Annotated in this window: 51 protein-coding genes and 1 riboswitch (1 of these 52 running past the window's edge); of the genes, 33 read left to right on the top strand and 18 right to left on the bottom strand. The window is 43.9% G+C overall.

Annotation, left to right across the window (positions count from 1 at the left end; translation table 11 throughout):
• The 8 genes from hisC to ruvC all read left to right on the top strand — a co-directional run.
• Window positions 1-738, top strand: partial view of a histidinol-phosphate transaminase gene (gene hisC / locus M9194_RS13020; RefSeq protein ID WP_250613101.1) — the 3' portion only. It extends 303 nt beyond the left edge of the window; only the last 738 of its 1,041 coding nucleotides appear in the window; the start codon falls outside the window, past its left edge; the stop codon is at window positions 736-738.
• A gap of 49 nt (window positions 739-787) precedes the next feature.
• Window positions 788-1,861, top strand: a complete 1,074-nt coding sequence (hisB, locus tag M9194_RS13025) for a bifunctional histidinol-phosphatase/imidazoleglycerol-phosphate dehydratase HisB (RefSeq protein WP_250613102.1) — start codon at window positions 788-790, stop codon at window positions 1,859-1,861.
• Window positions 1,862-2,479 (top strand): imidazole glycerol phosphate synthase subunit HisH, encoded by a 618-nt coding sequence (gene hisH, locus M9194_RS13030; protein WP_250613103.1) that lies wholly within the window; start codon window positions 1,862-1,864, stop codon window positions 2,477-2,479.
• 12 nt (window positions 2,480-2,491) lie between these two features.
• Window positions 2,492-3,229, top strand: a complete 738-nt coding sequence (gene hisA, locus M9194_RS13035) for a 1-(5-phosphoribosyl)-5-[(5-phosphoribosylamino)methylideneamino]imidazole-4-carboxamide isomerase (RefSeq protein ID WP_250613104.1) — start codon at window positions 2,492-2,494, stop codon at window positions 3,227-3,229.
• Complete coding sequence (gene hisF, locus M9194_RS13040; RefSeq protein WP_250613105.1) at window positions 3,211-3,984, top strand: imidazole glycerol phosphate synthase subunit HisF; 774 nt, start codon at window positions 3,211-3,213, stop codon at window positions 3,982-3,984. Before hisA ends, hisF begins: the two co-directional genes overlap by 19 nt.
• On the top strand, window positions 3,981-4,616 hold the full coding sequence (gene hisIE, locus M9194_RS13045) for a bifunctional phosphoribosyl-AMP cyclohydrolase/phosphoribosyl-ATP diphosphatase HisIE (protein ID WP_250613106.1): 636 nt from the start codon (window positions 3,981-3,983) through the stop codon (window positions 4,614-4,616). Before hisF ends, hisIE begins: the two co-directional genes overlap by 4 nt.
• 93 nt (window positions 4,617-4,709) lie before the next feature.
• Window positions 4,710-5,453: a YebC/PmpR family DNA-binding transcriptional regulator gene (locus M9194_RS13050; protein ID WP_250613107.1), complete on the top strand. Its 744-nt coding sequence runs from the start codon at window positions 4,710-4,712 to the stop codon at window positions 5,451-5,453.
• Between the two features lie 36 nt (window positions 5,454-5,489).
• On the top strand, window positions 5,490-6,011 hold the full coding sequence (ruvC, locus tag M9194_RS13055) for a crossover junction endodeoxyribonuclease RuvC (RefSeq protein WP_250613108.1): 522 nt from the start codon (window positions 5,490-5,492) through the stop codon (window positions 6,009-6,011).
• Window positions 6,012-6,109: 98 nt separating this feature from the next.
• On the opposite strand, the gene M9194_RS13060 is transcribed toward ruvC, so the two are convergent.
• Window positions 6,110-6,358 (bottom strand): DUF2498 family protein, encoded by a 249-nt coding sequence (locus tag M9194_RS13060; protein WP_250613109.1) that lies wholly within the window; start codon window positions 6,356-6,358, stop codon window positions 6,110-6,112.
• A gap of 340 nt (window positions 6,359-6,698) precedes the next feature.
• On the opposite strand from M9194_RS13060, the gene topA reads away from it, so the two are divergent.
• The 16 genes from topA to M9194_RS13140 all read left to right on the top strand — a co-directional run bounded on the left by topA (window position 6,699) and on the right by M9194_RS13140 (window position 22,529).
• Window positions 6,699-9,326 (top strand): type I DNA topoisomerase, encoded by a 2,628-nt coding sequence (topA, locus tag M9194_RS13065; RefSeq protein ID WP_250613110.1) that lies wholly within the window; start codon window positions 6,699-6,701, stop codon window positions 9,324-9,326.
• A gap of 512 nt (window positions 9,327-9,838) precedes the next feature.
• A complete protein-coding gene (glgC, locus tag M9194_RS13070) occupies window positions 9,839-11,056 on the top strand; it encodes a glucose-1-phosphate adenylyltransferase (RefSeq protein ID WP_250613111.1) in 1,218 nt (405 codons plus the stop codon).
• Window positions 11,046-12,497, top strand: a complete 1,452-nt coding sequence (gene glgA / locus M9194_RS13075; protein ID WP_250613112.1) for a glycogen synthase GlgA — start codon at window positions 11,046-11,048, stop codon at window positions 12,495-12,497. The genes glgC and glgA overlap by 11 nt, the downstream gene beginning before the upstream one ends.
• Window positions 12,498-12,976: 479 nt before the next feature.
• Window positions 12,977-13,570 (top strand): LON peptidase substrate-binding domain-containing protein, encoded by a 594-nt coding sequence (locus M9194_RS13080; RefSeq protein WP_250613113.1) that lies wholly within the window; start codon window positions 12,977-12,979, stop codon window positions 13,568-13,570.
• 57 nt (window positions 13,571-13,627) lie between these two features.
• Window positions 13,628-14,257 carry a sigma-70 family RNA polymerase sigma factor gene (locus M9194_RS13085; protein ID WP_431769409.1) on the top strand — a complete coding sequence of 210 codons (630 nt, stop codon included), beginning with the start codon at window positions 13,628-13,630 and terminating at the stop codon, window positions 14,255-14,257.
• Window positions 14,250-14,948, top strand: coding sequence for a ChrR family anti-sigma-E factor (locus M9194_RS13090; RefSeq protein ID WP_250613114.1), 699 nt, complete (start codon window positions 14,250-14,252; stop codon window positions 14,946-14,948). The genes M9194_RS13085 and M9194_RS13090 overlap by 8 nt, the downstream gene beginning before the upstream one ends.
• Before the next feature lie 34 nt (window positions 14,949-14,982).
• Entirely contained in the window at window positions 14,983-15,930 is a 948-nt protein-coding gene (locus tag M9194_RS13095; RefSeq protein ID WP_250613115.1) for a YbgA family protein, read from the top strand.
• Window positions 15,927-16,505, top strand: a complete 579-nt coding sequence (locus M9194_RS13100) for a deoxyribodipyrimidine photo-lyase (RefSeq protein WP_250613116.1) — start codon at window positions 15,927-15,929, stop codon at window positions 16,503-16,505. Before M9194_RS13095 ends, M9194_RS13100 begins: the two co-directional genes overlap by 4 nt.
• 13 nt (window positions 16,506-16,518) lie before the next feature.
• A complete protein-coding gene (locus M9194_RS13105) occupies window positions 16,519-16,953 on the top strand; it encodes a nuclear transport factor 2 family protein (protein ID WP_250613117.1) in 435 nt (144 codons plus the stop codon).
• A complete protein-coding gene (locus tag M9194_RS13110; RefSeq protein ID WP_250613118.1) occupies window positions 16,950-17,660 on the top strand; it encodes an SDR family NAD(P)-dependent oxidoreductase in 711 nt (236 codons plus the stop codon). Before M9194_RS13105 ends, M9194_RS13110 begins: the two co-directional genes overlap by 4 nt.
• Window positions 17,660-18,913 carry an NAD(P)/FAD-dependent oxidoreductase gene (locus M9194_RS13115; RefSeq protein ID WP_250613119.1) on the top strand — a complete coding sequence of 418 codons (1,254 nt, stop codon included), beginning with the start codon at window positions 17,660-17,662 and terminating at the stop codon, window positions 18,911-18,913. Before M9194_RS13110 ends, M9194_RS13115 begins: the two co-directional genes overlap by 1 nt.
• Entirely contained in the window at window positions 18,910-19,665 is a 756-nt protein-coding gene (locus M9194_RS13120) for a DUF1365 domain-containing protein (RefSeq protein WP_250613120.1), read from the top strand. Before M9194_RS13115 ends, M9194_RS13120 begins: the two co-directional genes overlap by 4 nt.
• A 68-nt stretch (window positions 19,666-19,733) precedes the next feature.
• Window positions 19,734-21,014, top strand: a complete 1,281-nt coding sequence (locus tag M9194_RS13125; RefSeq protein WP_250613121.1) for an SAM-dependent methyltransferase — start codon at window positions 19,734-19,736, stop codon at window positions 21,012-21,014.
• Window positions 20,989-21,519 (top strand): DUF2878 domain-containing protein, encoded by a 531-nt coding sequence (locus M9194_RS13130; protein WP_250613122.1) that lies wholly within the window; start codon window positions 20,989-20,991, stop codon window positions 21,517-21,519. Before M9194_RS13125 ends, M9194_RS13130 begins: the two co-directional genes overlap by 26 nt.
• 24 nt (window positions 21,520-21,543) lie before the next feature.
• The gene (locus M9194_RS13135) at window positions 21,544-22,008 is read left to right on the top strand and encodes a chalcone isomerase family protein (RefSeq protein WP_250613123.1); all 465 of its coding nucleotides are present in this window, start codon (window positions 21,544-21,546) and stop codon (window positions 22,006-22,008) included.
• Window positions 22,005-22,529, top strand: a complete 525-nt coding sequence (locus M9194_RS13140) for a DUF3833 domain-containing protein (RefSeq protein WP_250613124.1) — start codon at window positions 22,005-22,007, stop codon at window positions 22,527-22,529. Before M9194_RS13135 ends, M9194_RS13140 begins: the two co-directional genes overlap by 4 nt.
• Before the next feature lie 166 nt (window positions 22,530-22,695).
• Here M9194_RS13140 and M9194_RS13145 read toward each other — a convergent pair whose 3' ends face one another.
• The 5 genes from M9194_RS13145 to torD all read right to left on the bottom strand — a co-directional run bounded on the left by M9194_RS13145 (window position 22,696) and on the right by torD (window position 26,707).
• A complete protein-coding gene (locus M9194_RS13145) occupies window positions 22,696-23,022 on the bottom strand; it encodes a putative signal transducing protein (protein ID WP_250613125.1) in 327 nt (108 codons plus the stop codon).
• Entirely contained in the window at window positions 23,019-23,714 is a 696-nt protein-coding gene (locus M9194_RS13150) for a TVP38/TMEM64 family protein (RefSeq protein WP_250613126.1), read from the bottom strand. Before M9194_RS13150 ends, M9194_RS13145 begins: the two co-directional genes overlap by 4 nt.
• Before the next feature lie 158 nt (window positions 23,715-23,872).
• Entirely contained in the window at window positions 23,873-24,463 is a 591-nt protein-coding gene (locus tag M9194_RS13155; RefSeq protein ID WP_250613127.1) for a TfoX/Sxy family DNA transformation protein, read from the bottom strand.
• Window positions 24,464-24,580: 117 nt separating this feature from the next.
• Window positions 24,581-24,663, bottom strand: a riboswitch (cyclic di-GMP riboswitch).
• A 220-nt stretch (window positions 24,664-24,883) separates the two neighbouring features.
• Complete coding sequence (gene purR / locus M9194_RS13160; protein WP_250613128.1) at window positions 24,884-25,891, bottom strand: HTH-type transcriptional repressor PurR; 1,008 nt, start codon at window positions 25,889-25,891, stop codon at window positions 24,884-24,886.
• 147 nt (window positions 25,892-26,038) lie between these two features.
• Window positions 26,039-26,707, bottom strand: coding sequence for a molecular chaperone TorD (torD, locus tag M9194_RS13165; protein WP_250613129.1), 669 nt, complete (start codon window positions 26,705-26,707; stop codon window positions 26,039-26,041).
• Between the two features lie 387 nt (window positions 26,708-27,094).
• Between torD and M9194_RS13170 the strand changes: the two genes are divergently transcribed.
• Entirely contained in the window at window positions 27,095-27,949 is an 855-nt protein-coding gene (locus M9194_RS13170) for an HDOD domain-containing protein (protein ID WP_250613130.1), read from the top strand.
• 106 nt (window positions 27,950-28,055) lie between these two features.
• On the opposite strand, the gene elyC is transcribed toward M9194_RS13170, so the two are convergent.
• Window positions 28,056-28,880: an envelope biogenesis factor ElyC gene (gene elyC, locus M9194_RS13175; protein WP_250613131.1), complete on the bottom strand. Its 825-nt coding sequence runs from the start codon at window positions 28,878-28,880 to the stop codon at window positions 28,056-28,058.
• A gap of 112 nt (window positions 28,881-28,992) precedes the next feature.
• Between elyC and cmoM the strand changes: the two genes are divergently transcribed.
• The 4 genes from cmoM to mukB are packed head-to-tail and all read left to right on the top strand — an operon-like array spanning window position 28,993 to window position 36,281.
• Window positions 28,993-29,778 carry a tRNA uridine 5-oxyacetic acid(34) methyltransferase CmoM gene (cmoM, locus tag M9194_RS13180; protein WP_250613132.1) on the top strand — a complete coding sequence of 262 codons (786 nt, stop codon included), beginning with the start codon at window positions 28,993-28,995 and terminating at the stop codon, window positions 29,776-29,778.
• Between the two features lie 8 nt (window positions 29,779-29,786).
• Entirely contained in the window at window positions 29,787-31,124 is a 1,338-nt protein-coding gene (mukF, locus tag M9194_RS13185) for a chromosome partition protein MukF (RefSeq protein WP_250613133.1), read from the top strand.
• Window positions 31,105-31,833, top strand: a complete 729-nt coding sequence (gene mukE / locus M9194_RS13190) for a chromosome partition protein MukE (protein ID WP_250613134.1) — start codon at window positions 31,105-31,107, stop codon at window positions 31,831-31,833. The genes mukF and mukE overlap by 20 nt, the downstream gene beginning before the upstream one ends.
• Window positions 31,830-36,281, top strand: coding sequence for a chromosome partition protein MukB (gene mukB / locus M9194_RS13195; protein ID WP_250613135.1), 4,452 nt, complete (start codon window positions 31,830-31,832; stop codon window positions 36,279-36,281). Before mukE ends, mukB begins: the two co-directional genes overlap by 4 nt.
• Window positions 36,282-36,502: 221 nt before the next feature.
• Here the strand turns inward: mukB and M9194_RS13200 are convergent, their stop codons facing one another.
• Window positions 36,503-37,597: a hypothetical protein gene (locus M9194_RS13200; protein ID WP_250613136.1), complete on the bottom strand. Its 1,095-nt coding sequence runs from the start codon at window positions 37,595-37,597 to the stop codon at window positions 36,503-36,505.
• A gap of 447 nt (window positions 37,598-38,044) precedes the next feature.
• Window positions 38,045-38,734 (bottom strand): hypothetical protein, encoded by a 690-nt coding sequence (locus M9194_RS13205; protein ID WP_250613137.1) that lies wholly within the window; start codon window positions 38,732-38,734, stop codon window positions 38,045-38,047.
• Between the two features lie 486 nt (window positions 38,735-39,220).
• Here M9194_RS13205 and M9194_RS13210 point away from each other — a divergent pair, with 486 nt between their 5' ends.
• Window positions 39,221-39,841 (top strand): hypothetical protein, encoded by a 621-nt coding sequence (locus M9194_RS13210; RefSeq protein WP_250613138.1) that lies wholly within the window; start codon window positions 39,221-39,223, stop codon window positions 39,839-39,841.
• A 34-nt stretch (window positions 39,842-39,875) separates the two neighbouring features.
• On the opposite strand, the gene M9194_RS13215 is transcribed toward M9194_RS13210, so the two are convergent.
• Window positions 39,876-41,183 carry an ABC1 kinase family protein gene (locus M9194_RS13215; protein ID WP_250613139.1) on the bottom strand — a complete coding sequence of 436 codons (1,308 nt, stop codon included), beginning with the start codon at window positions 41,181-41,183 and terminating at the stop codon, window positions 39,876-39,878.
• 101 nt (window positions 41,184-41,284) lie between these two features.
• Entirely contained in the window at window positions 41,285-42,160 is an 876-nt protein-coding gene (locus M9194_RS13220; protein ID WP_250613140.1) for a LysR family transcriptional regulator, read from the bottom strand.
• A 144-nt stretch (window positions 42,161-42,304) separates the two neighbouring features.
• Here M9194_RS13220 and M9194_RS13225 point away from each other — a divergent pair, with 144 nt between their 5' ends.
• Entirely contained in the window at window positions 42,305-43,561 is a 1,257-nt protein-coding gene (locus M9194_RS13225; protein ID WP_250613141.1) for an adenylosuccinate synthetase, read from the top strand.
• Between the two features lie 193 nt (window positions 43,562-43,754).
• On the opposite strand, the gene M9194_RS13230 is transcribed toward M9194_RS13225, so the two are convergent.
• From M9194_RS13230 to M9194_RS13255, 6 genes are all read right to left on the bottom strand, one after another.
• Window positions 43,755-44,729, bottom strand: coding sequence for an alpha-L-glutamate ligase-like protein (locus M9194_RS13230; RefSeq protein WP_250613142.1), 975 nt, complete (start codon window positions 44,727-44,729; stop codon window positions 43,755-43,757).
• 2 nt (window positions 44,730-44,731) lie between these two features.
• On the bottom strand, window positions 44,732-46,240 hold the full coding sequence (locus tag M9194_RS13235) for an inactive transglutaminase family protein (RefSeq protein WP_250613143.1): 1,509 nt from the start codon (window positions 46,238-46,240) through the stop codon (window positions 44,732-44,734).
• A 24-nt stretch (window positions 46,241-46,264) separates the two neighbouring features.
• A complete protein-coding gene (locus M9194_RS13240; RefSeq protein ID WP_250613144.1) occupies window positions 46,265-47,017 on the bottom strand; it encodes an ATP-dependent zinc protease family protein in 753 nt (250 codons plus the stop codon).
• Between the two features lie 130 nt (window positions 47,018-47,147).
• Complete coding sequence (gene cmoB, locus M9194_RS13245) at window positions 47,148-48,128, bottom strand: tRNA 5-methoxyuridine(34)/uridine 5-oxyacetic acid(34) synthase CmoB (RefSeq protein WP_250613145.1); 981 nt, start codon at window positions 48,126-48,128, stop codon at window positions 47,148-47,150.
• 35 nt (window positions 48,129-48,163) lie between these two features.
• Window positions 48,164-48,901, bottom strand: coding sequence for a carboxy-S-adenosyl-L-methionine synthase CmoA (cmoA, locus tag M9194_RS13250; protein WP_250613157.1), 738 nt, complete (start codon window positions 48,899-48,901; stop codon window positions 48,164-48,166).
• A gap of 127 nt (window positions 48,902-49,028) precedes the next feature.
• Window positions 49,029-49,895 carry a DUF72 domain-containing protein gene (locus M9194_RS13255; RefSeq protein ID WP_250613146.1) on the bottom strand — a complete coding sequence of 289 codons (867 nt, stop codon included), beginning with the start codon at window positions 49,893-49,895 and terminating at the stop codon, window positions 49,029-49,031.
• A 246-nt stretch (window positions 49,896-50,141) separates the two neighbouring features.
• On the opposite strand from M9194_RS13255, the gene aspS reads away from it, so the two are divergent.
• Window positions 50,142-51,920, top strand: coding sequence for an aspartate--tRNA ligase (gene aspS / locus M9194_RS13260; protein ID WP_250613147.1), 1,779 nt, complete (start codon window positions 50,142-50,144; stop codon window positions 51,918-51,920).
• A gap of 81 nt (window positions 51,921-52,001) precedes the next feature.
• Here aspS and M9194_RS13265 read toward each other — a convergent pair whose 3' ends face one another.
• The gene (locus tag M9194_RS13265; RefSeq protein WP_250613148.1) at window positions 52,002-52,694 is read right to left on the bottom strand and encodes a pseudouridine synthase; all 693 of its coding nucleotides are present in this window, start codon (window positions 52,692-52,694) and stop codon (window positions 52,002-52,004) included.
• 311 nt (window positions 52,695-53,005) lie between these two features.
• Between M9194_RS13265 and M9194_RS13270 the strand changes: the two genes are divergently transcribed.
• Window positions 53,006-55,234 carry an NADP-dependent isocitrate dehydrogenase gene (locus tag M9194_RS13270; protein WP_250613149.1) on the top strand — a complete coding sequence of 743 codons (2,229 nt, stop codon included), beginning with the start codon at window positions 53,006-53,008 and terminating at the stop codon, window positions 55,232-55,234.
• Window positions 55,235-55,284: the final 50 nt, after the last annotated feature.

Raw genomic sequence — 55,284 nt, forward strand, 5'->3', positions numbered from 1 at the left:
CCGCCAACCTATGGCATGTATGAAATCAGCGCAGAAACAATAGGTGTTAGGCAAAAACAAGTGCCTTTGACCCAAGATTGGCAGTTGGATTTAGACGCTATTGAAGACAATTTAAACCAAGTGAAATTGGTGTTTGTCTGTAATCCGAATAACCCAACGGGTAACTTAATTCGTAAAGAAGACATCGTGGCCTTGCTAGAAATGACCAAAGACAGAGCCATTGTGGTGGTGGATGAGGCATACATCGACTTTTGCTTGGAGATGTCATCGGCCGACTTAATTGAGCAATACCCCAACCTTGCGATATTGAGAACCATGTCGAAAGCGTTTGCATTAGCCGGGCTGCGTTGTGGGTTTGTTCTTGCGGACGAAAACATTATCAATGTGTTATTGAAAGTCATTGCGCCTTATCCGGTGCCTTTACCGGTGAGCGACATCGCAATAGCAGCGTTGTCGGAAAGCGGTTTGGCTAAAATGCAAAGCCAAGTGTTAGAGCTCAATGCCAATCGAGCCTATCTAAAAGCGGGGCTTGATTTGATGAGTGGGCTAACCGTGTTTGACGGTTGGGGCAACTTCTTGCTGGTTCAATTTCCAGATGGAGACGAGTTGTTTAAGGCAACTTGGGATGCAGGGATGATTCTACGTAACTCCCCATTGGAAAATGGTGTGCGCATTAGTATTGGTAGCCGAGATGAGTGTGAAAAAGTGCTTGGTTTTATAAGAAATTATTATTCATAACCAGCCTTTAAATCTGGTGAGAACTCAAGAAGTATGTAAGGTAGACACTGTGAGCAAACAACAAAAAATTCTCTTTATTGATCGTGATGGTACGTTGATCGTAGAGCCTCCGGTTGATTTTCAAGTGGACCGATTGGATAAGTTAAAATTTGAACCATTTGTCATTCCAAGCTTATTGGCTTTACAAGAGGCAGGATACAAGTTGGTGATGGTGACGAATCAAGATGGCCTTGGCACTGACAGTTATCCGCAAGAAGATTTTGATGCACCACATCAAATGATGATGGACCTGTTTTATTCTCAGGGGGTCAAATTTGACGATGTACTGATCTGCCCACACTTTGATGCCGACAACTGCACGTGTCGCAAACCCAAACTTGGCCTCGTCAAAGAATACCTACAAAAAGGGTTAGTTGATTTTCAGCGATCGGTTGTGATTGGTGATAGAGAAACTGACATGCAACTTGCTGAAAACATGGCGATTCGTGGTATTCAGTATCACCCAGAGACTATGGGCTGGCAAGATATTGTCAAACAACTCACTGTCACACAGCGCATCGCTGAAGTTTCTCGTAAAACCAAAGAGACCGACATCCAAATTCAAGTCAACTTGGATCAAACTGGCGAAAATCAAATTTCAACCGGCATGGGCTTTTTCGATCATATGTTGGATCAGATTGCTACTCACGGTGGATTTACCATGCAAGTTCAAGTGAACGGGGATTTGCACATAGATGATCACCATACCGTTGAAGACACAGCCTTAGCGTTAGGGCAAGCCATTAAAGAAGCGTTAGGTGACAAGCGCGGTATTGGCCGATTTGGTTTTAGTCTGCCTATGGATGAGTGCCTGGCTCAATGCGCTTTAGATCTCTCAGGGCGGCCATATTTGAAATTTGATGCTTCATTTAGTCGCGAAGCGGTAGGCGATTTGTCAACCGAAATGGTTGTGCACTTTTTCAGATCTTTAACGGATACGCTTGCGTGTACATTACATTTGTCTTCGAGTGGTAATAACGATCACCACATTATTGAAAGCTTATTTAAATCTTTTGGTCGAACGTTGAGACAAGCGATCAAAGTCGAAGGTAATGAATTGCCCAGTAGTAAAGGGGTACTTTGAATGGCCAGTGAAGCAAAAATCGTCATCATTGATACTGGCTGCGCGAACGTCTCCTCGGTGAAGTTTGCTATCGAAAGGTTGGGCTACCAAGTCTCTATCTCCAGACAAGCTGACGACATATTATCTGCGGACAAGTTGTTTTTACCAGGTGTTGGCACCGCAAAAGAAGCGATGAACAACCTAAAACAGCGAGATCTTATTCAGCTAATCAAGCGTGTCGAAAAGCCACTGCTAGGCATCTGTCTTGGCATGCAGTTACTTGGTCGTCTCTCTGAGGAAAAAGGGACACAGGTAACTGAGGATGTTGAGTGTTTAGGGATAAGTAGCGGTGATATACGAATACTTGAAACCGGTGGCCTCCCTTTACCACATATGGGCTGGAATAAAGTAGTAGCAAACGAAGGCCATCCTTTATTCAAAGGTATCGAGAAAGATCAGTATTTTTATTTCGTACATAGTTACGGTATGCCAGTGAGCCAGGACACGATTGCACAATGCGAGTACGGTAAACCGTTTACGGCCGCCTTGCAAAAGGGCAATTTTTACGGCGTGCAATTTCACCCAGAGCGCTCTAGTAAGGCTGGCGCTCAGTTGATTCAAAACTTTCTAGAATTATAAAAGGCGAACAAAGTGATCATTCCAGCATTAGATTTAATTGAAGGCCAGGTCGTTCGCTTGTTTCAAGGGGACTATGGTCAAGTAACGCAATATAAAGTAGATCCTGCGGAGCAATTTAACGCATACCATGACGCGGGCGCTAACTGGCTGCATTTGGTCGACCTAACAGGTGCAAAAAACACGCAAGCACGCCAGCTTGAACTTATCTCTAGATTGTTGGCGAGTACGCCCGCCAATATTCAGATTGGTGGTGGCGTTCGTAGCGAGAAAGATGTATCCGAATTGCTCACAGCAGGCGCACAGCGTGTTGTTATCGGCTCTACTGCAGTAAAAGACCGAGAGTCTGTCAAACAATGGATTGAAAAGTTCGGCGCGGAGAAAATCGTTCTAGCGCTGGATATTAATATTGATGAATCAGGCGCACGTCGTGTAGCCACATCGGGTTGGCAAGAAAACTCAGGGGTGACCATGGAAGCGCTTATCAACGATTATTTAACCGTTGGACTACAACACGTGCTCTGCACCGATATTTCTCGAGACGGAACATTATCCGGCTCTAACGTTGAGTTGTATCGAGACCTATGTAGACAGTACCCGCAAGTTCAATTTCAGTCGTCAGGCGGCATTGGTTCGTTGGCGGATATTGAAGCGCTCAAAGGCTCTGGAGTAGCAGGGGTTATCGTAGGCCGAGCTTTACTTGATGGTAAATTCAGTGCTCAGGAGGCATTCCAATGTTGGCAAAGCGAATAATTCCCTGCCTTGATGTTAAAGATGGGCAAGTCGTTAAAGGGGTGCAGTTCCGTAACCACGAAATCATAGGGGATATTGTGCCGCTTGCGAAAAGGTACGCAGAAGAAGGGGCTGATGAGCTGGTATTTTATGATATTACTGCGTCCAGTGATGGGCGAGTGGTGGATAAGAGCTGGGTTACCCGAGTTGCCGAAGTGATTGATATTCCATTTTGTGTCGCAGGAGGTATTAAATCGGCAGAGGATGCTGCGCAAATTTTGCAATTTGGTGCCGACAAAGTATCGATAAATTCACCGGCTCTTGCCAACCCAAATCTTATTACTGAGCTTGCCGATAAATTTGGCGTGCAATGTATCGTGGTCGGCATAGATTCTTATTACGATAAAGAGACAGGCCAGTATCAAGTCTATCAATTTACTGGCGATGAGCAACGAACTAAAGCGACTCAATGGCAAACCATTGATTGGGTGAAAGAAGTACAAACCCGAGGCGCTGGTGAAATTGTTCTGAACATGATGAATCAAGATGGGGTCAGACAGGGTTACGATCTGGACCAGTTGAACCTGGTCAGGGAGGTTTGCCGCGTGCCACTGATAGCCTCTGGTGGTGCAGGTGCGATGGAGCACTTTGCCCAAGCGTATCAAGAAACCAATGTCGATGGGGCACTAGCCGCTTCTGTGTTTCATAAACAGGTCATCAATATTGGCGAGCTAAAACAATATTTAATCCAGCAAGGTATCGAGGTGAGAGTATGACCTTTGTGAACGCGAATAGTGATCAACTTATCGAGCGCATTGATTGGCAGAAAGTCGATGGCTTAGTTCCGGCTATCGTTCAAGACTTTGCCTCCAGTCAGGTACTTATGATGGGTTATATGAATGACCAAGCATTGAGCAAAACGCTTGATACCCAACTGGTGACGTTTTTTTCACGAAGCAAACAACGTTTATGGACGAAAGGTGAAACGTCAGGCAATGTGCTGAAGCTAAAAACGATTTCTCTCGATTGCGATAACGACACCCTGTTGGTTAAGGTTCATCCAGTTGGCCCAACTTGCCATAAGGGCACAACAACATGTTGGGATGGTAACCCTAGTGAGGAGTCGCAAATGGTTTGGCTCAGTCAGTTAGAAAAGCTGCTGGCGGAAAGAAAGCATGCCGATCCTGATTCATCTTATACCGCTAGTCTTTATGCCAGAGGAACAAAACGAATTTCTCAAAAAGTGGGTGAAGAGGGGGTCGAGGTAGCGCTAGCGGCGACTTCGGGTGACAAGGCTGAGCTCGTGTGTGAATCGGCCGATCTCATCTATCACCTTTTGGTATTGCTTCAAGATCAGGGCTTATCTCTGAGCACAGTGATCGACAAGCTTAAAGAGCGGCACAAATAGGCTTTTAATTAGAAAACGACAATAAGTTCTTAATCCAAACCGTAAGGTGCGTATACTACGCCTTACGGTTTGTTACTTATAAGAAGGATAAAGATGGCAGGTCACAGTAAATGGGCGAACATTCGTCACCGTAAAGCAGCGCAAGATGCAAAGCGTGGAAAAATCTTTACCAAGCTCATCCGAGAAATTGTCGTTGCGGCAAAAGAAGGGGGCGGAGACCCGGATAATAACCCTAGGCTAAGAGCGGCGATTGATAAGGCACTCTCCAATAACATGACTCGAGATACAGTCAATCGAGCGGTCAGCAGAGGGGCTGGCGGCGAAGGCGATGAGAACATGGAAACGGTGGTTTATGAAGGCTATGGACCCGCAGGAACCGCCGTTATGGTTGAATGTCTCACAGACAATCGCAACCGCACCGTATCTGGGGTTAGGCATGCGTTTTCTAAGTCCGGTGGCAATTTAGGTACAGATGGCAGCGTAAGCTATTTATTTAGCAAAAAAGGTGTCATTTCTTATGCCCCTGGTCTTGATGAAGACGCAGTCATGGAAGTCGCTTTGGAATCGGGTGCAGATGATATTGAAAGTGCAGAGGATGGTGCCATTGATGTGTACACTACACCAAATGACTTTGGCCCAGTCAAAGATGCGTTGGATGAGGCAGGGTTTGAAGCGGCAAACGCAGAAGTCACCTTAATCCCTTCTACAAAAGCTGATCTAGACGCCGATTCTGCACCTAAGCTGATGCGTTTAATTGACACCTTAGAGGATCTCGATGATGTTCAAGAGGTGTACCATAACGGAGATATCTCTCAAGAAGTGGCGGACTCTTTGTAAAAAGACAGGCAAACCATAAGGATATCAAACAAAGGTATGTCGATTATTTTAGGCATTGACCCGGGTTCTAGAGTGACAGGATACGGTGTTATTGGTCAGCAAGGGCGGCATCTACACTATATGGGGAGTGGCTGTATTCGTATGTCTGACGGTGATCTAGCAAGCAAACTCAAGCAGATTTATGCTGGCGTCACTGAAATCATTACTCAGTTCCAACCGGATGTTTTCGCCATTGAGCAAGTTTTTATGTCCAAAAACGCCGATTCGGCGCTCAAGCTGGGTCAAGCGAGAGGCAGTGCAATTGTGGCTGCATCGAATGCGGGCCTTCCTGTTTTTGAATATGCTGCTCGGTTAATTAAACAGGCTGTTGTAGGCACAGGTGGGGCAGATAAGGCCCAAGTTCAGCATATGGTGCAACATATGCTGAAACTGTCGAGTAAACCCCAATCAGATGCAGCAGACGCTCTGGGCGTGGCAATTTGTCATGCTAACACCAATAAAACGCTTGTCGCCCTCGCTGGTAAAGCGACCAGTGCTAAGAAAGGGCGGTATCGTTAATTTTATACCCAAGTTACTTGGGTATAGATATTTTTTATTAAATGTATAGGGTTGCATATTGTTTTGAATTTGTTGACTATAGATAAATACTGGTTAAGCTATTTTTCTATAGTAAATTCATTGGACAGTCGATGAGCTAAGTACTTGAACATATTAAAAGTGGCAGGTGTTTTCTCTGTAGGCAAACCGTTTTTGTCTAAGAAATTCTCTCCCTTAAATATGAGGACGGCATCTTTTTCTTCTACCGAGTCGGCACGCATGCCAGCAATATATTCTGGGTGATCTTGGATTAATTGATTGGCTATTAATAGAAGGTCAAAGGGTGAAATGACTTGCTTATTATTCATTTATATACCTTACTAAAGCGACAGTGAAAGCAACCGCGGAAACGAAACTTATAGATAGCTATTGTTAAAAATGTGATGTTTAGCGCGAATTTGTCGCTTATAGTAGTCACCCAAGAGGCCTGAAGTCTAGTATTTGTCGTTCCGTATTCTCGTTTGTGTATTTTGGTCAATACGATAAAAACGGGAATTAATTTTGCGGCCAATTGTCATACGGTTGAAATTAAATTTTCAAAAAGAGATTGATCTTCTAGTATTCAGGCTCGATATTAACAAGCAAGATGTAAGTATTGGTACGTTGTGCGGAGTGAACCGCGCAGTGATGAAAGGCGTTTAATTAAATATGGGTAAATCACTCGTTATCGTAGAGTCTCCTGCAAAGGCTAAAACGATAAATAAATATCTTGGTAAAGACTTTATTGTAAAGTCGAGCGTTGGACATGTTCGTGATCTTCCAACAGCAGGCCAGAGTACTGGCAAAAAAGCGGCTGCAGTCTCTACTAAAGGCTTGAGCCCAGAAGAAAAAGCTCGCCTTAAGAAAGAAAAAGATAGAAAGTCGCTCATTAAAAAAATGGGCATCGATCCGTATCATGGATGGGATGCAAATTACCAAATTCTGCCCGGTAAAGAGAAGGTGGTTGCCGAGCTGCAAAAGCTAGCGAAAGACGCAGATAGCGTTTATCTCGCAACCGATTTGGACCGTGAAGGAGAAGCGATTGCCTGGCACCTTCGCGAGATCATAGGCGGAGACGAGGAACGTTATAAGCGCGTTGTATTTAACGAAATCACTAAAAACGCCATTCAACAAGCTTTCGAGACTCCAGGCGAGCTCAACATGGATGGTGTGAATGCCCAGCAAGCGCGTCGATTTATGGACCGTGTGGTGGGTTTCATGGTCTCACCACTGTTGTGGAAGAAAGTCGCCCGTGGTCTATCAGCAGGGCGTGTTCAGTCTGTAGCCGTGAAGTTATTGGTTGAGCGTGAAAGAGAGATTAACGCTTTTGTTCCCGAAGAGTTTTGGGATATTCACGCGGATACTAAAACGGCCGATAAAACCGATTTTCGCCTTCAGGTAGCACAAAAAGACGGTGCGGCCTTCAAGCCTACAAATAAGGGTGACGTCGACAATTCGGTTGCTGCGCTAAAACAAGCCAGCTATGAAGTTTGTAAAAGAGAAGACAGGCCAACATCAAGCAAACCTTCTGCCCCGTACATCACATCGACTTTGCAACAAGCTGCGAGCACGCGCTTGGGTTATGGTGTGAAAAAGACCATGATGCTAGCTCAAAGGCTGTATGAGGCAGGCTATATCACCTATATGCGTACTGACTCGACAAACCTAAGCTCTGAAGCTGTGGATGCGGTGAGAGAGTTTATTTCGAGTGAGTTTGGTGACACGTATTTGCCTGCTAAAGCCAACGTCTATGGCAGTAAGCAAGGAGCACAAGAGGCGCACGAAGCGATTCGACCTTCTAGTGTTGACGTGAAAGCCGATGACTTGCAAAGTATGGACCCAGATGCTCACAAGCTTTATGCCTTGATTTGGAACCAGTTTGTTGCATGTCAAATGACGCCAGCCAAATATGACTCTACCACTGTCAGTGTAAAGGCCGCTGAATATACTTTGAAAGCGAAAGGCCGAATTTTAAAATTTGATGGTTGGACAAGAGTACAACGCCCACTCGGTAAAAACGAAGACCAGATCCTTCCGCCAGTGCAAATTGGTGATAAGTTAGACTTGATTGCTCTTGACCCTAAGCAGCACTTTACTAAACCGCCAGCGCGTTATACCGAAGCGGCTTTAGTTAAAGAGCTAGAAAAGAAAGGCATTGGTCGTCCTTCTACATACGCGTCTATCATTTCTACCATCCAAGATCGTGGCTACGTGCGTGTTGAACAACGTCGTTTTTACGCTGAAAAAATGGGTGAAATTGTTACCGATAGGCTCGATGGCAGCTTTAACGATCTGATGAACTATGACTTCACCGCGAGAATGGAGCAAAAGCTTGACCAAATCGCAGAAGGTGAAAGAAGCTGGAAAGGCGTTTTAGATAGCTTCTTCTCAGACTTTAGTGGCGATCTTGAGAAAGCTGAGCAGGATGAAGACCTTGGCGGTATGAAGCCAAATCATATCGTGATGACGGATATTGAATGTCCGACATGCTCACGTCCAATGGGGATTCGTACAGCATCAACAGGCGTATTTTTAGGTTGCTCAGGCTATGCGCTGCCACCTAAAGAGCGTTGTAAGACCACGATTAACCTTGGTGACGAAGAAGGCATTGTCAACGTATTGGAAGAAGACGTTGAAACCGCAGCGCTACGTGCGAAGAAACGTTGTCCAATATGTGAAACGGCAATGGATGCGTATTTAATCGATGATAAACGTAAGCTACATGTTTGTGGTAACAATCCAAACTGCGACGGCTATATCGTTGAACACGGTGAATACAAAGTCAAAGGTTATGACGGGCCCGTCGTTGAGTGTGATAAATGTGGCTCCGACATGGTGCTGAAAAATGGTCGCTTTGGTAAGTATATGGATTGTACCAATGAGGACTGTAAGAACACTCGTAAGATCTTGAAAAATGGCGAAGTCGCACCACCAAAAGAAGATCCGGTGCATTTCCCTGAATTACCGTGTGAAAACTCTGATGCGTACTTTGTACTACGTGATGGCGCATCTGGCTTGTTTATGTCGGCGAGCAACTTCCCTAAATCGCGTGAGACCCGAGCGCCGCTTGTTGCTGAGCTTGCTCGATTTAAGGAAAGACTGCCAGCTAAGTTTGCACATTTAGCGCAGGCGCCAGTGAAAGATCCCGATGGTCGACCAACTGTGGTTCGATTCAGCCGTAAATCTAAAGAGAATTATGTGCGCTCGGAGGTCGATGGTAAGCCTTCTGGCTGGACAGCGCTCTATGTTGATGGTAACTGGGAAATTACCGATAAAAGAAAGAAGCCAAAGAAATAGCGGTTTCACGTAGTTTATAAGCGAAGGCCACCACAATATGCGGTGGCTTTTTTACACCTGAAATTTATGCAGAAATATGACAATTACAAAGTATATTAACATGCATTACACACCATATATCGATGCAACTTATTAAATCCTATCCTATTTATCTATTGACAAATTCTTACCTATAACTATCTAAATTTTACCCCCAATTTAGTGCCACTTTTCACGAGACAACTATGCAAGTTCGAGGTATTGTAGTTGTAGCATGTGATGGAGCATGCATATTGTGCAAGGTTTTGCTACCAATAATAAAATATCCATATCTCTGTAGTGGAATAAATAATGACAAAAGTAGCAGCACATAACATCGAACTTTAACGATGACGTCATCAACTTAAGATCGCTCTTAGTTGATTTTTTATATTGTCAATTAGTTGGTAAAAATAAAGTTCAGCGGGTTTAAAGGATAAATGGTTCGACTTAAGAACTATCTGTTTAAATGATAAAGAACATGGAGATAAACAATGGCTGGTGTACTAGGAATGATTCTTGCCGGTGGTGAGGGTTCACGTTTAAGACCATTAACCGGGTCTCGCAGTAAACCTTCTGTACCATTTGGTGGGAGTTACAGGCTTATAGATTTTGCACTCAATAACTTTGTCAATGCAGGTCTGATGAGGATTTATGTGCTGACGCAATTTAAGTCTCAATCTTTGTTTTATCACTTGAAGCAAGGTTGGAATATAAATGGCATCACTGATCAGTTCATTGACCCCATTCCCGCTCAGATGCGAACTGGCAAACGTTGGTATGAAGGTACTGCAGACGCTATCTATCAAAACGTGCGTTTTATGGAGTTATCAGAGCCAGAACATGTCTGTATCTTTGGCTCGGACCACATCTATAAAATGGATATCAAACAATTTATTGATTTCCATAAAAAACAAAAAGCGTCGCTAACCGTATCTGCGCTAAGAGTGCCTATCGCTGAAGCTACTCAATTTGGTGTGATTGAAGTAGACAAAGACGGCCGAATGATTGGCTTTGAAGAAAAGCCATCCGAGCCAAAGTCGATTCCGGGTGATCCAGAACATGCACTGGTTTCTATGGGTAACTATGTGTTTGAAGCAAAAACATTGTTTGCTGAGCTGATTGAAGATGCCGATAAGGAAGACTCGACACACGATTTTGGCAAAGACATCATTCCTAACATGTATCCTCGTGGCGATGTTTTTGTTTATGACTTCAGTACGAACACAATCACTGGAGAGAAAGAGGAAGTGTATTGGCGAGATGTCGGAACGATAGATTCCTACTGGCAAGCCCATATGGATCTACTCGAAAAAGACGCTCCCTTCTCTCTATACAATCGCAAATGGCCACTTCACACCTATCACCCACCTCTCCCTCCCGCCACTTTTAGTGATTCAGACAATGGACGAGTTCAAATCATTGATAGTCTTGTGTGCAATGGTAGCTATGTTCGAGGATCTCGCATCGAAAAATCCGTGTTGGGCTTCCGTAGCAATGTCGCGTCATCGTGTGATATCAGTGAGAGTATATTCCTTGGTGATGTCAAAGTTGGCGAAGGATGCGTATTGCGTCGTGTCATCATTGATAAAGGTGCAGACATTGCTCCTGGTGTACAACTTGGTGTGAATTTACAAGAAGATAAAAAGCGATATCATGTTTCAGATGATGGCATTGTGGTAATACCAAAAGGAGCAAAAATTGGCTACTAAGAGTTTGTCTATTCTATTTGTAGCGTCAGAGGTTGAAGGGCTAATCAAAAGTGGGGGGCTGGCCGATGTGGCGAAAGCCCTACCCGAGGCGCTGCTCAACCTGGATCAAGATGTACGTATTTCTATACCAGCGTATCGTAATGTAACCAATGTTGATAAAGCGCCTGTGCTTTTAGAGACACAACTCGATACGTGGCCGCACACCGAATACAAAGTACTTGAGTTAAGTGTGTCCGGGGTGCCAGTTTACGCGATTGATTGTCCGCAGTATTTCGAACGCGATGAAATGTACGCTGAGAACAATCAAGCCTATGCCGATAATGGCGAACGATTTGCATTTTTTAGTGCAGCGTGTCTGGACATGTTAGCCAAGCTTTCCTTTAAACCAGATGTTGTCCATGCTAACGATTGGCACACGGGCTTGGTGCCTTACTTATTGAAAACGCGTTATCGAAACGACGCGTTCTTTAGCGCGACAAAAAGCATTCTGACAATCCATAATGCCGTTTTTAAAGGCGTCTTCAGTTATGAAGAGCTACATTGTCTTAGGGAATTTCACTCTAGATTTGTTCCGGAAGCGGCGATCAGTTCAACGCACGTCACTATGCTAAAAGCAGGGGTGATGTCTGCCGATAAAATCAATGCTGTCAGTCCAAGTTATGCAGAAGAGCTAAAAACCGAGCTCGGTGGTCACGGCATGCATAAGGAATTCAAGGCCAGAGAGAAAGACTTGATCGGCATTTTAAATGGATGTGATTACTCGTCTTGGAATCCCAAAACTGATGAGTTTTTACCGAAAACCTATTCTTCAGATAGTGAAAGCATGGCAATTGGCAAGCAGGCAGCCAAACGTGTGCTCCAAGAAGAGTTAGGTTTACCAGCACGTAAAGTGGCGATGTACGGCATGGTCTGCCGTTTAACCAATCAGAAAGGTATTCACTACTTACTGCCGATATTAGATAAGTTCTTAGCTCACGATGTTCAATTGGTAATAGTAGGGACGGGTGACCCTATACTGGCCAGTCAGCTTAAGGAATTGTCGGCAATACATGCCGATAAGTTTGTTTTTGTCGAAGCGTACAGTAATCGCCTAGCGCATCTTGTTGAAGCAGGCTCAGATTTCTTCTTGATGCCTTCAGAATTTGAACCATGTGGACTGAATCAAATTTACAGTATGGCTTATGGATCTTTGCCTATTGTACGTGGAGTGGGAGGCTTAAAAGACAGCGTGAGGGATTATTACAGCGATCGTGAGTTGGCCACCGGGTTTGTGTTCTATGAGCCCAAGCCACTTGACTTATTGTTGACGCTACTTAACTCTTTACTGCTTTATACCCAGAGCCCGGACGAAATGGCGCGAGTCCAAGCTCATGCCATGAAGCAGGATTTTTGTTGGAAGAATGCCGCAAGAGAGTATCTCGATTTGTATTTTAGTGCGTAGGTAATAAACCATAGACACTTGAACGAAAATTGCTATCCATATAACGAGGTTAGTACTAAGCTAACCTCGTTTTTTGTCGAGTTACTGAAGTACAAAATAGTTTGATCTGAAATGTGTATGTTTCAAGCTAGCCATGATTGTAGGGGAGTTACAGTTTGGTCGATTTGTCATTACCACGGTACTGTGAAAGTCTTGGACAGAAATGAGTTAGGAATTTAATTTACTTCTGCAATTTTGGAATTAGTATTTTTAGGGAGAAATGGCTGAGAAAAGTGCTTTGCATCTTACTTGAAGTAACCGCTCAGGTTTTGGCACATCAGTGTTTTAAAGCGAATAAAACTAAATCTCACATAGAAAACTCAGAAGTTACTCTTTCCGCTGAAATTTACTCAAACTTAAATTGATAGCATATTTTACACAAACCTGATCTTTTGAGTTGTTACGTCGTATAGACGGCAAATGGCAACGAAAATGTAGATATGAAATATATGGATATGCAACGATTTGTACCTGTTTTTCCTCTTCCCCTGTTCATCCTTCCAGAAGGTAAGCAGCGGTTGCGGATATTTGAAGCAAAATACCTATCGATGATAAGCAGTCTTAACCAAGATAACTGCTTTGTCGTTGCTCGCTACGATAAAATGTTGCCTTTCGGTGTTCCTGACTGGGGCACTTTAGTTCACATCACTGATTTCAACATTGATGAAGACCAAATATTATTGATAGACGTCGAAGCCTTATCGCTTTTAGGCTTGGTCAATATGAAGTATCAGCATGATGGTTTGCTGCTCGCTCAGACAAGACCCAAACCACATTGGTATACCACGCCACGTATTGCAAACCCTCCGCCACCGCTCAAATTCGCGCTACAGATGTTGTTTGATGAGTACCCTCAGTTTGGCGACTTATATTCAAGTCGTGCATTGTCTCGCATAGATTGGGTATCTGCTCGCTTGATCGAAGTTCTTCCCATCCCTCAAAAAGAAAAAGAAAGATTTATTGAACCAAATAGCCTTCCGATCTTGGTCTCTTTTCTAAATGAAATATTTGAAGGTTCATTGAAATTAAATTGATCCTATTTCTCACTTCACACGTATTCACTCTAAAATGGTTTGTAGGGTTTAGTAATGATGCAAGAGAGCATGAACAGGGATATACCGCATAAGGAGCATGGCATCACTCTCGAACCTCATGTTTCGCAACAGCTCGCAAAATGGTTAGAGCAAGTGGCACAACATAGAGATAAGCAAGCCTTTACCCAGTTGTTTCAGTTTTTTGCGCCTAAAGTGAATCGCTTTGGCTTCAGTAAGCTCGGTTCACAAGCATCGGCCAATGAGCTCGTTCAAGAAACACTCACCTCGGTTTGGAAAAAAGCTCACCTGTTCGATAGTAGCAAAGGTTCAGCAACAACCTGGGTTTATACCGTGATGCGCAATGCATGCTTCGACATGTTAAGAAAAATGAAAGCGAAACCTGAGCAGAACTTGGCCGATGATATTTGGCCGTTAGAGAAGCAATTCAACGATACAAATCATGAAGAAAACCCATTTCCTGATCATCTATTGCGTAAGCAGATGCTGCACCATGTAGATAGCCTGCCTCCAGCACAAAAAACGGTAGTAAAAGGTATGTATTACCAAGAACTTTCTCAAGAGCAACTGGCAAAGCAACTAGGTGTGCCCCTGGGGACCATAAAGTCGCGGCTTCGACTAGCGTTAGCCAAATTGAAGCAGCAAATGGGAGATCAATACGATGATTAAATATCACCCACAGATTGCTATTTTAAAACAATTTGTTGCAGGAGAACTGCCCGTATCGGTATCGCTTATTGTTTCTAGCCATATCGAATTATGCCAACACTGCCAGGCTAAAGTTGCAGCGTTAACAGAACAATTCGCTAATTCCGTCTTCAATGGTGATGTACAAAATCCAGCCAATATACATCAAGAAATCGATGTCGAACCAGGCCATATAACCGGCGAAGGTTCATTGGCCATGATAGATGACATCACTGCACTTGAACCGGTACCAGATGAAGAATGCTTACCCAAAACAGTGACCGAAATCGAGATATCAGGGCAGAGGTTAGCTCTTCCTAGAGCGTTGAAGTCGATCACACTGAAAGAATGGTCTGGCCTTGGCAAACTGTCTCGTGCTCGGTTAGATATCGAAGACGGAGATTTACGAGCAAGTTTGCTGCATATCGACAAAGGTGGAAGTGTGCCCATTCATACCCATAAAGGATATGAGATAACCTTGCTATTACAAGGTAGCTTTGAAGACGACATGGGGCGATATCAAGCTGGTGACTTTATTTGGCTTGATGGTAATCACACTCACAGCCCTATTACACAAGAAGGGTGCGTATGTTTCACTGTCTCTAGCGATGCCATACATTTCACTCAAGGTATGAGTCAGCTTCTAAATCCAATAGGCAAGTTCATTTACTAAAATCGGCATTTCAAACATATCAGGAAGGCTGAATATGAAGAAGAAGCTCAAAATAGGCATCAGCGCTTGTGTCATTGGACAAAAAGTAAGGTTCGATAAAGGGCACAAAAAACTCCACTTTTGTAGCGATGAGTTATCTGAGTTCGCCGAGTTCAAACCGGTCTGCCCAGAGGTAGGCATTGGGTTACCGATCCCTAGACCAACGATCCGCCAAATATCTCAAGGGGATGTTATAAAGGTTGCTAGGTCGGATGGTCATGGGGATGTGACGGAAGCGTTAACCCAGTTTGGGCAGGACTTTGCTGTCAATCAATGTGATGGTTTGGCTGGATTTGTCGTGTGTGCTAAGAGCCCTAGCTGTGGTATGGAACGGGTGAAAGTGTACCATCACCATGGGAAGGGCTCTGAATCTAACGGGGTAGGACTTTTTACACAACAGCTGATGAAATATAACCCTCTGCTTCCTATCGAAGAAAACGGTCGACTAAATGACCCTATCATTCGTGAAAACTTTATTACTCGTGTCTTTACCTTTCAAAAATGGTTGGATCTAAATTCAACAGAGCTAACTAAACATGGTTTAATCACATTCCACACCGCTCAGAAATACTTGGTTATGAGCCATCACATTGAAAGCTATAAAACTCTGGGAAAACTAATTGCACGCTCAGATCTTGATTTAGAAGATCAAGCTCGTCAATACATCACCGGACTTATGATGGCACTAAAACATCATGCGTCACGTAAAACCCACACTAATACTCTGCAGCACCTTCAAGGCTACTTTAAGAAGAAAATAAGCACTGAGAAACGGCAAGAACTCGCGCAGGAAATCCTATCTTTTCGAAATGGGCTCACTCCACTTCTTGTGCCACTTGCATTAATCAATCACCACTTACGTGAGCACCCTAATGAATACCTTTCGGCTCAGACCTATTTAAATCCACACCCTAAGGCGCTTCGTTTGAGGTATGGCTATTGAGTGGTTTACTTTGGTTCCGAAAAGATCTGCGAATTGATGATAACCCGGCACTATGCGAAGCGGCTAGCTGCGGTGTAAACCAAGCTCTTTTTATCTCTACCCCAAAACAGTGGGAGAGGCACGATATTGCACCGATACAAGCTGACTTTATCGAACGTCACTTAAACCAGCTTAGAGACCAACTTCAGAGATATGGCATTCAGCTTACCCACTTAAGCGCGAGTACCTATGACGATCAGGTCACCGTTTTAGCTCGCTACTGCCAATCACATGGCATAGATACCGTTTATGCCAACAAAGAACTCGAGCTAGATGAAAATCAAAGAGATGAGCAAATATTCAACCACAATTTGCATTTAGTTTCTTTCGCTAGTGAAACCATTACTCAAAGCGAAAAATATGATCCCAACGGAAACTTCATACGTAAGTATTTAACAGAGCTGGAGGGTGTTCCTAGCAAACATATTCACTTTCCGCATGACTATTTGGCAGAGGTGGGGCAAGCAGAGGCGTATTGGCCCCCGATAGTAGAACACAAACAAGCTCGATTGAGAGCACTAGACTTCTATAAATAGTATGGAGGAGAATATGGGAAGTTCGTCGTGGCTACAAAATTTTATACGCGTTTACAGTGAATTAGGCACAGATAATCTTGGCTCACTAATTGAGGTTTATCATCCTAACGTTCAATTTATTGACCCGATGCATCAACTCAACGGGCGTGATGCGCTTGTTAGTTATTTTGATCAACTCTACAGTAAAATCCTCAGCTGCCACTTTGTGATTGAGCATGTCATTGAATCCAACAACGAGGCGGCGGTGTACTGGACGATGACCTTTCGCCATTTCCAATTAAACAAGAAAGCCCCCATCACGATCCAAGGGCACTCACATCTAAAAGCATCAGAAGAGCAAGTTATCTATCATCGTGATTACCTCGACGTTGGCGCTATGCTGTATGAACATGTCCCGTTGTTAGGCAAGCTGATACGTAGCATCAAACATAGAGTGAGTCGAGCATGAGAGTTCTTATTACAGGGGCTACATCGGGAATAGGTGAAAGACTGGCATTGCGATACGCCAAACAAGGATATTCAGTGATTGCATGTGGACGAAACCAAAATAAGTTAGATAGCCTTTGCAATCGATTCCCCGCTATCGAAACACTCAGTTTCGATTTGACGCATTATGGCGAGTATCCGAGCCTTGAAACAGAGATCGACTTACTGATCCTCAATGCTGGAGACTGCGAGTATATAGACGATGCCCTTCATTTTGATGCAAAAAAATTTGAGCGTATTATCAACATCAACCTTATCGCCATTGGCTATGCACTAGAAAAATGGCTACATCGTATAAAACGTGGAGGGCGCGTAGTACTGGTCAGTTCAAGCGCGGGGTTGCTTCCACTACCAAGAGCAGAAGCTTACGGGGCATCAAAAGCTGCACTGACTTATCTGGCACAAACGCTTTCTATTCAACTTAAACCGCATGGCTTGTGCGTCAGTGTCGTGCTTCCAGGTTTTGTAGATACACCATTGACTAAGAAAAACACCTTTGACATGCCAATGTTAATCTCTACTGAAGAAGCGGCAAGTGAAATCATCCACGGTATAGAGAAGGGTAAATTCGAAATCAGCTTTCCTCGGCGTTTTATCTTCATCATGAAAGTTCTCAAATTATTGCCTTTATCCGCATGGCAGAAACTTGCAACAAGGATGACTTTATAATGAAAAAAATTGCCATCATCGGTTCGGGAATATCAGGCCTCACCTGTGCACATTTGTTAGATAAGCACCATGATGTAACAGTATTCGAGAAAAATGACTATGTAGGAGGGCACACCGCCACCGTGGATGTTAAGCTGGACGGTACTCATTACGCAATAGATACCGGGTTCATCGTCTTCAATGATCGGACTTACCCGTATTTTAATAAGTTGCTAGAGACACTTGGCATAAAGCGTAAAGAGACGGAAATGAGTTTTAGTGTCCACAATACTCTCACTGAATTTGAATACAATGGGCACGGGTTAAACTCACTATTTGCCCAACGGAGTAACCTTTTTCGCCCTAAATTTTGGCGTTTGATTGTCGACATTTTAAGGTTCAATAAACTGTGTAAATCCTTATATCAAAAAGGCGATATACCCCCCAGTTTGACTCTGGGGAATTTCCTAACACGAAATCGATTCAGTGACTTCTTTAGCCAGCACTATATTTTACCTATGGGAGCGGCCATTTGGTCTACCAGTTTAAAAGAAATGGAGAAATTTGAACTGCAGTTTTTCATTCAATTTTTCTACAATCATGGTCTTCTTAATATTAGTGACCGCCCTCAGTGGTACGTCGTGCCAGGAGGCTCGCGAGAATACGTCAAAATCATTCTTGAACGCTTAAGCAAACCCGTAGCAACTAACACCACCATAAAATGTATTTCGCGCATATCAAATGGGATTTCCATTGAGATAGCCAACGGTGACACTCAGTATTTCGACGATGTTATCTTCGCTTGCCATTCCGACCAAGCCTTAGCACTGCTTGCCGATCCAAGCGAAGATGAAAAGCGCATTTTAGGCTCGATCCCTTATAGCCGTAACGAGGTCATTCTTCACACGGATACTTCGTTACTGCCCGATAGGAAGCTGGCTTGGGCAAGTTGGAATTATATGCTTGATGGTCAGCAAGAATGCCCGGCTTGCGTGACTTACTACATGAATTTGTTACAAGGAATAAAAAGCGATCACATTTTCTGCGTGACACTCAATCAGGCGAACAAAGTGGACCCAAGCAAGATACTAAAAAGCTTTGTCTATCATCACCCTGTTCTGAACTCTTCCAGCGTCGAGGCACAAAAGCAACGAAGCATGATTAACGGTCACCAGCGCAGCTACTTTGTCGGCGCATATTGGTACAACGGGTTCCATGAAGACGGTGTGCGCAGTGCTTTGGATGTCACTAAGCAATTTGGAGCATCGTTATGAGCCTCAAAAGTGGTATTTACTGGGGAAGTGTTCGGCATCGCCGATTTGGTACGATCTCACATCAATTTAGTTACCAGCTGTACATGATGGGAATAGACGTCGACGAACTTTCCCAACTGTGTGGTAAAAGCGTGGTTTTTGGAACGCAATGGTATAACCCGGTTCGTTTCTTGGAAAAAGATTACGTGCGAGGTGAACCAGGAGGGCTCAAACAGCGTATAGACAGGAAAGTTCGTCAGCTAGGTGGGAGTTGGGACTCAGCCAATAGAGTGATTATGCTCGTACAGTGTCGCTGTTTTGGTATTTATTTTAGTCCCATCAACTGCTATTTCTGTTATGACGTCGATGGCCAGTGCCACTACATGTTAGCTGAGGTCAGCAACACGCCTTGGCGGGAGCGACACTATTATTTGGTTGACTTACTGGGAGAATTACGGAGTCAGAAGGCGTTTCATGTGTCTCCATTCATGGACTTAAACATGGATTACCTGTGGCGGATTCGACCTCCTAGGAAAAGCACTTTGGTGCACATCGAGAATCACACCAGCTGCAAGGTTTTTGATGCAACGTTAGCACTAGTGAAATGGGAGTTTAGCGCACCTAAGCTTGTTAAAACGTTATCTCTCATTCCTTTAATGACGATAAAAGTTGTCGCTGGGATTTATTGGCAGGCTTTGCAGTTGTTTTTGAAAAAGGTGCCGTTTGTTGCGCACCCGAATACTAAGGCTAAGAAGGTCACGCAAAAACTGTGAATCACCGTAAATAAATGGGAAAAGTCACCAATATAAAATGCGAATTAAAGAAGAATAGCGAGATTTATATGGAACATATTGCCAAAAACTTACCAACACTCACTTCGAGGCTCGGAATTGGCGTGGACAAAAATACCGGAAAATATCGCCAGCTCATTTTCGGTGTATTGGAACGGCTTGAGTCTGCTTGTATTGAAATCACAGAAGGCGATGAACGCTGTGTGCTTGGCAATCGAAGCTCTGATATTGTCGGTCAAATAGTGGTGCATGACCCTAGCTTTTATCGCGAAACCGTATGCAAAGGCAGCATCGGCGCAGCCGAAGCTTTTATTGATGGAAAATGGACCAGTCCCAACCTAACAATAGTTGTGCAAATTATGGCGAGAAATCAAACACAACTTGATTCCATCGACAATAATATTCGCTGGCTCCACGCGGTAAAAAACTGGTTTTTAAGAAAGAAAAATGCCAATAGCGAAGCAGGTTCAAAACGCAATATTTTGGCACACTATGATTTAGGCAATGATCTGTATAGCCGTTTTCTAGACAGCTCGATGCAATATTCCTCCGCCATTTATAGTGAACAAGCCAGCGAACTCTCACAGGCTCAACAAAATAAGATGCGCACAATTTGCGAAAGCCTAGAGCTCTCTTCAGAGGATAAGGTGATAGAAATTGGAACAGGCTGGGGAGGGTTAGCCATTTACATGGCTCAACATTATGGCTGCCATGTTACCACTACTACTATTTCTGATGCGCAGTTTGAATACGCACAAAATAAAATCACTGCACTGGGGCTAAGCGAACGCATTACTTTGCTAAAACAAGACTACCGACAACTACAGGGTTGCTACGACAAACTGGTTTCGATTGAAATGATTGAGGCCGTCGGTCATGAGTATTTACCAAATTTTTTTGATACATGCTCAAACTTGCTCAAGGATGATGGAAAAATGCTTTTACAGTCGATCACCATTGCAGATAGCCGCTATGACACATACCGAAAAGGGGTCGATTTCATCCAGAAATATATTTTCCCCGGCGGTTGCTTGCCTTCTATCGCGGTGCTTAGTAAAGCCATTGCGGCCAATACGGACATGGTGATTCATCACATCAGTGATATTGGGTTGCACTACGCTCGGACTCTCCATGACTGGAGAACATTATTTGAAAAACAATGGAAAGAAATCAACCTCTACGGTTATGACGAACAATTCAAACGTTTATGGTTGTTCTACTTTTGTTACTGTGAAGGGGCGTTTCTAGAGCGCGTAATAAGTACTCACCATATTGTTGCACGCAAACCTCGCTATCGAGGTAAATATGATGAAACCGTTTTGGTTTACTAACTTCCTGCTATTTCAGGCAAGCTGGTTTAGTGCCGCCTTCTATACCCAACATGCTGCTTGGTTGATTAGTGGGTTCCTTCTGGTTCACTTTTTGTTGTCGCAAAATAAGTGGGCAGATTTGAAGCTGTTCCCACTCGCATTATTCGGCGCCTGTCTCGATAAACTCCATTTGTTCATTGGCACCTTTTCGAACTCGGTTCCTTTTACCCCTATCGACACTTTTTTCCCACTATGGCTGATCCTTCTCTGGCTTATGTTCGTAGTAACTTTAAACCACAGTTTAAGCTGGTTGATCAACAAATCACTGCCTATTGTAATTGGCTTCGGTGCCTGCGGTGGAACCTTAAGCTATTGGGCAGGCATTCAAGCTGGAGCACTAAGCTACAGTTGGCCAATAACGCTGTTGATCCCTACCTTAATACTGTCTTGGGGAATCCTTTTTCCTTTGCTGGTTTTCGGGGTTCGTTACTTAAGCCCAATTTCGGATTTGAAATTGCTGAGGTGAAGCATGTATAAGTGGCTAACATTAATGCTTATAAGTACTAACATTATGGCGTCTCCTATCACCGACTTAAACAAGGTGGGCGAAGGTGAGATGCATTATTTGTTTTGGACAATCTACGCCGCAGAGTTTTATCGTTCTGAGCATTCAGCCCCTGAGGTCCGGCAAGCTTTACGCATTACTTACTATAAGTCGATATCACAACAAAATTTGATTGAAGCAACCCTAGACCAATGGCAGCACTTGGGGTACCAACCAGAAGAAATGGTGCGGTGGAGTGTATCTTTAGTCAAAATCTGGCCAAGCGTTAAACCAGGAGATAAACTCACTTTTGTCTCGAACAATCATGGAGAGGGGCAGTTTTTCTTTGATGGTAAACCCATTGGGTCAATCCAAGATCCAACATTTGCAGACGCATTTCTAGACATCTGGCTTTCAGAACGCACTACCGAGCCAAAACTTAGGAAGCAGTTATTAGGCTTGAGCCAATGAGAGTATGGCTCACAACTTCATTGGTATTTCTGCTTACTGCCTGCGGTTCAGCCAACCTAGAACAGCATCAAGATACTCTCCCCGAACTTTGTCTAGAGCGTTTCTTTGATGGGAAACTGAAAGCTTATGGCATCGTACTGGATCGATCAGGCAACCTGTTGCGTCGATTTGAAGCAGACCTTATTGGCCAGTGGCAAGGTAAGCAAGGCGTGTTAAAAGAATGGTTCGAGTTTGATGATGGTGAGAAAACTACCCGTATTTGGCACCTCTCTCAAATAACGGACAACCAATTTGAAGGGAGGGCAGAAGACGTTATTGGTGTCGCTGAAGGTAAAAGCACAGGATCCACATTATATTGGAAATATCAGCTGCAAGTACCAGTTGAAGGAAAAATTTACCACATCACCTTAGATGATTGGATGTTCCTAATCGATGAAAAGCGGCTGTTCAACAAAACAGAGATGACCAAATTTGGCTTCAAAGTCGGTGAAATTATTCTGTATATAGAAAAAGTGAACTAATCACGGCCTGTCTCTATTCACGTGGCTCAACGTAAAAGCGCAAACGGTGGCGGTAAAACGCTATACCAGCGCTTTACTTACAGGCACTATTTAGGTTGAACCATCACGCTATAGCTTCTCAATACGGACAATAAATGCTCAAACTTTAATGTATTCCGACAAGAGTCTAATTAGCAGAACTGTCCGAGTTACCACATTTCCAACAAATGGCAAATTGTCCTTCATTATGTTCACCACATTGTGAACATTGCCAGTCAGAATGAGTTTTGGGGCTGTGTTTTTGTGCGACATATTCCGCTACGATAGTGCTGGCTTTATCTGCGTGGTAGGGATTTAACAGCCAGACATAAGGTTCTGTATCTTCGCCAAACGGCAGCTCACCTTGCAAGCCAAAAAGGTGTTCGCCTCTTACTTCACAATCTATTTGCTCAGATCGAAGAAGCTCACAAACTAAGTGAGCTTCTGTTGGGTTAGTGGCGGTATATAGCTTCATGACACATTGCCATTTGGTGTGCTAGGGCCAAGCTTGAGCTTTGACATCACCCATTTCGCAATAAAAGGAAACAGTCCGAGAAGTGCGAAGGAGCCTAATACCGCGGGGGATACGATACCGGATAGGCTCGTGATTTGAGATAATTGTGTCCCCGCGTTGAGATACACTGCTGTGCCGGGCAACATACCAAGTTGACTGACGAGATAAAAGCGAGTGGTTTTGATTGGAGTTAACCCCATCAAAAGATTAATCAGAAAAAACGGAAAGACTGGGATGAGTCTTAATGTAAATAAGTAAAATGAGCCATCTCGTTCAATGCCCTTGTTGATGGCTGAGAGCTTATCGCCGAACTTCCCTTGCACCCAATCTCTAAGCAAATATCGACTACTTAAAAAGGCGAGGGTAGCGCCAATTGCACTGGCGAAGGAGACAAGGACTAAGCTATACCAAAAGCCAAACAGGGCAGCGGCTAATAGCGTGACTACTGCAGCTCCGGGGATAGAGAATGCCGCAACGGCAATATAGGCGATAAAATAGATAAGGGCAGCAGTAAAAAAGTGATTGGAAATATATTGAGTCAACACTTCTTGTTGTGCTTTTGCGTTTTCAATGGTGAGGTACTGACCAAAATTCACCCCAAGCAGTACGACAAGTATCACCAAAAGAATACCAATGCTCAGTTTTTTACTCATGCTCTTCTCCTGTTTGCCCGAGGCGATGGATGTCCATGCCATGTTGAGCTAGAAATTTATGATTCGTTAGCCAATAAGACAGGGGAAATCGAGTTTTAATTTCGTAAAAAATAAAAAAAGCCGACGTAATATCGGCTTTAGCAACAATAGCGTCGACTCTAGCTAAGGTGATTGGCGAGTTCTTCTTTCCTCGCTTGAGGAATGACAGACCAATGCTTACCTTGGATCGCGCCTTCCAGTGCCCAAAGTAGTTCTAGGCCCACTTCGGTAGAATGCGTTTGCTTTATCGCTTTATATGCTTCTACCGAGCCTTTTGCTTCAAGTGCTTCAACTGACTCTATGCCTGCTTTTTTTAGCATTCGCTCTATGGCCAAACGCAAGTTAGGCAAATCTTTCAGCCGAGAGGGCCGTCTAACCGACTGGGTAGCTTTCTCTTGTCTCGCTGAGTTCCATGCCTGCTTACCACATTTAAGCGTTTGTTCACTGTTATCATGCCAACTGTCTGGGAGAGCATAATATTTCGTGACAACTGGTAGCCCTTTTTTCGTATATACGTAGGGCTTATAGCCGAGGGTCTTAAATTCCTTTGCTGCCATATCATCGGCACGAATGTGTAATTGGTCATTTGCGATCAACGCAAACATTGTGTCATCTACAAATATCCCATAGCCACCAAACATAGAGCGAGATTTGATTCGTCCTAGTGGCTCAAAGAGCTTCATTGAATCTTTTAGTATTGGTTTATCCATGTTAATAATCCCGTTCCTGGAATCACGCACGCGCTTCCAAAAAGGATGGTGTAAATTTGATGAACGACTATGCAGAGAAAGGTTGAGTAAAACTTTACTTGTAAATGCATAATGGTCATCGGTAACCCCGCTACCTATCATGACGATTTAGGCCGGAAGCTTTGCGTCCCACTTTTTCAAGTGGTTTGCCCTGTGCGTGACATTATTAAGTCATTTAATGATAGACAGAGATTGGAATTAGGCTCACCGTTCTGTATATGAAACGTGATCTTGCTTCAGAGGATGATTGTAAAAAAATGCGACCTATATTCAGAGGAAAATAGAAAATGTTGATTGATTCATGAGGTAAATGAGAAATAATATCCCCAAACAACCCGAAAAGAACAGAGTGTTTGGGGGAGTGACAGGCGAATGAAGGGGCTATTTACGAAGGTCTTTTACCGTGCTTCTTTCTACTATTTCGGGTTGCATTTCAAACACACGTTTTTCATGCTTTTTATCTTTGATACGTTCCAGAAGGATCTCGAACGCGTTTTTACCTACGCGACGCTTAGGTTGGTGAATGGTGGTGAGAGGTGGTGAGAAATATTCTGCCAACTCAATGTTGTCATAGCCAATCACCGACATGTCTTCTGGAATGCGTATTCCTTTTTGTTGAAGGCGGCTCATCAAACCCAATGCCATGGTATCGTTGAAGCAAAAAACAGCGCTAGGCTTTTTATCCATGACAGCAATTTTATCGGCGGCTAGAACAGCGGTATCACACTCAAAGTTGCCTTCTAGTATCCAGTCTTCGTTAACCTCGATATTTTTTTCACCGAGTGCGCGTTTGTAACCTTGAATTCTTTCTTGGCATGCTGCTTTCTCAAATTGCCCGCTTAAACAAGCAATGTCTGTGTGCCCTCTGTCCAACAGATAACGGGTGGCGAGATAGCCTCCTTCCTCTGAGTTGTCGATAATCTTATCGGCTTGAGAGCTCTCTGGACCCCAGTCCATGATGACCTTTGGTATATCAGGATGACTATCAAGCATTTCAAGCAGTTCTTCGGTCAAGTCTGAGCACATCACGAGCATGCCATCAACACGTTTCTCTGCCAGCATACGGATGTAATCTCTTTGCTTTTCGTAGATACCACCTGTATTACACAGTATTAGCGTATAGCCTTGGCGGTAACAATAGCTTTCAACCCCATCAATCACTTCAGAAAAAAACAGGTTGGTTGATTGAGTTACCAGCATCCCGATGGTACGAGTCGTATTACATTTCAGGCTTCGTGCAACAGCACTTGGTGCGTAATTGAGTTCTTTAACCGCTTCCATCACTTTCTCTTGCGTCGCTTCAGCGACAAAGCGAGTTTTATTGATAACGTGTGAAACGGTGGTTGTTGAAACGCCAGCTAAGCGTGCAACGTCTTTAATGGTGGCCATAAAGTTGCTGTCCTGTTTATTACTGCCAATTTTTGCTTCGGGAAGGCAGGTCGTTCCGCATAATGATTGACTAGATTTAGAATGATGGGGTGTATCGATACCAAATCAACGCAAAACTTCTCTTAATAACATAATGGCTTGAATTTGTCACGAGTTGCGGCTCATGGTCTCTGGTGAGGCGAGATATTCACAGTCGAGTTCTAAAAAAGACACGAGTAATCGAGTAAACGCGGCATAAAAACCAAACTGATCTTTGGCATTCACCTGCTCGCGAAAGTCGTACATCCATGAGAGCAAATAGCTTCGAATAAAGGTTTCTTGTTCTTTTAATGCAGCTTCCAAATGAGGCACCTGTTCAAGCTCATTGGATCGAATGATGATGTTGCCTAAAAAATCCAGAATATTAGAGATATGATCGGCTGGCTCATTCTTAATTTGGTCTAGGGTGATGTGATGAGATTCCATGACCTGAATAATCTGTTGCGCCGAAATATTATTGGCAGGGTTTGCCATGTTACGATAACTTGAGGCGCAAGTGGATATTGCGCGCTTGTCAGCACTCAAAAATAGATCATCAAAATCAGAAGAAAGTTGAATTTGTGGTTCTTCCAATCGGTTAAGCTTGTTTATGCAGGTTAGCAGATCATCACTTGACTCGGTTAAAACAGGTACATCACCGAGACTTTCGATGAAGGTTCTGATTTCTGAACTTTGATATTGTTCCAACTCCGCTTCTGATAGCTCTTTTATGAAGATGCTAGATATCCACCAATATATCTCAGCGCGTTTATCATTAAATGCTTTTAACTCTGTCATGCTTGCTTAACTTTTCCACTCATGCTTTTAGTGTAACCAATAAATAGGAAACTGCTTACGAAACGAACAAATCTATCAATAAAGTGTTCATTGATGGCTGAACATGAACAGAGCACGCTTAGTATAATGTCGATGAGTGTACATTTAAGTCTCACTCATACTTTATTGATATTTAAGTCAATATTAATTAAGTGCTTATGCCATCGACCTTTTTTTGGCGGTTCTTCTAGAAATGTATGTCTTCACGTACTGCAACTATGCCAAAAGCTTGCCTATAATTGAGGTGAAGAATCATTGGAGTATCTTAGGAGTTGGACTTGAGGATAATAGGCGACTTACACTGTTATCTCTTGATACTGCATTGATTCCAGCGTTTGCGGAGGAAGTATGATTAAGGTTGATGAAGAGAAACTGGCATCCGTAGTGTCAAGCTTTCAAGTTCCAGTTAAGCCTAAGGCATTAAGTGACATGCAGGATATAATGGACGAGGAAGAGCCAGATATTAATCGCGTGGCGGACTTAATTTCCAGTGATATTGGCCTTTCATCTGCCATCTTGAAGGTCATTAACTCGCCATACTATGGTATGAATCGTTCGATCTCAGAGATAAAACAGGCGGTGATGATTATTGGTTTGGCAACGATTAACAGCCTAGTTACCTCATTTCTATTACAGTCTTCTCTGCAAGGTAAGGCGTCTATTTCCTTAGAGCGTTTCTGGGATGACTCTCTGGATGTCGCTAATGCCATGTTGTTTATCGGCAATAAAGTGAAAGATAAGGTGCCTGTCGATATGCTTTACACTGTGGGCCTGTTTCATAACTGTGGTATTCCTTTGTTGGCATTACGATTTGAAAGCTATAAAGATGTACTGATGGAGGCCAACAATGCGGGTACTAACTCCATCTCATTGGAAGAAAAAAATTACAATACCAATCACGCTATCCTTGGCTACTTTGTTGCTTCTTCTTGGCATTTACCTAAGGACATATGCGAAATCATTTTGGAGCATCATAACTTACGTTACTTCGATACGATCTCAGGAAGCCAGCCTCAGTTGGCGTTAGCCACACTAAAAATGGCAGAGCATATGGTTGAGAGTGTGAAACGCCATAGTGTTTCCCCTGATTGGGAAGAGTTCGAAGTCAGGGCTTTAGATGTCCTAGGACTCTCAACGGTGGACTTTGCAGATTTGGAAGATGACTTCCACGACGTATACGCTCAGTCTGTTGATGATGTTTAGGTGCGCCCTTTATATTTCCAACTAACTCATTCTTCAAGCATGGAAGTAACCGATGCTCTAACCACTCACTGCGGAATAGAGCATCATTGGATGACATACTGCGCTGTTATGGCGAGCTACTAGGCGCTGAGCTTGGTGTCTCTGATGTTGAAGAGACGCTGGTGTAATCTTTGGACACCCAGTCTCGCATCGCTTGCCAAATCAACCCTAGACGCTCATGCCAATAGACTTCTGTCTGCTCTAAGTATTTTGCTTTTGGCGTATATTTGTCCCAAGGTTGGGAAATATTCTTTTGCGCTAAAAAGTTAGTTGGGGCTGGAATTGGGTTAAGGCCTGCTGAATGAAATTCATTCAATGCTCTTGTCATGTGACTTGCCGAGGTGACAAGGACGAGCTTTTTCTGTTTAACAAATGCCGCGGCCTGTCTTGCTTCTTCCCAGGTATCTTGAGCTGTTTCTAGCAATATGATGTCTGATTTTGGTACGCCAAGCGCTAATGCTACCTTGGCCATCATTCGAGCGTTGCTGACTTCTGTTCCGGCAGCATAGCCCGACAAAATCAATTTTGAACCCGGGTACATACGCATAATACGAATGCCTTCGGCAAGACGCATTAACCCTGTTCTACTGAGTTCTGAGGTGGGTGGGATCTGGTCGTCGACCACGTGGCCACTGCCTAGAACCATGACATAATCTATCGATTCATCGACAGGGAAAAATGCACTGTGTTGTCTTTCTAACGGCATTAACAGGCGCGTGGAGACAGGTTGAAATGACACCAAAAAGATGCCGGTGAGTGAAAATAAAACGACAAGGCAACCAGTTTTACGTCTGGTGGTAAACATAATGAGCATTAGCCCTAAAAAGCCAAGGATTAGCATGGCAGGTAAAGGCATCAGCAGAGAAGAAATTATTTTTTTCAGCACAAACATTCTAAAATAGTCCGAAAAAGCATCAGTTGAATACAAAAAAGAAGAAACCTTCTTTATTCCTACCACCCATATGACAGAATAGCAGCACGATTAGCTATCATAACGTACGACTGTGACCCAAGACCGCAATTTCGACGATATTGCCCACAAATTTGCAAAAAATATCTATGGATCAGACAAAGGCGAAATACGTCAACATATTGTTTGGCAAGACCTTCTTACTATATTAGACGCTTTAGAGGGCGAGCGAAACACCCTGCAAGTCCTTGATGCAGGAGGCGGACTTGCACAAATGTCGCAAAAGCTTGCCAAACTCGGACATCAGATTACACTATGCGATCTATCATCCGAGATGTTGCAGCTAGCAAAACAAGAAATTGAAAAGAATGGACTTAGCAATGCCTACCGCCTTGTCCACGCTCCGGTACAATCTATTTCAGACCACCTAGAACAGCCTGTCGATTTACTGATGTTTCATGCCGTGATGGAATGGCTTGCAGAGCCAAAGCCAGCATTAAGCACAGTTTTACAACAAGTCAGGCCGGGCGGTATCGCTTCTGTTATGTTCTACAACCATCATGGATTAATATATAAAAATGTTACCTGTGGCAATATCCCTCACATACTGGATGGGATGCCTCACAGGAAGAGGTTCAAGCTACAGCCTCAAAAAGGACTGTTACCTGAAGATGTCTATCAATGGATGGCGGATGAAGGTTTTGAAATTTGTGGTAAGTCAGGAATTCGCTGTTTTAGTGATTACATAGGGAACATGGAATATATGGGTGACTATCAATTCGAAGATGTATTAGAGCTTGAACAACAATTATGTAGAAAAGAGCCCTACTTATCCTTGGGCCGATACATACACGTATGGGCTAGGAAGAAAGAACAATAGGAATAAGGATGAGCGACGAGACTCAACACGTTGCCCAGCAGCCGATTGAAGAATTGGTTGGCTGGATACAGCAACATGATTTCTCCTTACACCTCTCAACTGAACGACTTGCCTTTCTCATTGCGTTAGCAGTATTGAGTAATGAGCGGTTTGATGAAGAAATGGGAGAAGGAGAGTTACACGATGCCTTTGTTTTCGTGACCAAAATGTTTGAAGACACCGGGGAAGCGACGGCATTTCGTGCTAACAACGCCATCAATGAGATGGTTTCTCAACGACTATTAAGCCGATTTACCAGCGAAGTGACCGAAGGTGCTAGCATCTATCGTTTGTCACCGCTAGCCATCGGTATTACTGACTATTATGTGCGTCATCGCGAGTTTTCCAAACTTAAACTGTCTATCCAACTGGCGATTGTCGCGGACGAAATGGCGAAAGCCATTGAAGCGGCGACAAAAGGTGGTACGGTCAATCATTGGAAGAAAAACGTTTATGGCGTTCTCAAATACTCTGTCAGTGAGATATTTGATCAAATTGATTTAAATCAGCGGGTCATGGACGAGCAGCAGCAGTTGGTTAAAGAGCAGATTGCTGAGCTTTTAAACAAAGATTGGCGTGAGGCCATCAATAATTGTGAAACACTGCTGACGGAAACCTCAACAACACTGAAAGAGCTGCAAGATACTTTGCAAGCGGCAGGGGATAACCTGCAGACTCAATTGTTGGATATTCAAGAGATTATCTACGGGAACACTGAACTAGAGTTCATCGCAGAAACCTTGTATTCGTTGCAGATGAAGCTAGATCGCATTACCAGCTGGGGTCAGCAGGCCATCGATTTATGGATAGGTTATGACCGGCACGTGCACAAGTTTATTCGTACGGCCATTGATATGGACAAAAACCGAGCGTTTAGCTCTCGTTTGCGACAATCCATTCAAGAGTATTTTGATGCACCATGGTATCTCACATTTGCCGATGCAGAGCGAATGACCGACATGCGCGATGAAGCGCTTGTACTCCGAGATGATGAAGTCACAGGACAAGTGCCTCTTGACGTTGAATACGAGGAGTTTGAGCAAGTTAACGATGAACTATCGGAGCGTATTGGTGCTATGTTGCTTATCCACAAGGAACAATCGCAACCTATCGACCTTGGCTCGGTATTGAGAGATTACCTCTCATCACACCCTCACACTCACCATTTTGATTTAGCCCGCATTGTGATTGACCAAGCGGTACGCTTAGGTTACTCAGAATCTGATTATCAAGCGGTTCAACCTGATTGGCAGGCTATCAACGAACATGGCGCAAAGGTACAAGCGAATGTCATTGACCGATACTAATAATGAATACATGCCTGATAATTTAGTGAAGGCAATTTCCAATCCACTTTTCCCCGCCTTGGACAGTATGCTACGCGCTGGGCGTCATATATCGAGCGAAGACCTTGATAATCATACCTTGCTTACCGATTTTGAAACGGAGTTAGCCCAGTTCTATAAACGCTACAACACTGAGCTGATTAAAGCGCCGGAAGGTTTCTTCTATTTGCGCCCTCGTTCCACCTCTCTCATTGGTCGTAGTGTACTTTCTGAGTTAGATATGCTGGTGGGTAAGGTATTGTGTTTTCTTTACTTAAGCCCAGAAAGGTTGGCTCACGAAGGCATTTTTACTAATCAAGAGCTTTATGATGAATTGCTGCAGCTTGCAGAAGAAAAGAAGCTAATGAGGTTAGTCACCAATCGTGCCACAGGCTCCGATCTAGACAGAGAAAAACTGTTTGAAAAAGTACGAACGTCTTTGCGCCGTCTAAGGCGACTAGGTATTACGATTAGCATTGGCGAAACTGGCAAATTCCGTATTAGTGAAGCGGTGTTTCGCTTTGGAGCCGATGTACGAACTGGCGATGATGCTAGAGAAGCGCAATTGCGCCTCATCAGAGACGGCGAAGCCGTTATTCATGATGCCAAGCCAGAGCAGGCAAGTCTCTTAAACGATGAGAACGAATTTGCCGACAGCGAAGATAATTCAGAGTTAGAAGGTGAAGTATGATTGAACGAGGTAAGTATCAATCGCTAACGATGATCAATTGGAATGGCTTTTTTGCGCGTACTTTTGATATCGATAATTTAGTTACAACATTATCTGGCGGTAATGGGGCAGGTAAGTCTACTACAATGGCGGCCTTTATTACCGCATTGATTCCCGACCAAAGTTTGCTTCACTTTCGCAATACAACCGAGGCGGGCAGTTCACAAGCGTCAAGAGACAAAGGCTTGTTTGGTAAGTTGCAACCTGGTGCTTGTTACGCAGCTTTGGATGTCGTCAACTCGAAAAAACAACGTGTTATTTTTGCGGTCAAACTACAACAGGTCGCTGGCCGAGATAAAAAAGTAGATATCAAACCGTTTGTTATCCAAGGGCTACCTAGCCATATCAAGCCAACGGATGTGTTGATAGAAAATGTTTCCGATAACCACGCGCGTGTTAGGCAGATCAATGAAGTAAAAGAAACAGTCGCGGGTATAGACGGAGTTCAGTTTAAGGTTTTCAACTCCATTGTTGATTATCACAGCCAAATGTTTGATTTGGGTGTGGTGCCTAAAAAGCTCAGAAACAGTAGCGATCGCTCTAAGTTTTATCGCTTAATCGAAGCGTCTTTGTATGGGGGGATTTCCAGTGCGATCACCCGCTCTTTGCGCGATTATCTATTGCCGCAAAATGGTGGCGTAAAGAAAGCCTTCCAAGATATGGAATCGGCGCTGCGTGAGAACAGAATGACGCTAGCGGCCATCCAAACCACACAAGCTGACCGTGATCTTTTCAAGCATTTAATCACAGAATCGACCAACTATGTTGCAGCGGACTACATGCGCCATGCAAACGAGCGTAGAAAGAAACTCGAGCAGGCACTCGCTCTGAGAACGGAGCTGCAAAAGTCCAACACAACGCTACTTGAGCAAAATAACTTGCTCAATAAGATCAAACAAGATCTAGAAATACTGGCGGAACAAGAGTCCTCCTTAGAGCAAGACTTACAAGCGTCGAGCGACCACCTTCAATTGGTACAGACCGCCATTCGTCAGCAAGAAAAAATCGAGCGCTACCAAGAGGATCTTGAAGAATTAGGCGAACGGCTTGAAGAGCAAGTCATGATTGTGGAAGAAGCTCAAGAGCGCCTGCTCATGGCCGAAGAGCAATCCACACATGCCGAAGAAGAAGTGGACAGCCTGAAAACACAGCTGGCGGATTATCAGCAAGCGTTAGATGTACAGCAAACCCGAGCTCTACAATATCAACAAGCGATTCAAGCGCTTGAGAAAGCCAAGGCTTTGCTTGATGACAATGTCAGTGCCGAGACGGCATCTACATTACTTGCTGAACTCAAAAAACAAGAAGGCGATCAAACCAACCATTTGCTTGCACTGAAACATAAGTTGGATATCTCGTCAGCAACGGCAAAGCAATTTGATCAGGCCTACCAACTGGTTAGGAAAGTAGATGGCTCCATCGCTAGGGGCGAAGCCGCAGAGTTTGCCAAATCGGCCATTCAAAAGGCGCGTGAAGCCCATTTGTTGGTGCAAAATGAGCAGCAATGGCGCTCACAGGCTCGAGATATGGAACGAGCTTTAGCACAAAAAATGAAAGCTGAACAATGGGTTCAAGAATTTCAAGCGAAGTGCAATGTGTTGATTGCCGACGAGTTGGCATTAGAACAAGAGCATGTGCGCCACAGTGAGGTTATTGAAGAGCTAGAGTTAACGCTTGAAGGGCTTCGCGAAAAACGCAGTGAACAAAAGCGACTGGACAACGATTGCGATAATGAAATCAAACAGCTAGAAACTGCGGCTCCAGCATGGATTCTAGCCAATGAAGCCCTTGATAAGCTGCAAGAGCAGACCTCAGCGGATCTTTATGATAGCCAAGCCGTGATTTCTCAGATGCAAGCGGTATTGGAGCAAGAAAAAGCGCTGACCATTGAAAAGGAAAAGTTAGCGATAAAGCGTGCGGAGCTTGAAAAAGACATAGAGCAGCTTGCTTCTCCAGGTGGTTCAAGCGATCCGCGCTTGAAGTCCCTTTCAGATACGCTAGGCGGTGTCTTGCTATCTGAAATCTATGACGATATTACCCTTGAAGATGCCCCTTATTTCAGTGCTATTTATGGCCCTGCTCGTCACGCTATTGTGGTATCCGATCTTGACGGCATCCAAGAGAAACTCGCAGGGTTGGATGACTGCCCAGATGATGTTTACATTATCGAGGGGGATGTCGATGCGTTTGATGACAGCACCATGATGGTGGATGAGCTTGATGGTGCGGTGTGCGTACAACTTAATGAGCGTCAAGTCCGGTACTCGCGATTTCCAAAGATCCCTCTGTTTGGTCGCGCGGCGCGAGAGCAAAGATTGGAGCAACTCCGCGAAGTAAGAGAAGAGGTCGTTGAGCAGCATGCGAAGGCCGCCTTTGATAGCCAAAAGCTCTCGCGTTTGTACCAAAGCTTCAATGAATTTGTCGCTAAGCACTTACAAGTCGTTTTCCAAGCAGACCCTGAGCAGGCTTTGAAGGCGGTTCGTGACAAGAAAAATAAATTTGCTCGCGCCATATCTGATCTTGATGGCCAAGAGCAACAACATCGCAGCCAATTAAATGAGAGTAAGCATGCGTTAGCGATCATCGCTAAACTGACCCCTCATTTAGCCTTATTAAGTGACGATTCGTTGCAGCACAGACACGAAGAGGTTGGTGAAAAACTCAAGACTTTACTCGAGCAAAAAGCGTTTATCACTCAACACGGTAAATCGCTACAAGAGCTAGAAACAATAGTGAACGCACTTGAAGCGGATCCGGAGCAATTTGAAGCTCTGGAGCAAAATTATCAAAGCGCCGATGCTAGTTTGAAACAACTCAAATCACAAATCTTTGCCTTAGCGGACTTAGCAGAGCGCCGTCAGCACTTTAGCTATTCAGATTCTGTGGAAATGCTCAACCAGAGCGGTGATCTTAGTGATAATCTTAAGCGCAAGTTGGTGGATGCTGAGCGATCAAAAACTCGCTCTCGTGATGAGCTCAAACAGGCGCGTAGTCAGGTAAGTCAATATAATCAATTGCATGCTTCTCTAAAAAGTGCCTATCAAGCCAAGCAGGAAACCGTACAAGAGTTTCGCAGTGAGATGAATGAGCTGGGTGTGGTTGCTGACGAAGGCGCTTTGATACAAGCACAACGTCGTCGAAATGAGCTGCAAGAGCAACTACAACATTCCCGCACTCGAAAAAGTGAGTTTGAGCGCACGACAACCTCTACCGAGCTTGAAATGAAAGGTTTGCTCAAGCGAGTTAAATCAGCCAAGAAAGAGTACATTGAACTACGCACCTTTGTCGTGGCAGCAAAAGCTGGTTGGTGCTCTGTACTTAAATTGGCAAGACAAAATGACGTTGAAAGCAAGCTCAATCGACGCGAGTTGATTTATATGTCAGCGGAAGAGCTACGTTCAATGTCCGATAAGTCATTAGGCGCATTGAGACTGGCGGTGGCAGACGATGAAAACTTGCGTGATGCACTGAGATTATCAGAAGACAACGCAAGGCCTGAACGCAAAGTTCTGTTTTACATTGCGGTTTATCAACACCTGCGTGAGCGGATTCGCCACGATATCATTCAAACCGCGGATCCCGTCGAAGCTATTGAAGAGATGGAAGTGGAACTTGCACGGCTGACAGAAGAGCTAACCCAGCGCGAGAATCGATTAGCGATTAGTTCAGAGTCGGTTGCTACCATCATTACCAAAACCATTCAACGCGAGCAAAATAGGATTCGGTTGTTGAACCAAGGCCTATCGAACATTGCTTTTGGTCAGGTAAAAGGGGTTCGCTTAAATGTCAGAACTCGTGAGAGTCACTCTGTGTTGCTAAGAGGGTTATCTGAACATCAGTCTCAACACAAAGATTTGTTTGAAAGCTCAAGATTTACCTTCTCTGAAGCCATGGCAAAACTCTTTCAACGCGTTAACCCACACATCGACTTGGGCCAGCGCTCTCCACAGATATTTGGTGAAGAACTGCTGGATTACCGAAATTATTTAGAATTGAGCGTTGAGGTAAATCGAGGCTCGGATGGTTGGCTGCAAGCTGAGTCTGGCGCGCTTTCAACCGGAGAGGCGATTGGTACGGGGCAATCAATTTTGTTGATGGTGGTTCAAAGTTGGGAAGAAGAAGCACGAAGGCTGCGCAGTAAAGAGATCATCCCATGCCGTTTGCTATTCCTTGATGAGGCGGCAAGGCTAGATGCCAAATCGATATCAACGCTGTTTGAGTTATGTGATCGTTTAGATATGCAACTTCTCATTGCCGCACCAGAAAACATTAGCCCAGAAAAAGGCACCACGTACAAGCTTGTACGTAAGATCTTTAAGGACCATGAACACGTTCATGTTGTTGGGTTGAGAGGTTTTGGTCAAACCAAACCGAAAGGCGAGGAGCCAGCACTAGCCGAAGAAGCATAACGGCAAAATTGTTGAAATAAGAGCAAATAAAAACCCTAAGTAATGAGTATGTTCTTAGGGTTTTTTGTGCCTGAAGTATAGATGCTTGTTCATTTCTGACGTGTGTTAGAAAATCAAACTAGCAAGCTTGTTACCCAAAATGGTTTAGAAAAAGTATTCTCATTATTTCGGAGATCTACTTCTTTTGGACATGACCCCATGTAAAAGAGAAAAATTATACATTAACTCAACCTTTTTGCGCCAAGGGCATTTTTTCTAATACGGATAGAATAATTGACACTGTTTTTTAAGGTAATAAAAACTTCACTACACATAGAGGTATTTTTATAATTACGACTAAAGTATTGGTTGAAATCTGATAATAATTTATAAGATTTACCCCGGTACGATAGCTTTGCTAATGTCACTTTTATTTCTTTTTTTAAATACTGGATAGTACCGATTGAAATACTTTTTTTAAACTCCCACCTATTAAGTGTTTCATGCTCCTTTCCTAGGATTTCTTCTGCACACACATTAAAAAGTTTACGCATAGATTCTACGTTGTTTTGGGTAGTATTAGGCTTGTGACGCCTGCTATCTTCAATAACTTCACCTCGATTAGATATGTAATTATCTATAGACAAGAAAAAGCTACAGATATCGCAACAACGTTGTTCTAAATTTCTAGAAACTATATGCATTTCTTCGTAAAATAAACTCTTTGATATAGTGTTCTTAATGTTTTTTTTCTTTTCGTTCCTATGGCTAGTTCTAAAATTTGGGAATTGTCTTCTAATGCCGCTTTCGTAAATATTACCCCCAGTATAATGATATCTACTTCCATTTTCAATTAACCATTCATTGGTTATAGTAGATGATCCTAATACTTTATTTATTTCACTTGGGTTATGTATGAGTCTGGGAATTAAATTATTATACTTAGATGCAAATAATGCCTTGATATTTTTCAAGATTTCATATTTATCCCATATGTTTTTTCCTAAAGCACGATCTATCGCAATAGATATCCCCATGCAATACATATTGCCAAACTTTTGAAGTATGTATTTATTTTCTGTTATTTTTAGTATATCAAGAGTAAAATATTTTTCTAAAAAATTAGGTTTATCTTGTAAATCTTGATCATCAAAAGGCTTTATTATTCTAGGGTTGTAGTCTACTCCTGCGGTACAGATAAAAGGAAACCATATACCACGAAGTTTTACTTCGTTTTTACTTTTTCCTGTTGATTGATACATTGGTTGTGATGAAATTACAGTTATATCATTATCCTCTGATTTGGAATTTTTAGGTGACAATATTGCTATCTTCATATTTATACTCTATCTAATTCCGTACTAATATATGTGATGAAAATTCAATTAATTAGATGTCAATAATATATAATTATATAATTTAAAGGTAAGTTATAAAATCTAACATGGACTATAGAAAAACTTACATATTTAAGAATTGATAATAGACGGGAATAACACTGAAACTTTGATAGCTTTCTATTGATAAATTTCATGATTTAAACTTTGGCGTACCTATTAGTATAATTTGATTATGAAAAACTATTGACTTATTTGGAGGTGGGGGAGGTAATGTGAATACTTCGAAAAGTCCAATTTAACGTCTGACTTCATGGCCGTAGTTCTTCACTTGGAGTACGACTATTGAAAGGGATTTTGCTTGCTAAACGATAGAAGAGTAGAAAACTCCGCTATCAAGCAAGTGTTACAACGGAGTTGTGCATTTTACAAAATGGGGGGATACCTTTAAAAACGTCCTTGAAGGCCCAGCATAATAGACTCAAAGGTTGAGTATTGAGTTACCAGAGCGGTACCAATAATCCCAATGCCAAAATGGCTCTGTCCAGGGTATATAAACGCTTGGAGCTCGAATGGTATACCCACAGCATTTCTGGACTTCCAACTGCCAGAGTCAAGGGTCTCTCCATCGACAGTACTAACATTCCACGATCCTTTATCACCATCAAAATAACTAATACCTGAGGAAGCTGACCAATATCCGCTTGTGTGGTCATATAGCGTTCCTCTAGAGATCCAGCCTAATTCTAGTGCGTATTCGGTTCCAGAGAGGTTTTGAGAGTCTGAAACAGAATCAAGAGTAGAATGCAATATGTTGCCTATAGCGTCATCCACACCGTGATTCCATGACTGCGAACGTAACGTTATCAAGCCATTTAAAAGTACTTGGTAATTTAACTCTGTACTAAATGTATTGTCTTCTTTTGAATTATCTAGTTCTTCAGTATCCGATTTTAAACCTCGGTATTGTTGTCCAGAACCAAAGCCATAAGCAAGGGTAAGCCAAGTCTTTTGTCCTATTGTAAGTTGGTTAAATTTTTGTTGGGTCATTTCAGCAGCGACTGATTGAAAGGAAAATAATCCGGTGATCACTACTATATATAACAGATTTTTTATCCAGTAAAACAAAGTCTTCATCACTTATTTCTCATTAAATACAAATTGGAAAGTGCCAACATTCCCTCATCTATCTCCGGTCTTCTCAAACACTCTTTCGTATGATGCACAGGTACCAATACCCAGGCACATCGAAAAACCAGATAACAGCAAATGGTTTATCTTTCTAGAGTGATTCGCCGCTTAGGGCTCATCATGGGAGTGGAACAATTACGAGGCAGCGTACAGTAGTTTTTCAACTTAAATAGATAAGGAAAAGCAGCAACGGCGGGGATTCTATTAGGTATTATTTATTAGCGTAATTGATTAAATCTAACAAAGAATATAGTAAAACTTACAGATATAGAGAAAATATTCCTGACTTGAAACTTACCGACGCCGAAAAGTAAAAGGACATACACCACAAACAATAGGAACCTCTGAGCTGGCCTATACTTATTTACAAATGATGCTTAAAAGCTAGCGGAAAGCTTTTAAGCATCAAGTTCTTTGACTTAGGGCGAAGTAATGGCTAAAGGTTCGCAAAATAAAGGGCAGGTTTCTAAAGCTGTCGAGTTTGATCGCATACTCGATGCGGCGCTGGCAATGGCGACTGAGCGGGATAATTGGCCCAATCTTAGCTTGGCGGAACTGGCAAAGTATTGCGACACCTCCGTTAATGAGATACGTCAGTATTACTCGGATACTAATGCTATTGCTAACGCGTGGTTTTCGCGTGCGCTTGAAACTATGTTGGCTGCGGATCTTGAGGGTATTGAAGAGTTGCCAGTCAAAGATAGGCTGGAATATATTATTTGGCGTTGGTTCGAGGCTCTCTCCCCCTACCATCGGGTCACGACTCAGATGCTTGGAGCCAAGCTTCATCTACCTCATGTTCATCATTGGGTACCCATGATTTTTGATTTGTCTCGTTTGGTTCAATTTTGGCGTGAAGCGGCCGGGCTGCATACAGGTGGTCGGCGCAGGCAGATCGAAGAAGTTGTCCTAACGGGCATTTTTATAGCGACTTTGCGATCATGGTGCCAGGATGAAAGCCTGCAACAACCTCAAGCACATGCTCGACTTCTGGCCCTACTAACTAAAGCGGAGCGGGTGATGATCTCCTGGCTTTCAACGGATTCCCATTGAAGTTGCATCAATTGTTGGATAAATGATACAACGTTTACTGGATGTATGGCGCGACAAGATGGTTTACGTTGACCTGTGCCCGCAGGCGAGCGCAGAGTAGGTAGGTCCCGGCAATTTTTCGGTGCAGAAACAGTATATCGGTAGGAGGAAGATGCATATAACGCTGATTTAGCCGTAGGGAGATGGCCAATTCCATGACCCGCCGCGATAGGTCGGAGGTGGCGAAGTCGAACTTCCCCTGATATCGAACTGGCTCAGCAACGGCAATGATCATCTCACATAACCCCCGGCGATACGTAATGGACTCGTCTTTGCGCAGATAACCCATCTCTACAGCAGTGCTCTCGATAGCAGAAGTATCGTTTTTTGTAGCTGCCTTCATCAAACGACGGAAAGCGTCGACCATGTCATTGGAATAGTGTCGGGTGGCGCCGAAGTCGAGGAGCCCAATTCGGTCGTGTTCCTCCTGGTATCGATAATTGCCAAATTGAGCGTCGGTCTGTACTAAGCCCCACTCGAACACCTCCCTCATCACCAGTGAGAGCAAACGTGTCGCAACACGGTTCCTTACTTCGCTCGGAACATTCACCAGGGCTTCGATCGGAGCCCCGGTGACAAAAGACATGGTGAGCACATCACAAGTGGTTCGTGATCTGTCCACAGCCGGAAGTTCGAACGCGTCGTCATCGCCAATACAACGCCTGTATTCAGCGATACAATCTGCTTCGGCACAGTAGTCGGCTTCTTGGCGAAGTTGCTGTTTGGCTTCACTAAGCATTGTCGTGATGTCATAGTCCTTTGGAATCAGGCGGAATATATTGAATAGCGCTGCAACATTGTCGATGTCACTATCGATACTTTTTTGAATCCCGGGATACTGCACCTTGATCGCCAGATGTCGACCATCCTTGGTGGTAGCTTCGTGTACCTGTCCGATAGAAGCGGCGGCAAGATGCGTGAACGAAAACTGCTTGAAATCATCCTGCCACCTTTTACCCCAGGCTCCTTGCAGCACCTGTACCACTTGCTCTTGCGGCATGGGGCGTGCGTTCTCACGCAGAGTGGCCAGAATCTCGGTCAGTACCGGAGGAAGATAATCACCCGTTTCCATCGAGAGTAGCTGGCCGACTTTCATTGCCGCTCCTCGCATCTCAGACAACCTGTCTGCCAGACGCATGGCATTAGCTGGCGTCAGAAGTAAGTCGTTTTTTTTGGGTAACTTACCAGCAGCCAAGGCCGATGCGCCATCGCTGATAACCTGTACGGCAACCTCACCAAGCAAGCGGCCTACCTTGAGCAGGCGGCTGGCTCGATTTTTCGGAACTGGTACTTCTCTAGCCATAACGTAACATAACCTCCAACATTGGAAATATCCCCTTCTTCTAATAGTAGAGGACCCTACCGACTTAAACATAACGCAACTTAATATGAAGCTATGATGTTTTAGTCGCCCCGAATGTTTTTAGAGACTCTGTCTAGTAAATGCTTAATTGCACGCGATAGTATCTGATTCTGCCTTACAATATACCCAAGACTAATGCTCGGAAACTCAGGCAGTTCAGTAACGGCAGTTTTTAAGTTGCTCCTCGAGTGCAGCGAAAGATCAGGTACTATCGCCACACCAAATCCAGCTTCTGCCCACTCTATCTGTGAATCTACACTACCTACTTCCATTATTCGGTAGTTAGGAAGGTTAAGTGAGGGTAAAGCTAAGTCAATTAAGCCACGTGTGCGCGTGTCATGCCCAAGTAGTATCAGCGTAGGCTTATCATCTTTATTTTTTGCTAGCCTTTGTTGCCACATATTTAAGCAGCTACCGATAGCACACCACTTCACTTTTTGTAGTTCGGTAAAACAGAGTGGTGGTTTTTCTTCGTGTGCGAAGATGAATCCTAAATCTGCTTTGGCACTTTTTACCAACGCAGAAGCTTGTGCAGATGTAGTATTGGTTAATGTGATATCTATACCTGGAAACTCTTCTTTAAAGATCTGTAGCGGTGACATTAGTAATAGGCGAGAGATGATATCGCTGGCAGCGATAGTGAGCGTTCCATGGCGTAATTCGTTAATTGCGTTGATATCTGATTGGCATATTTGTAATTCCATCAGGGTGTTTTTAGCACTTATGAGTAACCGCTCACCTGCTTGAGTAAGCCTAAAAGGGCTTCGTTCTATCAATTTAGTTCGTGTAACTTGCTCAAGCTGTTTGATATGTAGACTCACATTAGGCTGGGTCATATTTAACTGAGTCGCAGCTTTACCAAAGTGTTTCAATCGTTCTAGTTCTACAAATGTTTTAAGCCAGCTTAGCTCCAACATATTCTTTCCTAGTTCTACTGGGGGAGGTTTAGAGTATCGTGATATGGATTTCTTATCAAAATTATTAGGTTTATTAATTTAACTAATTAGTAATGGGCGATTAGTATGTTGGGTATGTTTTATAGCTTTGTAGGAAAGTGAGTTATGTCGTCAGTTGTTGTAGTTGGTGCAAATTGGGGTGATGAAGGGAAAGGCAGAATAGTTGACTATTTGGCGGACCAAGCATCTGCTAGTATTCGTTTTCAAGGTGGCAATAACGCTGGTCACACAGTGATAAATGACTTCGGTCATTTCAAACTACATCAATTACCCAGTGGAATTTTTAATCCTAGCTGTAGTGCAGTTTTAGGTCCAGGTATGGTAATTAGCCCTGGAGCTCTATCGCAAGAGGTTTCACTGGTGAAAGAAGCGGGTGTTGAAGTGGATCTGCGCATTTCTGATCGTGCAACGCTTTGTTTGCCTCTACATGCGCTAGAAGATACTCTCGAAGAGCAGCGACTTGGTGATCAAGCCTATGGTTCAACCCGTCAGGGGATCGCTCCAGCATATGGTGACCGAGTGATGAAAAAGGGAATCCTTGTTGGTTGGTTAAAGCAACCAGAAGTACTGCTTAAACGCGTTCAATTTATGTTGGACTGGAAATTGCCTCAACTTCGCGCACTGTATCCTGAGTTTGAATTCAATCAAACTGCGGAAGAGGTAACATCTTGGTTAATTGATGTATCCAGGAGCTGGGTCGATTCTATCTGCAATGTATCTCAGCACTTGAAAACATTGCAAGCTCAGAAAAAAACGCTGCTGTTTGAAGCTCAGCTAGGCGCAGGTCGTGATCTTGTATACGGTGAATACCCTTGGACAACATCTTCTAACGTAGTTTCTATGTATGCTGGCATCGGTAGTGGGTTACCAGCGCTGCGTCCTGATCGCATCGTCGCTGTAGCCAAAGCATTCAGTTCATCTGTAGGCACAGGAACACTAATATCCGCTATGGAAAAACAAGATACATTTCGTGAATTGTCTTGTGAATATGGTGCTACAACCGGACGACCGCGTGATGTTGGGTATTTCGACGCAGTAGCAACAAAAAGTGGCATTGAATTGCAAGCTGCGACTGAAATCGCACTCACTAAATTAGACTGCTTAACAGGCCTTGAAGATCTCAAAATATGTGTGGGTTATGAGGGTGACCATAACGAAAACCCGATTTGGCCTCAAACAGCCGCACTGTCTCCTGTTTACGAAAAAATGGTGAGCTGGGACGAAGATATTACAGGGTGTAGAAAATTTGAAGATCTACCAGAAGCGACACAAAATTATATTAACCGTATTGAAGAGCTGATGGGAATACCTGTAAGCATGATTTCAGTAGGCCCTGAGCGCGAACAAATTATTATACGTTAATGTAAAGTTAGGCACTTTCTTCTCATAGTCACTGCGACTTATAAGCATCATGTCTCTTATCCATAGAGACATGCGCTAAAGGTCAAAAGGTCGGTAAGTTGATGACGATAGTAGATACGCTCAGAAGTTTCATGGTCCATCCCTGATTGGTATACTTGCATGATAGTCAGGATATTTTTAAGAGCGGCCTAACTTAATCCTGAATTATGGTTTGAGTACCAAACTGTTTAGCGGCGTACTTAACCCGCTCGGCAGGTTTTGGGTACTCAAGGGATACACCAAGTGACTCTATGTGATTGAGTCTTGGTAATAACCCAGCGCCGTTGGCAATTTGAATGGCAAGGCCGGGCCGGGCATTGAGCTCTAGTACCATAGGGCCTTCTTCTTTATCCAGAACCATATCTGTACCCATGTAACCTAGGCCAGTCATTTCCCAAGCCCCGGCTGCTAAGGTTAGCAACTTCTCCCAGTGGGGGACGGTTAAGGTTAATAAATCCTTCTCGGTGTCAGGGTGCTTGGCGATGGGCCGATCGTATTGCACCGCGCGAATGGCTTTTCCTGTAGCGATGTCCAAACCAACGCCTACCGCACCTTGGTGTAAGTTTGCTTTGCCATCAGAGGCGGCGGTGGAGCAACGCATCATTGCCATGACGGGATAACCTTTAAACACAATAATGCGAATATCCGGAACACCTTCAAAGCTGAACCCTTCAAAACAGTCATCAAACTTGATCAAATTTTCGACGACCGCTACATCGTTTTTGCCACCCAGTGAGAATAGCCCAGCCAGTGCGTTGGATAAGTGGCGTTCTACATCCTCTTTGCCAATCACTTCACCAGATGGTTTAGTGTATTGCCCATCTTTATGAGACAGGATAACCAGAATCCCTTTCCCGCCACTGCCGTGTGCGGGCTTGATAACAAAACCGGGCCAGTCTTTGATCATCTTGTGGATGCCTTTGACTTCCGCTTGGCGTCTGATTACCCCAATCAGTTTTGGCACGGTACAACCAGCTTGCTCGGCCAGAAGTTTGGTTTTTAATTTGTCATCAACCATCGGAAACTTGGAACGATCATTATATTGGCCAATATAGTGGTTATTCCTTTGGTTCATGCCAAGAATGCCTTTATGGCGTAGTTTGCTAGGCGAGGTAAGACGTGAAAACATAATTAATCCTCCACCAAAGGCTTAAAGCGACGTAGCTCAGTCAAGCGATAGCCGGTATAAGTACCAAGCATTAAGATGCAGGCCAGAACGATAAGCTGAATACCAATGAAGTTGAAGGTGAGGTGTTGGATGTATGAGTTAGTCATACCTAAATAAACAATAACGGCGGTAAAGAGTGAGCCACCACCTTGAATAAGGACTTCTTTCGCGCCTTCTTCTTCCCACAGTATGGACATACGTTCTACCGTCCATGAAAGAATGATCATTGGGAAGAAGGTAATGGTTAGCCCTTCTGTTAGGCCAAGCTTAAAGGCGAGCACCGTAAAGAGAGCGATGATCATAATGACGGCAATTATCACCGCGGATATTCGCGCCACCAGAAGGAGGTTGAGCTTCGATAGATAGCTACGAATGATCAAGCCCGTACCCACGATGAGCAAGAAACCGATAATACCAGTCAGCAACTGAGTCTGAACAAATGCGACCGCAATCAGTACAGGCATAAAGGTGCCTGATGTCTTTAGGCCCACAATGACGCGCAAAAATACCACAATCAATGCGCCGATGGGGATCAGCATTATGGTTTTAAACATCGCTTGTTCTTCCAACGGCAAACTGTGAATGGACAAGTTCAGTAAACCATCCGCCTCCACTTTGTCTTTGGTCGCGGCTTGCGCTGACACTTTTTGTTCGATCATCGAAAAGTGAACTTGGCTGTTTTGCCCGCCAATAACGTCGAGTAAAGACACATTAGACTCGTCCCAGACAAGGATATTTGGCTGAATATCTTGGTTGACGCTTTCTGGATTGAAAAGTACCCATTCACTGCCATTCCAGACTTCATTCATTTGCTGAAGCTGTTGCCTTCTCCGACCATCTTCAAGTTGAATAACACCTACCACTTTGTTGGGTATTTGTGCATAAGACAATAGTTTATGAATCACTTCATCTTTACTATTCATATCATTGAGTAATAGGGATGAATTTTGGCTGTCTTTATCGTTAATTGATCTGATAAGCTCACGCGTAAATGTCACATCATCCGCTGACAGGCGATTGGCTTTTTTTATCAGTGCTATCGCTGCTGCTTCAGATGGGCCATCGAACGTCGGCTTTTTGATTTCCCCCGAAGGTGGATCAGCTTTAAATTTAGAGTGTGGGTCCACTAGAAACTGGGTTTTGTAATAAATGGTTTGTGGTCCCTTGGCATCACGGATTGTCCATTCAGCGCGATCGCCAGATTCGGACTTAATATAAGACACTCCGTACCCTGGAGAGGACGACGAGCGACTGATTCGAGTGAAGCTATGCTGGGTGTCAGGAATGGCTAATGATACTTTGACTGGGTGATCTAAAGCGGTAAATTCAATGCGCGCTTCGACATCCCATACTTGTCGGGTATCCCCAGGTAGATAAGGAACGCCGTATTGCTGATGGCGAAAGACACTCAATAGAATGCCAACAGCGATCAGCATTAACACTGATAAGTAGAAGGGAATTCGTGATGTCATAAGTGTCCTTACTTTTTTATTTGGCTACTTTTTTTCCGTTTGAAGAAATTGTCTGCTGACGTCGACGACAGCGATATCTCGAATGAATTCTCGACCGAGTAACACAGGATATTTCATCTGCGTTCTATCGGCGAGGTTAAATTGCACTTTTTCATGGATAGGGCCCACTTTGATCCACAGTTCAATCACCGCTCTTCTTTGTGCTTTGCTGACGGTCGCTTGTCTTACCTTAACATGTTTTAACACGGGTGCTTCAATCCAGTTTTTCTCATCAATAGGCGATTTTCCATCAAATAGATGAAAGCGAACCCACTGTTGGCTATTTCTTTCAAACTCTTGAATATCAACCGCATTAAGCGATGAAGTGGCCGCACCTGTGTCGATACGGGCGGTGACGTTTTTATCGATTGAGTCTATATGCACTTGCTCAAGTTCACCTAAAGTGAGCTTTTTAGTTGGCGCCTCGTTGTTTTCCGACTTGACGGCAGCGATGGGTTGCTCAGTGCTTGGCTGAGCCGTCGAAGCACTGCGTCGTTTCTCTTCTTTCTTTTGGTATGCTTTAAAGTCGCTGGTCAGTGTTTTGACTTCAGTTTGCAAAACCGAAATCTGGTTTGCTTGTTTTCTCATTTGAAGATTGAGCGCACTGATTTTATTGTTGACGTTGTTTTCTGAGGCCTTGATAGCTTGTAGGTTTTCTTGATGGTACTGCTCGCCATTCATGACAGTGCACCCAGATAATAAGCTGACGATAATGACTGGGGCTAAACTTTTGTACATTGAAAACCTTATGCTCAGATATAAAACGATGTGTGGCTGAGTTTAGCGTAGAAAAAAGGAGGCGTGAAGCCTCCTAAAAGTGCCCTGTGACAGGGCTTGGTCAAATATGACTAAACTTTAAAAAAACTGATTAAGGTTTATTCGCAATTAAGATTGCTCGACGTGGCGCAGGATGACCTTCGGTGGTTTTGGAAGGATCGTCTTGGTCCAAGTAATCGGGCAGTGAGTTGTGGGTCATCCAATTTGTGGTTCTTTGCTCACCCGTTGTCGTGACATTTTCATCAACGATTCTGACGTTCTCAAATCCAGTTTTTTCTAACCAGACCTTAAGTGCCTTGGCTGATGGGAAAAAGTACACATTCCTCATCTGTGCATATCTATCAGTCGGGACTAACACGGCATTTTCATCCCCTTCAATCACAAGGGTTTCTAGTACGAGTTCACCCCCAGACACCAGCTGGTCTTTAAGTTGTACCAGGTGATCAAGCGGGGAGCGCCTATGGTAGAGTACGCCCATGCTAAAGACGGTATCAAACGCGTTTAACTGAGGCAGTTGCTCAATGCCTAACGGTAGTAAATGTGCACGTTGATCGTCGCCCATCAACTTTCTGATGGCTTCGAACTGAATCAAAAATAAGTGTGAAGGGTCAATACCAACACACAGGCGAGCTTGCTCGCCAAGCATTCTCCACATGTGATAGCCATTACCACAGCCAACATCTAACACAGAGCGGTTTTTGAGTGGGGTAATATGTGGTAGCAAGCGATCCCATTTCCAGTCGCTTCTCCACTCGGTATCGATATCAATGCCGTGAACCTGATAAGGTCCTTTGCGCCATGGGTGAAATGTTTTTAACAAGTTTTCAAGCTTTTTGATTTCACCCAGGTTCATGGGTTCATTATTGGCATCATTTGCAATGGTGACAGAGCTTTTAATATCGACCATACCGGGTTTACCAGCAGGGATTTTGTTGAGTGCTTTTAGCCATCGGCTAAAGTCACCATGCTCGGCATTGGCCCAGTCAGTCAATTGCTGGGGCAGAACATTAAGCCAAGGTTGTAGGCGAGTATCTTGCGCAATAAGTTGGTAGAAGTTGGCGAAATCAAACATGGTTATACTATCGAATTATTGAGTTTCTAAAGAGATTACTTAATGGCAAACATAGAGCCAAAGTTGAAGCATTGGAACCACATTTCACAGCTTGAGAAGCCAATGTTCTGTAGCCTTTCTTTGTGAGTGTTAATTGAGTCAGGACGCATCACATTTTCAATGGCACTTCTCTTTTGACTGACTTCTAATTCACTGTATCCGTTGGCACGTTTAAAGCTATGATGCAGGTCGATAAGCAGTTCGTTTGCCGCTTCATTCTCGAACGTATATTTCTCAGACAAGATAAGAACGCCGCCCGGGCGCAAGCCATTAAACACTTTTTTTAATAACGTGAGCCTGTCTTCGGGCGCGAGAAATTGCAGAGTAAAATTGAGCACAACCATGGAAGCATTTTGTATGTCCACATCGAGAATATCGGCTTCAACGACCTCAACAGGTGTGTCTGAGCGATAGGCATTCACATGTAGCTTACAGCGCTCAACCATAGCATGGGAATTGTCTACCGCGATGATTTGGCACCCTTCACTTTGAATATGGCGACGCATAGAGAGTGTCGCGGCCCCTAGCGAACATCCGAGATCGTAAACGAAGGTGTTGGGTTTGACGTATCGTTCAGCAAGCATGCCTATCGCTGAAATAATATTGCTGTAGCCCGGTACTGATCGTTGAATCATATCAGGGAACACTTCAGCCACTCTTTCATCGAAGGTAAAATCGCCAATTTTATCAATCGGAGCAGAGAAAATGGTATCTTTATTGCTCATGGAACTCATCTCGTCGTCAAACATATTCGAGCCGGCGGACTCGTAAAGGGCGATTATTTTATGGGAACTCAGTCACATTGTCATCTTTCATCGTCAAATAACTCAGCCTTATTTCTTCCCAGTTCAGCTTGAGTGGCTAAAACATGCTGATTTGTCCGTCATTCGCACGTGCTGGAAAGGCGGGAAGGGCAGGAAGAGCTGCGAGATTTTGTAGTTGCCCATACAGCTTTTGCGCTAATTCAGGCGCTTGGACATTGTCAGGTGTATGAATCATCACATAGGGCTGTTTGCCCTGCGATATCCAATCTGGCAGTTTGTTAAGCCAAGGTTGGAAAAAGGCGATGTTTTGCTCAATATCCGGGTGACCAATAAAGCGAATCATCGGGTGGGTAGCCGTTGAGATGGCGTGTACTGGCACTTTAGGCTTTTTCTGCTGAGCATCAATCACCGCCGGGCTTGAAGGCGTTGCAGCAAAGACAGGACGGCTGTCCATAATGATACGATTGATGTGCTTTTCCACAAGCCACTGGTTAAGCGCTTTCTCTTCATCTCCTTTATTGAAGAAAACTAAGTTCCTCACTTCGACACCCAGGCCAAAATCAGCGGGGAAATGAGTGCAGAAACGTTTTAGCCGTTCCAAGTGTTCAAAAGAAAATGCTGCGGGTAATTGAATGGTCCATTGACCGATGCGATCGTGCAACGGCTCCATGACGGTCAGGAATTGTTTTAGCTCAGCTTGGGAATGGCTAAGTAACTGTTGGTGAGTAATGGCTTTGGGCAATTTAAAGGTAAAGCGGAAATCATCATGTGTGGCGTCCCGCCAGTTATTGACGGTGGAAGGTGATGGGGTAGCGTAAAACGTGGTGTTGCCCTCGACACAATGGAACACTTGAGCGTATTTTTCTAGCCGTTGCGCGCTGGATGTGCCTTTCCCATAAAACGATTGTTGCCAGTTGGAATGAGACCACATGGTGAGGCCAAGGCGAAGTGGAAGTTCGGGCATAGTGTTTTCGTTATGACTTTCGCAAGGAGCGTTATTCTACGGGAATTCGCATCTTTTATCTATTTAGGTATATAATCGGCGCAAATTTTTGCCGATTCATTGAATCACAAAATTAAACCAAAAAACATGCTCGCTGAAGGTCGATTTTGTTTGACTTTCAGCGTATAAATGGAGGTTTGGTTTGCCACTCACGTATTTTAGGCAAATACAAACAGTTTAACTTTATTAGAGGTTGGGAATTTCATTATGCGCACCCATTATTGCGGTCACCTGAACAAGTCCCTTGCAGGACAAGAAGTAGAATTATGCGGCTGGGTAAACCGTCGCCGTGATTTAGGCGGTCTAATCTTTATCGATATGCGAGATCGTGAAGGCATCGTTCAGGTTGTTGTTGATCCAGATATGGCAGATGCGTATGAGGTGGCTAACCAACTCCGTAATGAGTTTTGCATCAAGCTCACTGGTGAAGTTCGCGTTCGTCCAGATAGCCAAGTGAATAAAGACATGGCAACCGGTGAAGTTGAAATCCTTGCTAAATCGCTCGACATTATTAACCGTGCAGACGTATTACCACTGGATTTTAACCAAAATAATACCGAAGAGCAGCGTTTAAAATTCCGTTATCTAGATCTTCGTCGTCCTGAAATGAGTGATCGCATCAAGCTCCGCGCCAAAGCATCAAGCTTTGTACGTCGTTTCTTGGATGACAATGGCTTCTTAGACATAGAAACGCCAGTTCTGACCAAAGCAACACCGGAAGGCGCTCGTGACTACCTCGTGCCGAGTCGTGTTCACAAAGGCAGCTTCTACGCACTTCCACAGTCTCCTCAATTGTTCAAACAATTGTTGATGATGTCTGGCTTTGATCGTTACTACCAAATTGTTAAATGTTTCCGTGACGAAGATTTACGCGCTGACAGACAACCAGAATTTACCCAAATCGATATCGAAACGTCGTTTATGTCGGCTGATGAAGTACGTGCAACGACGGAGAAAATGGTTCGTGATATGTGGCAAGAGCTGCTTGACGTTAACCTAGGTGAATTCCCAGTCATGCCATTTAGCGAAGCCATTCGTCGCTTTGGCTCAGACAAGCCAGACCTACGTAACCCGCTTGAGTTAGTGGACGTCGCTGATCTTGTTAAAGATGTGGAATTCAAAGTGTTCTCGGCACCGGCAAACGACGAAAAAGGCCGTGTTGCTGTTCTTCGCGTACCAGGTGGAGCGAAGCTGACTCGTAAGCAAATTGATGGCTATACGGACTATGTAGGCATCTATGGTGCTAAAGGTTTGGCGTGGATGAAAGTGAATGATCGCGCCGCAGGTGCAGAAGGCGTTCAATCACCAGTTGCTAAATTCCTAAATGAAGATGTGATTAATGGCATTTTAGATCGCACACAGGCTGAATCGGGTGATATTATTCTATTTGGCGCTGATAAAGCGAGCGTGGTTGCAGAAGCCATGGGCGCACTAAGGCTTAAGCTAGGTAAAGACTTAGAGTTAACCGACGAGTCGGCTTGGGCACCACTTTGGGTGGTTGATTTCCCAATGTTCGAAGAAGATGATGAAGGCAATTTGCATGCGATGCACCATCCATTTACTTCACCGCTTAATGTGACAGCGCAGGAATTAAAAGCGAATCCAGCAGCGGCAAGCTCTAATGCCTATGACATGGTGATTAACGGCTATGAAGTCGGTGGTGGATCCGTTCGTATCCACAATGCTGAAATGCAAGCTGCCGTGTTTGATATCCTAGGTATTGAAGCAGAAGAGCAACAGCTTAAGTTTGGCTTCTTACTTGATGCGTTAAAGTTTGGTACGCCACCACACGCCGGGCTAGCATTTGGATTGGACCGTTTGGTTATGTTGCTATGTGGTACGGAAAACATTCGTGATGTTATTGCTTTCCCTAAAACAACGGCGGCGGCATGTCTATTGACAGACGCACCAAGTGTGGCAAATCCTGCAGCTCTTGATGAGCTGGCTATTGCGGTCACTGCAGCAAAAGACAAAAACGCGCAATAAAAGTCAATACACCCTAGTCATTCAAGCCACTCTCATTTGGGAGTGGCTTTTTAGTTGTCAGTCGTTAATGGTTAGCGATACTTAAAGTTTGATTTCTTTCCACTCACCAGGCTGTAACCCTTGTAGTTTTATCTCGCCTACGGAATAGCGCACTAATCGAAGGGTTGGAAAGCCAATGTTGGCCGTCATTCTTCTCACTTGTCGGTTGCGCCCCTCAGTAATGGTAATTGACAACCAAGAGGTTGGTATATTGGCGCGAAACCTTACCGGTGGGTGGCGATCCCATAGTTCAGGCTCTGACATCTGAGTCACTTTGGCGGGCAGAGTCATGCCATCTTTAAGCTCAACCCCTTGGCGCAGCTTGTCCAAATCTTGTTCAGTTGGAGCACCTTCTACTTGAACCCAGTAGGTTTTGGGTGACTTCGAAGAAGGTTGAGTTAATCTGGCTTGCAGTTTGCCATCATTGGTTAAAACCAGTAAGCCTTCGCTGTCGCGGTCTAGTCGGCCAGCAGCATAAACATCTTTCACTGAAATAAAATCTGCCAGTGTTTTTCTTCCCTGCCCATCGGTAAACTGACTGAGCGTATCAAAGGGCTTATTAAAAATGAGCACTTTTCTTGTAGCATCGTTAACTGGCTTAGGTTTTTTGTTTCGTTTCAGGTTGCTTTTCGCTCCGACGTGATTAATCTTACTGTTTCGACTTTTGCTGTTTGAATTGTGGTGATATTTTGAACGTTCTGATTGGCTAGAACTTCGACTAGAGCGTGATGACATGTTAGCTGGCCTACAAAAATATAATCATTATGTGTGTAAAAGTTTTATGAACTATAGTTATGAGCTAGAATGTGCGCGCCCATAAGCGCGAATATCGCATATGACAATAGACTATTGTCTTAATTTTGTTTAATTATAGAATATTCACGGCTTGGTTTTGATTTCGCTCAACGAGTCAAAACCCAGTCTTTTAAAGTGAACCGATTGCCGGAGAAAGTGATTGAGAAAATTCGCTTTCTTCCGTAGACATTCACCAACGCCACGTCGCAACAAATTGCGAAATGGTGTTGCTAGAACATTAGGGAAACTTCATGCCTACAGAAAAACCTACCATCATCTATACCATTACTGACGAAGCACCAGCGTTAGCCACTTATTCGCTACTACCGATTATTCAATCGTTTACTGCTTCTTCAGGAATAGAGGTTGAAACTCGAGATATTTCTCTTGCCGGGCGTATTATTGCAAACTTCCCTGAGCATTTAAAAGAAAATCAAAGAATCAATGATGCACTTGCTGAACTGGGTGAATTAGCAAAAACACCAGAAGCAAACATCATCAAATTGCCAAACATTTCAGCATCCATCCCACAGTTAAAAGCGGCAATCAAAGAGTTACAAAGTAAAGGCTACGATTTACCAGATTATCCAGAAGAAGCAGCCTCTGACGCAGAGAAAGCGGTTAAAGCGACCTATGACAAAATTAAAGGTAGTGCAGTAAACCCAGTATTACGTGAAGGTAACTCTGATCGTCGTGCTCCGCTATCGGTAAAAAACTACGCAAAGAAAAACCCACACTCTATGGGTGCTTGGGCTGCTGACTCTAAATCCCATGTATCAAGCATGAGTGGTAAAGATTTCTTTGGTAGTGAAAAATCACACACCGTCGATGGCGCGACAGATGTGCGCATTGAGTTTGTCGCTACAGATGGTTCAGTGAAAGAGCTGAAGAAAGCGTTTCCTTTGCAAGACAAAGAGATCATCGATGCTTCAGTCATGAACAAAGCTGCGCTTGTTGAGTTCTTCGAAAAAGAAATTGAAGACGCGAAACAAAAAGGCGTGCTTCTTTCATTGCATATGAAAGCGACCATGATGAAGGTGTCAGACCCGGTTATCTTCGGTCACGCGGTTAAAGTCTACTACAAAGAAGTGTTTGACAAGTATGGCGCTGAATTCGATAAGTTGGGCGTTGACGTCAATAACGGTATTGGTGATGTATACGCCAAAATAGAGTCTCTACCTGCTGAGCAAAAAGCAGAAATCGAAGCGGCGCTTCAAGCAGTATATGAGAGTCAACCACCTCTCGCGATGGTTGACTCTGATCGCGGTATCACGAACCTACATGTACCAAGCGACATCATTGTGGATGCTTCTATGCCTGCGATGCTTCGCTCTTCTGGCCAGATGTGGGGGCCAGACGGCAAGCAAAAAGATACCAAAGCCATGATCCCAGATCGTAGCTATGCGAGCATTTATCAAGCCGTGATCGATTTCTGTAAGGAAAATGGCGCATTTGATCCGACTACCATGGGTAGCGTGCCAAATGTTGGCTTGATGGCGCAAAAAGCGGAAGAGTATGGTTCGCATGATAAAACCTTCATACTAGAGCAATCAGGTACAGTGCGTGTTGTCGATTCTGCGAATACTGTGCTAATCGAGCAAGCCGTAGAGGAAGGGGATATCTTCCGTATGTGCCAAGTGAAAGATGCGCCAATCCAAGACTGGGTTAAGTTGGCTGTCAATCGTGCACGTGCAACTGGTGCTCCTGCCGTATTCTGGTTAGATGAAAATCGTGCGCATGACGCTCAGCTTATCAAGAAAGTGAATGCCTACTTAGCTGATCATGATACGAACGGTTTGGAAATCAAGATCCTTGCTCCACTAGATGCATGTAAGTATTCACTGACTCGTATCAAAGATGGCTTAGATACCATTTCTGTAACCGGTAACGTGCTTCGTGATTACTTAACGGACTTGTTCCCAATCCTTGAGCTGGGCACCTCGGCAAAAATGCTATCCATTGTTCCATTGATGAATGGTGGCGGTTTGTTTGAAACAGGCGCGGGCGGCTCAGCACCGAAACACGTACAGCAAGTGGAAAAAGAAAACCATTTACGTTGGGATTCACTAGGTGAGTTCTTAGCGCTTGCAGCATCTCTTGAGCACCTAAGTCAATCTACTGGCAATGCAAAAGCGCAAGTATTGGCTGACGCTTTAGATAAGGCAACGGGTGAGTTTCTTGATAACAACAAGTCTCCATCTCGTAAAGTGGGCGAATTGGATAACCGTGGTAGCCACTACTATTTGGCTTCTTACTGGGCAAAAGCATTGGCTGAGCAAAATACTGACCAAGAGTTAGCTGGCGAATTTGCACCAATTGCACAAGCGCTATCAGAAAAAGAAACGGAAATCGTTGCGCAGCTTAACGACGCGCAAGGTGTGAAGGGTGAACTAGGTGGTTACTATGCACCTAACGATCAACTTGCTTCTGATTTGATGCGTCCAAGTGGCACGCTAAATAGCATCATCAATAAGTCTTAATTTTGAGAGACTGAAGCAAATAATTCGGCCCGCCAATAATCTGGCGGGTC

Origin of the sequence: Vibrio sinus (assembly GCF_023634645.1) — a bacterium.
Lineage (GTDB): Bacteria > Pseudomonadota > Gammaproteobacteria > Enterobacterales > Vibrionaceae > Vibrio > Vibrio sinus.

Coding starts and splice junctions, on each gene's coding strand:
- hisH (WP_250613103.1), top strand. CDS start 1,862: ATGGCCAGTGAAGCAAAAATCGTCATCATTGATACTGGCTGCGCGAAC.
- hisF (WP_250613105.1), top strand. CDS start 3,211: ATGTTGGCAAAGCGAATAATTCCCTGCCTTGATGTTAAAGATGGGCAA.
- hisIE (WP_250613106.1), top strand. CDS start 3,981: ATGACCTTTGTGAACGCGAATAGTGATCAACTTATCGAGCGCATTGAT.
- M9194_RS13050 (WP_250613107.1), top strand. CDS start 4,710: ATGGCAGGTCACAGTAAATGGGCGAACATTCGTCACCGTAAAGCAGCG.
- ruvC (WP_250613108.1), top strand. CDS start 5,490: ATGTCGATTATTTTAGGCATTGACCCGGGTTCTAGAGTGACAGGATAC.
- M9194_RS13060 (WP_250613109.1), bottom strand. CDS start 6,358: ATGAATAATAAGCAAGTCATTTCACCCTTTGACCTTCTATTAATAGCC.
- topA (WP_250613110.1), top strand. CDS start 6,699: ATGGGTAAATCACTCGTTATCGTAGAGTCTCCTGCAAAGGCTAAAACG.
- glgC (WP_250613111.1), top strand. CDS start 9,839: ATGGCTGGTGTACTAGGAATGATTCTTGCCGGTGGTGAGGGTTCACGT.
- M9194_RS13080 (WP_250613113.1), top strand. CDS start 12,977: ATGAAATATATGGATATGCAACGATTTGTACCTGTTTTTCCTCTTCCC.
- M9194_RS13085 (WP_431769409.1), top strand. CDS start 13,628: ATGCAAGAGAGCATGAACAGGGATATACCGCATAAGGAGCATGGCATC.
- M9194_RS13090 (WP_250613114.1), top strand. CDS start 14,250: ATGATTAAATATCACCCACAGATTGCTATTTTAAAACAATTTGTTGCA.
- M9194_RS13095 (WP_250613115.1), top strand. CDS start 14,983: ATGAAGAAGAAGCTCAAAATAGGCATCAGCGCTTGTGTCATTGGACAA.
- M9194_RS13105 (WP_250613117.1), top strand. CDS start 16,519: ATGGGAAGTTCGTCGTGGCTACAAAATTTTATACGCGTTTACAGTGAA.
- M9194_RS13110 (WP_250613118.1), top strand. CDS start 16,950: ATGAGAGTTCTTATTACAGGGGCTACATCGGGAATAGGTGAAAGACTG.
- M9194_RS13115 (WP_250613119.1), top strand. CDS start 17,660: ATGAAAAAAATTGCCATCATCGGTTCGGGAATATCAGGCCTCACCTGT.
- M9194_RS13120 (WP_250613120.1), top strand. CDS start 18,910: ATGAGCCTCAAAAGTGGTATTTACTGGGGAAGTGTTCGGCATCGCCGA.
- M9194_RS13125 (WP_250613121.1), top strand. CDS start 19,734: ATGGAACATATTGCCAAAAACTTACCAACACTCACTTCGAGGCTCGGA.
- M9194_RS13130 (WP_250613122.1), top strand. CDS start 20,989: ATGATGAAACCGTTTTGGTTTACTAACTTCCTGCTATTTCAGGCAAGC.
- M9194_RS13135 (WP_250613123.1), top strand. CDS start 21,544: ATGCTTATAAGTACTAACATTATGGCGTCTCCTATCACCGACTTAAAC.
- M9194_RS13140 (WP_250613124.1), top strand. CDS start 22,005: ATGAGAGTATGGCTCACAACTTCATTGGTATTTCTGCTTACTGCCTGC.
- M9194_RS13145 (WP_250613125.1), bottom strand. CDS start 23,022: ATGAAGCTATATACCGCCACTAACCCAACAGAAGCTCACTTAGTTTGT.
- M9194_RS13150 (WP_250613126.1), bottom strand. CDS start 23,714: ATGAGTAAAAAACTGAGCATTGGTATTCTTTTGGTGATACTTGTCGTA.
- M9194_RS13155 (WP_250613127.1), bottom strand. CDS start 24,463: ATGGATAAACCAATACTAAAAGATTCAATGAAGCTCTTTGAGCCACTA.
- purR (WP_250613128.1), bottom strand. CDS start 25,891: ATGGCCACCATTAAAGACGTTGCACGCTTAGCTGGCGTTTCAACAACC.
- torD (WP_250613129.1), bottom strand. CDS start 26,707: ATGACAGAGTTAAAAGCATTTAATGATAAACGCGCTGAGATATATTGG.
- M9194_RS13170 (WP_250613130.1), top strand. CDS start 27,095: ATGATTAAGGTTGATGAAGAGAAACTGGCATCCGTAGTGTCAAGCTTT.
- elyC (WP_250613131.1), bottom strand. CDS start 28,880: ATGTTTGTGCTGAAAAAAATAATTTCTTCTCTGCTGATGCCTTTACCT.
- mukF (WP_250613133.1), top strand. CDS start 29,787: ATGAGCGACGAGACTCAACACGTTGCCCAGCAGCCGATTGAAGAATTG.
- mukE (WP_250613134.1), top strand. CDS start 31,105: ATGTCATTGACCGATACTAATAATGAATACATGCCTGATAATTTAGTG.
- mukB (WP_250613135.1), top strand. CDS start 31,830: ATGATTGAACGAGGTAAGTATCAATCGCTAACGATGATCAATTGGAAT.
- M9194_RS13200 (WP_250613136.1), bottom strand. CDS start 37,597: ATGAAGATAGCAATATTGTCACCTAAAAATTCCAAATCAGAGGATAAT.
- M9194_RS13205 (WP_250613137.1), bottom strand. CDS start 38,734: ATGAAGACTTTGTTTTACTGGATAAAAAATCTGTTATATATAGTAGTG.
- M9194_RS13210 (WP_250613138.1), top strand. CDS start 39,221: ATGGCTAAAGGTTCGCAAAATAAAGGGCAGGTTTCTAAAGCTGTCGAG.
- M9194_RS13215 (WP_250613139.1), bottom strand. CDS start 41,183: ATGGCTAGAGAAGTACCAGTTCCGAAAAATCGAGCCAGCCGCCTGCTC.
- M9194_RS13220 (WP_250613140.1), bottom strand. CDS start 42,160: ATGTTGGAGCTAAGCTGGCTTAAAACATTTGTAGAACTAGAACGATTG.
- M9194_RS13225 (WP_250613141.1), top strand. CDS start 42,305: ATGTCGTCAGTTGTTGTAGTTGGTGCAAATTGGGGTGATGAAGGGAAA.
- M9194_RS13230 (WP_250613142.1), bottom strand. CDS start 44,729: ATGTTTTCACGTCTTACCTCGCCTAGCAAACTACGCCATAAAGGCATT.
- M9194_RS13235 (WP_250613143.1), bottom strand. CDS start 46,240: ATGACATCACGAATTCCCTTCTACTTATCAGTGTTAATGCTGATCGCT.
- M9194_RS13240 (WP_250613144.1), bottom strand. CDS start 47,017: ATGTACAAAAGTTTAGCCCCAGTCATTATCGTCAGCTTATTATCTGGG.
- cmoB (WP_250613145.1), bottom strand. CDS start 48,128: ATGTTTGATTTCGCCAACTTCTACCAACTTATTGCGCAAGATACTCGC.
- cmoA (WP_250613157.1), bottom strand. CDS start 48,901: ATGAGTTCCATGAGCAATAAAGATACCATTTTCTCTGCTCCGATTGAT.
- M9194_RS13255 (WP_250613146.1), bottom strand. CDS start 49,895: ATGCCCGAACTTCCACTTCGCCTTGGCCTCACCATGTGGTCTCATTCC.
- aspS (WP_250613147.1), top strand. CDS start 50,142: ATGCGCACCCATTATTGCGGTCACCTGAACAAGTCCCTTGCAGGACAA.
- M9194_RS13265 (WP_250613148.1), bottom strand. CDS start 52,694: ATGTCATCACGCTCTAGTCGAAGTTCTAGCCAATCAGAACGTTCAAAA.
- M9194_RS13270 (WP_250613149.1), top strand. CDS start 53,006: ATGCCTACAGAAAAACCTACCATCATCTATACCATTACTGACGAAGCA.